We start from the raw sequence: 45,992 nt of genomic DNA, 5'->3' as shown, positions 1-45,992 counted from the left end.
GCGTTATCTGTTGTTATTTCTTACTTTTTATTAAGTTTCTCATGTTCTATAATTGTCTTTGCTAACAATTTTTTTTCATTTATTATTGCCATTATTATTGGTTCATTAGGGACCGCATTTGCAACAGGTTCGTTTACGGCGTGGATTCTCGCTACTGATTCAGGCATAAAGAAGAGGTTGTCCAGTTTCTATGCGGAATTAGGAATAGCAATGTCAATCTGCAAAATATTAGGGGGGATTACAGGCGCTGAATCTGCTATATTTTTCTTTCCTAAAAGAAGATCAATCCCCAGGATGAGTTTTGGAATCTTCAATGAGTTTGTCTTGACCACACCAGGCACAGATTTTGGCAAGACAGAATTTTTGACCAATCGGTTTGGCTTTCTCTTTACTTACAACTTCAAACCCAAGTCCTGGCTCTACATTGCCTTAAACGACTATCGCACAGCTCAGAATGGCAGTCTTAGATTACAGAATCAGGTAGGTGCGGTTAAGGTGAAATATCTGGTGTACTTCTAAGAGCAGCAGATTGAAATAATCCCCGTGATTTCGGGAGATTTTAAAAATCTTTGTTCAAAATCGGCTGATTTTTGGGGTTTTGACATTTTATGTCAAAACCACTGACAAAAATGTCACAACGGCAAAGTATTGTAAAATAAAGCGTTGAGCGGTTTTAACCCATTTTTTTCAAAAAATCTGTGACAAAAATGTCACAAACCCAGAAAAAAGTCTTGAAATTTCAGGACAAAATTCTGGCACAAAAATTGCAAGTATAGTATTGCGGTTACTAAAAGCCAAATTTTATTAAATCTGAAGGCTGATTTTGATAATAAAAAGTTCTGAAAATTTGAGATCCGAAAGGGGGTGATAAAGATGATAATAAAAGAAAACAACACTTTCCTCATAATTATTTCAATTGGTTTACCTTTATTGGTTAATGCTGATATTTTCCCGGGTTGTAATCAGCGTACACAGCGATGTCCGAATTAAAAAATCAGGTATTAAAGGAGGCTTCAAAGAAGTTTATTTGAAGAAGCCTCCTTATTCAAAACTTCTGGAAAGTAATCTATGTATGAACTTAAAGAATCAAGGTATAATATCTGGGTAGTTGATTATCCATCAGAGAAATATTCGTTGGTTTTTAATACCTTACAAAATAGCTTATTGATGCTTCCCAATACCGTGCGGAATAAAATTAAGTATGATAACATAAATTCAATTTCACACAAATTATTGACAGCATTGCTTGAATTAAATATACTGGTAGAAAAAGAAATCAATGAGTTAAGGGTTTTAAAATATTGGTTTGAGCGGTATCGGTTATTAACAGACGTGGTAGCGATTAGTTTTCTGCCGACATACAGTTGTAATTGCGCCTGTGTATATTGTTATGAAGAGGGTATAAATGATAGAAAGGTTGAAGATAAACATATGTCTGAAAATTTAGTTGCTGATTTGATGAAATGGGTTACAAATTTAGTTACAATTTGGTCACCGAAAACACTTGATTTTTGCTTCCACGGGGGAGAACCGTTGTTATTCCCTCAAATTTTGAGCAGTGTAGCTAAAGAAATAAATCAGGTAGCAGAAAAATATGCATTAAAAAAAGTTTTTTCAGTTGTAACAAATGGAACTTTGCTTTCAAGTAAAATCGTTGCTATGTTGAAAGAATACAATTTTAATAAAATCATGTGCACAATTGATGGTATTGCAAAGATTCATAACTCAAGAAGACCTTTTTGTAATGGTAAAGGTACTTTTCAGATAATTTTTAATAATATTAGAAATGCTTTAGATAAAGGTATGACTGTTATTATGTCAGTTAATATCGATCGGATAAATTATTCATATATAATAGATCTTATTAAATTTCTATCTACAAAAAAGATGCAAAAATACGATAGATTCAGCGTTGTTTTTGCAGTTGTTAAACAGGGACCACAAGCAGATAATCCTACCTACTTTGTTAAAAATCAACTCCATGGTAAGGAAATCGCTGATATATTTACGGTATTATATTCTGCGGCATTACGAGAAAAATTTAGAATAGTTGACCCAATTAGCAGCGGTTTTTGTTCTTATCGCACGATGAAAAATTTTTTTATTGATTACAAAGGAGATATATACAAGTGCGCAAGCCTTGTTGGAACCAAAGCTGGTTTTATAGGGAATATTAGACAATCTTTTAGTCCTATATTCAGAAGATTATCACAAGATTTTTATCCTATTCCGTGGGAAAAAGAAAAAAGGTGTAAAAAATGTAAATATTTACCTTTATGCCTTGGTGGTTGTGCACAACAGTCGTTATTATTCAATAACAACCGTGAGAAAGTTGATTGTATGTTTTCTTTCTTTTATAATTATTTACCAGAGGCTATAAAAATTAAATATAATAGAGCGCGGTTATTCCCAGATACAATGGATGCATCATCCATTTCTGTGAAAGAATTTTTGAGGCTATAAATGTCTATTATTATAGAAGTTAATGATCTGATAAAAATATACAAAGTCCACAAGAAAAAGCCTGGATTTTTAAATAGCTTAAAAGATTTTTTCTTCAGGAAGTACGAATCAGTAGTTGCTTTAAATAAAATTTCCTTTAAAGTAGAAAAAGGTGAATTACTTGGATACATTGGCCCCAATGGTGCCGGCAAGACAACGACCCTTAAAATATTGTCTGGCATTCTATATCCGACAAAAGGTAATGTCCGCATTATGGATTTTGTCCCTTATAAACGTAATAAAGAATTCCTTAAAAATATTGCTTTTATAATGGGCCAGAAAAGTCAACTATGGTGGGATATTCCTGCAATGGAAACTTTTTTACTTAATAAAGAAATTTATAGTATTCACCATAAAGCTTTTAATGAACGGCTGAAAGAACTGACTGAATTACTGGATATCGGTGATAAAATTCACATTCCTGTCCGAAAGCTTTCCCTTGGTGAACGGATGAAAATGGAACTTATCGCATCTTTATTGCATGCGCCTAAAATTATTTTTCTCGATGAACCTACAATTGGACTTGATATTATAGCACAGGATGTAATAAGAAAATTTTTGATTGAATATAATCAAACTCATAACGCAACGATTATTTTAACAAGCCACTACATCAAAGATATCGAAAGTATTTGTAATCGTATTATCATCGTTGACGATGGTCAAATAATTTTTGATGGCAAAAAAGAAGAAATTCTAAAAACATTATTACAGGAATCGGTTATTCGTATTAGATTTAAAAAACAACACACCGATGTAGAAAAAATCGGTGTTGTACTGTCACACAATAAAAATTATTATGTAATTAAAATACCTACAGTGAAACTTAAAGATGTAATTAGTTATATTCTGCAGAAAAATGAAGTAGAAGAGATAACGATTGACAAACTACAATTAGAGGATGCGATTAAAAGGATTTATGAAGATACAGGTAAATTTAAAAATAATTGATAACCTACTCAAGGAAAGCGTTGAATATAGAACGCACTATATTGCCAGTATACTGGTAATTACTTTGCCGTTGATATTTATATTTCTTTTGTGGGACAGTATCTTTACTGAAGTAAACTTCATTGGTGATTATACTAACATAAAGATTGTAACATATTATATTTTAGTCATTCTTCTCCGGGACGTATTCTATGCTGGTGTAAATTATGAAATTGCAAATGATATTAGGGAAGGACGACTTTCTAATTATCTTGTAAAACCTTATAGTTATTTTGGACATTCTTTATCAATTAAAATTGGGGCTAATATACAATATATTCCAATGACTGTTGTCATTTTAGCAATATTTGATCAGCTTTTCTTGAAAAAATTCTTTTTTCCCTCGGTTTTTTCGAACTATCTATACTTTTTTATTGTGCTTTTCCTCTCTTTTATTTTAAGTTTTTTGCTTACTTTTACAATAAGCCTTACTGCATTCTGGATTGAAGAAATCAGTTCACTTCAAACGTTTTTAGATATAATCGTACCTATTTCTGCTGGAGCTCTGCTGCCGCTTAGTCTCTTCCCAGAATTTTTACAGAAATTTTTCTCTTTTTTACCGTTTAAATATCTTCTGAATTTTCCGATCGAAACATACCTTGGTAACCTTATGCCTTCCGAAATTTTTGTGGGGATTTTTGTGGAAGCAGTCTGGATTATTGTTTTTTGCTTCAGCGCATATTTTCTGTGGCGAGCTGGGACAAAAAAATACCAAGCTTACGGAGGATAGATGCATAAATACCGAATACTTTTATGGCGGTTTATAAAAAATTCTGTTATTAGAGAAATGGAATTTTCGATTAATTTTTTACTACAACTTATTAGCAACACGCTGTGGTTCTTTTTTACTGTGCTTTTTTTTGATATAATTTATCACCATATTAAAACGATCAACGGATGGAGCGTTCATCAAACATATTTCTTGGTTGCTACCAATCAGATTATAATATATCTTTATCAATCTTTCTTTGCACAGAACTTTAACAAATTCCCCAGGCTTATTCGCACGGGTGATTTAGACCATCTTTTGTGTAAACCCGTTGATGTTCAATTCATTTGTTCAGTACGATACTTTGATGTGAAATCATTTTTGTTGCTACCCATACCGTGTTATTTTCTTATACATTCGTTAAGTCAGATGAAATTAGTGCCATCATCTGGACAGATCATAATGTTTACTATATTTGTGCTGGGAGGTGTGATTTTAAGATATTTATTAGGACTTTCTATAATGTTATTGTCGTTTCTTTTTGTTGAGGTTACTGCTTTATACTGGATGCAAAGTGAATTTCTGCGATATGCATCATATCCCGCGAGTATTTTTAAAAACGGATCACGCATCTTTTTTACTTTTCTAATACCGGTTATACTAATTGCAAATTTACCGGCGGCAGTGATATTGAAGACGATAGAAAACTATCAAATTTTAGCTCTTTTTACAATTTTTTACATCTTTATTGGCTTTTTTATCTCCAGAAAACTTTTTTATCTTTGTTTGAAAGGCTACAGTAGTGCAAGTAGCTAAGTTGGTGAATCATATTTACCGACAGAATTCAAAATCAACATTTCGTATGAATGCGAATCTAGGTTTAATAAACAATGATCAAAGAAAATTTAACATATAATATTGAATCCTGCAAGAACTGCGAGATAGAAGGTTTATGCAAAGGTGGTTGCTACATAACCAGAGAATTTTTCAAATCAAGGAAGACACCTAAGATTATGGAGTATCGCTGTCAGCTTACTAAATTAGCTACTCAAAGGTTGTTAGACAGATATTATGGTTCAGTATCTCTTTGACAAAAGCCGAAGCAAATATGAAAGATTCTATTTTCTATTTAGATGTGCAGGCAATTTCGCCGTTGCCCTTTCTCTTTCTATTAATACTATTTTCTATCTCTCGCGCGGATTAAACTTAGAGCAGATCGGCTATTTAAGTGGTGTATCAGGCGCTACGATTTTATTAACTGAATTTCCCACAGGTATCTTTGCAGATAGATATGGAAATGCGTTATCTGTTGTTATTTCTTACTTTTTATTAAGTTTCTCATGTTCTATAATTGTCTTTGCTAACAATTTTTTTTCATTTATTATTGCCATTATTATTGGTTCATTAGGGACCGCATTTGCAACAGGTTCGTTTACGGCGTGGATTCTCGCTACTGATTCAGGCATAAAGAAGAGGTTGTCCAGTTTCTATGCGGAATTAGGAATAGCAATGTCAATCTGCAAAATAGTAGGGGGGATTACAGGCGCTTTGATTTACCCAATAATTCAGTTTGCTCCTTATCTGCTGTCTTCAATAATATATTTCGCCCTTGGAATTACATTTTTAATGGTCAGTCCTATTTCCTCCACCCGATTAAAAGAAAAAGTGAAAGCTGAAAGTATCAAAAGTTTTTTTATGCATGCTAAAACTACCTTAATGTTTGCCGTTAAGAATCGAGGAATATTGCTGATATTAATAATTACTGTTTTGTTTATATGTGCTGCAATGGTGCCTTTTATCTACTGGCAGCCGTTAATTTTAAGTAAACTAAACACTGAAGACATCAAATATTTGGGCGGCGTTTTTACATTATTTATACTCTGTGGAATATTAGGCAATTGGGTATTAAAGAAATTCTTTGCAAGGATAAGTGAATATACAAAATTATTCGCTCTGTTTATAAGTCTTGGTGGTGTTGCTCTGTTTGTTACCGGCTATTTTCAAAATGCAATTTTTTCGTTAATGGCATTTTTAGTTTATCATTTCACACTTGGTACTTCATCACCTCTAAGAGCAAGAATTTTAAATGAGCGTATACCTGACGATATGAGGGCATCAGTACTTTCTTTTGTTTCATGGGTGGAAGCGGTTGCACAAATTATGTTCTCCGTTATTGTTGGGTTTTTAACGCGGTTTGTTAATATCAGCACATTGATAATGCTCGCGGCTTTTCCTATTGTGGCTGCATTTTTATTAGCCTTGATGATACCGAAGCATAATTTGTCGAACTCTAAAACCTTGTAAGGAAATTCAGATGCTGAATCTGCTATATTTCTCTTTCCTATTTTTAAATCTTAATAAAAAAGTTATTATATCTCAATACATTGAAAAAACACCAAAAATTGATGGATTTATTGAAGAGTCCTGGTTGACAGGAGATTCAACAGGTGGTTTTGTGCAGAGTTCTCCTTATGAAAAAAGTCCACCTTCAGATGAAACCGTGGTCTATCTCAGGCAGGATAGAGATAATCTCTATGTGGCATTTCGTTGCTGGACAAAGAATATTAAACCTGTGAACCGCTTAAGTTCAAATGACGATGCGGTCATGATATATTTAGACCCATTTGCTATTAAGACGACCGCCTACTGTTTTGTGGTATATATCAGTGGTTTGTATGAAGATGGTTGGATTCTGGATGACGGCAGGTTATTTGACACTTCCTGGAACGGGGTCTGGGATTACGCAGTAAAAGTCTATGATGACCGTTATGAAGTGGAGATAAAGATCCCTTTTAAGTCCATTCGCTATAAAAAGGGCCTTTCTGAATGGGGAATAAATTTTCAGCGATATATCTCAGCAAATCAGGAGAGCGATTACTGGACCGAGGTTTTGCAGAAGGAGGGGATGCTCGTTTCAAAATTTGGGACATTAAAAAATATCAATCCCCAGGCAATGGGTTATTATTTTGAAGTCTATCCTGAGGGTTTTTTGCGCCGTGACAGGGATACTATTGAGACCGATACCAAATTCAGTGGTAGTCTGAATCTCAAATGGGACCTTACACCTCAGACGACACTCAATGCCACCGCATTCCCTGACTTTGCCCAGATTGAATCAGATCCATTTACTTTGAATTTAACCCAATATGAGACCTATCTGAATGAGCGAAGGCCGTTTTTCCTTGAGGGTGCAGATATCTTTCGGATGTCAGACTTTGGTCAGGGCGCAGGTTTTTTTAAACCTTTAAGGATTTTCTATTCGCGGAGGATAGGTAAATCAATAAATAGTGAAGTAGTGCGGATAATTGGTGGTTTGAAACTCACGAGCAAGTCAGAAAGATTGAATTACGGGCTTTTTGGTGCATATACTGACAGGATAATGCATAATGATACTCTAATTGAGCCGGCTCGTGGTTTTGGTGTATTAAGGGCAAAGTATAAGGTCTTGTCTGCTTCAGACTTAGGGGTACTCTTCAGTGGTACAGCAGTAAATAGTGATACTTATAATTATGCAATTGGTTTTGATGGTGCGTATCGTTCAGGTCCGAATCAGTTCATCATTCAAACGGCAATGAGTGATAAAAGCGAAAAAAGAGGGTGGGCGTTCTCTTCAGGTTATTTTGGTTTTATCAAAAACTTTTTGACAATGGCAAGTACTGGGGTTATTTATGACTCATTTGATGTTGGTGATGTCGGCTATGTTCCCTGGGTCGGGATAAAAGAACTGACGATCTTTAGTGGACCATTTTTACAGTACCAAAAAGGTGCATTGAGCACACTCTGGTTTGGCAGTGGATTTTCTTTGTTCCAGGAGCCGGGCGAGAAAAATGATTGGTCAAAATCGGGTTTTTTGATATTTAATCCCAAATTTCGGAATAATTGGGGATGCAGTATAGTATTGCGTGGTGGTATGTATCATGAGGCAAATACGGATTATTTAAGTCGGGGGATGAATCTTTCAATTTGGGGCAATAGTCCACGTTGCGATTTCTGGTTTGGTGGTAATATTAATTACTCCTATAACTATCGCCGGGATTTTCTTGCCTTTCAGGCAAATACCTATCATGGGTTTTATTGGCCAATAATACCCCGGGTTTCATTAGAAGTGAATTCAAACTTCTGGGTTGAGTGGGATACGACCAATACTATCATTGCCGTCTGGCCCATGGCAACACCGAGGATAGATTTTACGATTACACCCAGGATGAAATTTGGAATTTTTAACGAAGCTGTGTTTACCATGCCGGAGACGAGAGTTAAAGATATGGAATTTTTGACCAATCGGTTTGGCTTTCTCTTTACTTACAACTTCAAACCCAAGTCCTGGCTCTACATTGCCTTAAATGACTATCGCACAAATCAGAATGGCAGTCTTAGATTACAGAATCAGGTAGGTGCGGTTAAGGTGAAATATCTGGTGTACTTCTAAGAGCAGCAGATTGAAATAATCCCTGTGATTTCGGGAGATTTTAAAAATCTTTGTTCAAAATCGGCTGATTTTTGGGGTTTTGACATTTTATGTCAAAACCACTGACAAAAATGTCACAACGGCAAAGTATTGTAAAATAAAGCGTTGAGCGATTTTAGCCCATTTTTTTCAAAAAATCTGTGACAAAAATGTCACAAACCCAGAAAAAAGTCTTGAAATTTCAGGACAAAATTCTGGCACAAAAATTGCAAGTATAGTATTGCGGTTACTAAAAGGGTGATTATTGATGAATTTAACTGAAATTGAATATCCTAAATTGAGAAACGATATAAAATTTAAAAAGACGGCACAGGAGTACTTTCTTCTTGAGGATGAACTTTCAGGAAATTTATATCGTTTTAAAGCACCGGAGTTTTATATTTTAAAACAGATGAATGGCATGCATCCTATCGATGAGATTTTAGCTTTGGCGGAGGAAAAGCTCAATTATGAAATTGATAAAGAGACGCTGCTTGCTTTTATAAAAAAACTGGCTGATTTTCATTTATTAGAAGAAAAAAATTTTAATCTAGAAAAAGAAAATAGAAAATCTATGTTATCCCTCGATTTATTGGATTTAAATGTCGAAAAATTTACTGATGTTATTTTTAAATACACAAAATTTTTTATCAAAAAGTGGATAATAGTAATAAATTTATTAATAATTGCCTTTTGTCTTTTCCATACAATAATGGATTTTCGATATGGTAAGACGGATATCCGATTACAAGCGTCTAATGTTGTTGTATTGATTCTATTACTTTATATAACGTCATTTTTCCATGAAGTCGGTCATATCTCGGCATGTTATTATTATCGGATTAAGGTGAAGTCATTTGGTATTAAATTACTTTTTTTTATACCACTATTTTTCATAACCTGTCCGGATGTTTGGTTGCATTCTAAAAAAGAACGATTATTAATCAGGGCGTCAGGACTTTATTATGAGACGATTTTCTATAGTACCATTTATCTGGTGAATTTTATCTTCTTTCACTCCCCATTATTATCTTTTATTCTATTTGGAATATTTATAAAGATCATACTGAATATTATTCCATTTTTTCCGAATGATGGACACAGTATACTTTCTGAATTATTTAATTGTACTCATCTTCTAAATCAAACAAGGGAGTATGTGCTCCATTTTTTTAAAAAAGGGAATTACGGTTTCACGAAAAGCAGACAGATAATTTACTTTTTATATGGGTTTGCGAGTATTGCTTTCTGGACTATTTTTTTGGTTCGATTTTTTCGTATGATAAAAATATAGGGAAGATCATAGAATGAATGATTTAACAAAAGAAAGGAGGTGATGATTATGAAGAAAATAGATCTCGAATTAGAAATCATTGAATCAAAAATAACGCTTCCAGGAATTCCGGTTTTTTGTTGCTGTTGCTGTAACTGTAACTGCAATTCAGAAGCGAATTAGGCATATTCCCTCCGATATGATCTTCCCTATATATAACTAAAGAGGAGGTTCTGCTTGAAAGAAAAATTTACACGACCTCAAATAAAGGAGTTTGTTCACTTTTTTCCACTGAATAAGAATGAATATCAAATTCGAATCGGTGAGGACGATTTCGTCTACAAACTTAAAGGCGAATCTGCTGACTATTTAACAAAAATTCTGCCTTATCTGAATGGTAAGTATACAATAAAAGAGATAATTAGCAAAACCCGGCTTAATAGAAAAATAGTGAGTTTGGTACTTGATAAACTGAAGGATTTTCTGATTGATGCAGAAACAATAAATAAAAGAAAATATAGGAAATTCCGGGATCAAATCAATTTCTTCAGTTTATGGTCAAAAAAACCAATGGTTATGCAAAAGATGATCACCGATTCCGTAATTTGTGTGGTAAATTATGGCAATCTTGCCTTTGAAATGATTGAATCATTATATGCTTCCGGGTTTCAGAAGATTTTTGTATGCGATGACAGTCGGGCGCTCAAAGAGAACAGATTTCTATCGGCGACGAAAATATATAAAAAAGATTCAAAACAGCGAATTTATCTAAACGATAAAAAAATATGTGAGAAAATTACCCTGATTGTTGTTTGTATGGATGCTTTTGATCCATCCTTTTGTGAGGAAGTAAACGAGTTTGCTGTAACGACCGAAAAACCTTGTTTCTTTTTACGTAAAAACGGTGTGGCAAGTGGTATTGTCGGTCCACTCGTGGTCCCTTTTCTTACTGCATGTTTTAAATGTTTAGATCTCCGTATTAAGGCGAATCTTGATTTTTATGACGAATATATCGCCTATGAAAATTACCTTCGAAAAAAAAGAGTCAATAAAGATACGCCGTGTTTAAAGAGTTTAGATAAAGTGCTTGCCAACTTGGCGATTATGGAAATCATAAAGTACATAACGGGTTTTGAGTCGCCAATAACTTTCAGTCGCTATCTTATTGTTAACCAAATTGATTTCAGTTTTGAAACACACGATGTCCTTAAACTTCCCCGCTGCCCGGTGTGCGGTGTTAGGGAAGATAGTTTTCGACTTCCGTGGCTCGAACCTATTGCTGAAGTATATAGTGATAAAAATGACTGAATCTCATTATACTATAATGATAAAAAAAGCGAAGAGATTGATTTCCTCACGGAGCGGTGTTATAAAAGGTATCTATCCCGCTTTTACTCAGCATTTTGATCCTGAAACTTTCTCATTCGGAACAGAAAAAACCGATACATCAAGATTTTTTTTGCATCAAGCCCCGGAGAGAGGCGGAGCTGCTGGGTGCAAAAAAGAAAACGCTTATATTGCTTCAATCGGAGAGGCGATAGAACGTTATTGTTGTGCAATATATAATCCAGAAGAGTTGATTTTTGATAGTTATAAAAATCTTTCTAAAAGAACAAATGTTGTTCACCCGGACAAATTTGCGCTCTTCAGTGAAAGGCAATACAAACTGAAAGGCTTCCCTTACAAGAAATTCACCGAAGAGAGCCGTATCAGCTGGGTAAAAGTTTTTTCACTTGTTAACAAAGAAGAAGTGTTTGTTCCTGCTCAAACAATTTTCCTTCCGTTTTCCCGGCGGAAAGAAGAAATTCCAATTTGCCCCATTACTTCAACAGGATTGGCTGCAGGACCATCCCGTGATTTTGCACTTCTAAATGCACTGTATGAAATCATAGAACGTGATGCATTTACGATTATATGGTTGAGTAAACTTACACCACCACGATTGAATATTCAGAATTTCAGGTTGCTTGATAAATTTTTTAAATCGAAGTTTTGTGTAAATAATTTCAAATATACCTTCTACGACATTACATTGGATATAAAAATCCCCACAGCTATGGTTATTCTTGAAGGGCAGATTGAAATAGGAAAAATTATTGGAGTCGGCTGTGGTACCCGTATAACAATGGAAGAATCGTTAAAAAAAGCTTTACTTGAAGTTTCTCAACTTCCCCCCTGGATCCGATATTCTTATCAAAAAGAACCAAAATGGAATTGCCGGCGCGATTTTTCCAATATAAGAAGCTTTGATGATCATGGACAATTGTATACCCGTCGAAACGATCTGGTGAAAAAGGCTTTTTCCTTTTTAAAGAAAAACAAATCAGGAAAAAAGATTTTTAGAAGGAACAAACAATACGAAAAACCTGGCGAGATATTGGAATTTTGTATCAAGGAAATCCGAAAACACGGTTTTGATATATTTTATCGCGATCTTACTACTTGTGACATTCGTGATGCTGGCTTCTGTGTTGTGCGAGTGATTGTGCCGGGGTTAATACCTTTGCACGGCGATCATCGATATCCTTTTTTGGGTGGTCAAAGAATTTATGATGTACCCGTGAAACTTGGTTTTATGAGTTCATGCTGTGAAAGTGATATAAATTTATATCCTCATCCTTCGGCTTAGAATATGCGAAAAAGAAAAAGAGATATTTTTGCCGAGCTTACTGATAATCATCTCTGGAATTTATGGGAAATCTTTCACGAGAACACTAAAATTAACAAATTATACAGCCGTGAGTATGGAACTTTTATAGAAACAGTTACACGACATCCTTATTTTTTGAAAAGAATGGCGATGTCATATAAACTCTATGCCGGCAAAAAACAGATAAAATTACCGAAAACTTTTACGAATTCACATAAAAGCATTGAAACAATTATCAGACAACGCCGTACAAGAAGAAATTTTAGCGGAAAGCCCATTACGATAGAAGAAACAGCAAAATTACTGTATTTTTCTTACGGCATTAATGCAAAAGTTCCCATTCCAAAGGATCCAACCGTGATTCAATTCTTACGGGTTACTCCCTCGGCTGGTGCTCTTTATCCCCTGGAACTTTACATAAACATTTTTTTGTCACAAGATATTAAACCGGGACTCTATCATTATAATGTATTACATCACGCGCTTGAAGAATTAAAATTGGGCGATTTTCGAGATTCTATTTCAAATGCATGTATGATCCAACAAATGATTAAAGGTGCGAATGCTGTTTTGTTTATAACGGGAATATTTAAAAGAACAACATTCAAATATCACGAACGCGGTTATCGTTTCGTTCTTATGGAAAGTGGTCATGTAGCTCAGAATTTATCCCTGATATGCGAAGCCATCAGTTTAGGTTCGGTTCTTATCGGAGGCTTCCATGATGATGAAATTAATTCTTTTCTGGAAGTTGATGGTGTTAATGAGGCTGTTTTATATCCGATTGTTATAGGTAAGCCTGTTTTTGAATAGAAAGAGAACACAAAATGGCTGCTATTAGATTCGAAAGAGTGACTAAAAAATATGATGGATTTACCGCCGTGGACGAAATCTCTTTTACTGTGGAAAAGGGAGAAATTTTTGGACTCTTGGGACCCAATGGAAGCGGCAAAACAACAATTTCAGAGATGATCGTTGGATTAAAAAAACCTTCATCCGGAGAGATTTCTGTTGCTAACGTGGATCCTTTTTTTCAACGGAAAAGGTTGGCAGGTATTATAGGCGTACAATTGGATTATACCGCTCTACCCTGGAACATAAAAGTAAAAGAAGCTGTTGAATTATTTGCTTCATTCCATAATATAAAATCATCCGAGCGGATACGATTCCTTCTGGAAAGATTTGGACTGGCGAATAAAAAGGAGCGGCTGTATAAACATCTTTCCCGGGGAGAAAAACAACGTCTTGGTATGATATTGGCTTGCCTTCACGATCCCCGGGTGTTGATTCTTGATGAACCGTTTTCCCGCCTTGATCCTGTTGCGCGGCAAAAATTTTTTGATTATTTGAAAGGTTGTAAAAAAGAAAACAAAACAGTCTTCATTAATACACACAATATTACAGAAGCAGATAAACTATGTGATCGGATTGGAATTATTCATAAAGGGAAATTATGTGCTATTGATTCACCGCAGAGTCTGGTGAAAAACATAGGATTTAAATTCCGCATAACATGCCCAGTGGATTTTTCTCTGAAGATAAATTCTCCAGTAACAAAGGTTGTTCACACAGCCGTAAATACATATTTTTTCACAAACCAGCCGCAAGAACTTATCCATGTATTGCAGAAATCCAATCAAAATTTTACGCAGAAAAATGTGGATTTAACGGATGTTTTCCTTCTATTAGTCGGAGAGGAATTCAATGACTAAATTGCTGAAGATCATCAGGATTGAATTGATGCTGTTTATCAGGCAGAGAGAATCGGTTTTCTATACTTTAGCTTTTCCCTTTATTTGTCTTCTGCTTTTTGCCGGCATTTGGGGTAAATTCCCTGGTTATATTAATACCTTAACGAGCGGGCTTACCGGTATGATTGCTCTCAATATCGCCGTATTCGGCGCGGGACTTGTCCTGAATTTTTACCGACAGCATGGTTTTTATAAAAGGCTTACAATTTCACCGGTCAGCGAATTAATATATCTCAGCGGTCTTATTATAAGCAGATTCATAATCCTTTTTGTTGTAGCCAATCTTTTTATGCTTTTTTCATATACAGTATTCGGATTTCGAATAAAGGGCAACATATTTGAGGTGAACTTAATTTTATTTATAGGAACATTATCATTAGCAGCTTTGGCGGTGTTTCTCGTTTCTTTAGGCCGAACACAGAGTCAGACAATTCAGACCGCCAATCTTTTGTTTTTCCCTATGCTTTTTCTCGGCGGCACTTTTTATTCTATCGACCATCTGCCGCAGTTTTTGAAAATAATTGCCCATGTGTTTCCTTATACCTATTTGAATAAAGGTCTTTCTAATATTATAATACGCGGCACACCTTTTTTCCAAAACATCACAGAATTGGGTATATTGCTCTTTTGGTTAATTCTGTGTCTGTCCCTTGCAGTCAAAAGATTCAAAAAAGAGGAGGTGTTATGAAAATCCCTGCAAGTTATATTTTTCTTTTACTGATAATCACACAGCTCAGCTGTCGTGGAAAACAAGAGGTCAATTCTGTTTTCCCTCCTGAGTCCTTAAAATATTATCAACAGCTCGTAGATAGTTCTCTGTATCGTGGAGATACTATCAAGGCACTGGTTGATTTGGAAAGAATTTTGCAGGTTAAAACAGATGAAGCTGCAATAAACAGGTATCGAGAGCTTTGTCTCAGTAAACAGGAAATTGAACGGGAAATTGGATTTTTCAAAAAAATGGTTCGTGTCGATAAAAACAAAGCCGATTTTCATTTTGCTTTAGGAATGGCTTATATCGACAAAATTCAGCATAGTCCCGGTCCAGAAGCCGGAATGCTTGCATCTTCCGCCATAGATGAGTTCAAAAAAACAATTGCTATAGATTCTCTTCATTGGTCGGCTCTTTATGCATTAGGTATGACTTATTATCATATGCCCCAGGATTTTAACTGCGACAGCGAAGCGATAAAGATCTTAAGTAAACTTCTGCAGATACAGGAGAAGACAGATACTTTACGACCTGAATTTGTATTCACGTATATCACGCTCGGTGATCTTTACAGAAAGGTAAAAGAAGAAGATAAAGCCACTGCAGTATGGAAGAAAGGATTCTCTCTTTTCCCTGATAATGACGTTCTTAAAAAACGATTAGGAATTGAATGATGTTGATATTTGCAATTTTTTTTCAGATTGACAGTGCATTGTATTACCTGGAACAAGGGACATATTTACAGAATATCAATATGCTTTTCAAAGCGGAATCCTTGTTGTTAGAAGAAACAGAGGGGGTATGTAACTGTACCACTTACTATTATCTAAGCGAAAGCAGCTATCGCATTCTCAACTATTACTACGTGGCAGGTAAGAAAGAGCGAGCAAAAGAATACTTGAATAAAAGTATTGAAAGGGTGAAGAAATCTATAGATATTGCGGTGGATTATTCCGATGCCCATGCCCTTTTGGGAACACTTTATGGTATGAAGATTGTTTTAGACGATAATCCTTTAGCCGGGATGATATTCGGACCCAAGTCAAAAAAAGAACTTGAAAAAGGTGTCGAACTTGATCCAGATAACCCCTGGGCACATTTACGTTTAGGTATTAGATACCTGCATACTCCTCAAAAATGGGGAGGAGATAAACAAAAGGCATTGGTTGAATTTTTGAAAGCCGTTGAGCTCTCTCCTGAAGTCGCTGAATTCTATGTTTGGTTGGGGATCGCCTATAAAGAAAATAATAATGTCAATTCGGCGATAAGGGTGATGAAAAAAGCTTTGGAGATAGAACCGTCTTATAAATGGGCAAAAATGGAATTGAAGAAGATTAAAGAATGATTCTTTTTTTTCTTTTTACCTATAATTTATTAACCGGCCAGGTCCGAGACAAGGACACTTCCCGACCTCTTTATCTTGTCGATGTCTATATTCAAGATAGCAAAATCGGAACGGCTACAGACGAACAGGGGAATTTTTCGTTACGATTACCCCATGCAGGTGAGTATACAGTAATTTTTTCACGTATCGGCTATCGTGAGGTTGAAAAAAGTATTTTACTGAAAGATTCTGAAATTTATCTTACGGTTTTGCTGGAAGAAGTCCCCATTAGTATTAAAGAAACAATTACCGCCACAAGTTCATATTTTATCTCTGAACAGACTGAGAAATCCGGCACTTTCTCTTCTCTGGATATCTATAATGATGTCGGTGGTGCAGCGGAAATGTTCTGGGTCATAAAATCCTTGCCGGGAGCGAATTCTGGTAGTGATATAGCGCCGATTTACCCCCATGGTGGAAGTCCTGAAGAAAATATCGTTTTGCTTGATTATACACCGATTATACATGCTTTTCATCAAGAAAACATTGGAGGTGGTCTTTTTTCAATTTTTGACCCTGTTGTATGTCGTGACGTAGCTATTTATCTTTCGGGATTTCCCGCTCAATATGGAAATAGTATTTCGTCGGTTGTAGACATTAAATCTAAATATAGAAGTTCACGGACATTTACCGGATCCTTAGGGGGTAGTAATGCTTCCCTGGGTTGCCACCTGGAATCATCGGTTACTCACAGAGTTTCATTAATCTGTTCCTACCGGCAAAATTTTACAGATTTTTTATTGAAAAAAGAAGATTTTAATATTACACCTTATTGGCGGGATTTCACGGCGAAACTGACTTATCATATAAATGACAGCGGCGAACGTATTGAATTACTCGGTCTTTTGACCCAGGATGCATTTTCCGTTGAGATTAACAACTTTGAATATACAGAAAAAGAGCAGAGTCGGATACTTTCATTAAATATGATCAATTTTATAAAAGAAAACGGTATTTCCATGCTGAACCTGGCATATTTGAATTATTCTCCCCGATATTATATACCTGGTATCTACGAGCATAAACCTACTGAAAGAAGTTATCACCTGACTGAAAACTTCAGTTTTATGCTGAACGAAAAATATAATATAAAAAGTGGTGCTGTGATTCAAAAAACAACATTTGATATATACAATTTATTCCCTGAGGACTCAACTCGATGGTGTGATACTTCTGTAACGAAAATAGAATATCGGGATACCGTGGAGAGATGGACAGCCGGGATTTACATTCAGAATGAGATTTCTTTTTTAGAAAGATATGCATTTAACGCCGGTGTCAGGTGTGATTATCAAGATGGATCAGGTTCTTTAACCTTAGATCCGCGCTTTTCCATCGGATATAATCTCTGGAATAATATACTATTAAATTTTTCCACAGGTGTTTACCATCAATTTCCTAAGATTGAGTACTATCTTCAGGGAACACCGGGATCACTCGAGGCCAGACATTATACTATCGGAATCAAAAAAGATTTTGGATGCTGGCTGATTCGAGGAGATTGTTATTATAAAGATTATCGTCATCTGTTGAGGTTTGAGAATAATGTATATACCAATAATGGATATGGTTACAGTCGGGGGGTTGAATTATTCATAAAATTTTCCGACTTCGGACCACTGAAGGGCTGGGGCGGTTACGGGGTCTGTGATTCAAAGAGAAAAGAAAAAACACTTGCTTCTTTACAAACCTCAGAATTTGAGGTTCCCTATAATTTCAATTTGATGCTGTCCTGTGACCTGTTCAATGAATTTAATTTTGGTATAAAATTTCAGAATGCAGCGGGCAGGGTTTACACACCGATCATAGATGTAGAATATGATTCAGTCCGTCAAGAATTTTATCCCCTTTTCGGTGCAGAATTCTCTGCCCGCTATCCACCGTATCAGCGACTTGATGTTCGTCTTCAAAAAAAGGTGCTGGTGTGGAGACTGGGGATAATCGGGTATTTCGAGGTGACGAATCTTTTGGACCGGCAGAACCCAGTGTCTTATTTCTTCGAAAGTTCAACCGGTGAGGTGAAGCCGTTTGTTTTGTACGGCAGAACCCTGATTCTCGGCTTTGTCGCAATGTTCTGACGATTAAAGCCTGATTTTTTCATTTTTCCCCTCTTGATTTAGCGGATAAATCAATTATACTCAGTACAAGAGGAGGTTTTATGGCACGTCATAACAAAATAATATTATCTGCGGTCTTTGTTTTTATGCTGTTTTTCAGTATTCAGTTTCTGTTCGCTTATGAACCGGCCAATGTCTGGAAATATACCAATCAGTCAGGAACCATATATACAGTGCCCGTGGGCAGAACTTTCTGGCTTTACGGAATGATGTTTCAGAGTGACCGCAGTTCGTCGGAGCTGCGTGTGAACGGTGAGATATTCTGGCGCGACGGTCCTGAAACAAATAGCTGGGGGCACAATTTTTATCCACCGATAAAATTCCCCAGTGGCACGGTGTTTTCCGCAGACCTTTTTCAAGCCTCGATAATGATTTACGGATATGAAGGGACTTCCAACTCCTCGGACTGAGGGAAAGGGGGAAATGGAGAAAGGGAGAAAGGGTGAAACGGGGAAACGGAGAAACGGGGAAAGGGCGGAGGGTATAGGGAGCGGTGCTGGAAGAAAGATCACCCCCACCTTAATCCTCCCCCCTCAAGGGGGAGGAGAAGAGGGGAAAGGGGGAGCGGGCTAAGAGCGAAGAGCGAAGGGTATAGGGGAAAGGGCGGAGGGCATAGGGAGCGGTGCTGGAAGGGATGCACTTCGTGCATGGAATGGAGCTGCGCTGGAAAAAAGGGAGATTCTTCGCGGAGTTTGTACTGAACAGAGGGAGTGTGCTAAGAGTCGGGCAGAGGCGTTATTTTGCAAAATAAACTGGAGCCGTCAATCTCACCGAGCAGCCCTGCTTCAGACTGGAGTTTGAACCAGTTCAACCGTTCGTCCCAGATTTTATCAGAGTAGCTTGAGAAAAACAGGGTTCCACGGATCTTCGTGACGCGGATGCTTTCCTGCAGCAGTTTTTTCGGTTCCACATCAAAGACCGCGATTCCATTTTGGATACATATAACGCAGTCAAAGAACCTGTCGGGAAAACCGAGTGCCGCTGCATTCATTGCATAAAGATGGATGTTTTGAAATTCTGACCTGACCGAACACGTAGTCCAATTCCGCTTTCAGGTATTGTTTGATCCGCGTTGGAGCAATCTCATAACACCGCCTTAAACGTTCACCGGAAAGCTTTTCCGCGTAATACTGTTTCATTTTTGTTCCACTTCCGAGGCGGCTGTTTTAAAACCGTCAAGAATTTTTTCTCTTTTATTCAGCTATTGTGTAAGACCAGTCAACCGGTTGCGGGATTTCCATGGTGCAAGTAAAGGTATCTTTGATCTTCAGCCGATCACCTTCTGACACCACTTGAAACAGACAGGCACCGATTGGTATGTTCCCGAAGTATATTTTCAGACAGTATTCTCCCACTTCATAAGGACCGAATATTTCCACGTAATAACTGTTTGTGCCGACCGGGGCGTCGTAATCTATTTCCAGACGCAGGCTTACATCCTGATAGAATTCGTGATACAGGGGCAGTGTTTTTTCAAAATCGTCCGTGAAGTAGATGTCGATGTGCACGCCGATGAGATAACCGAGTGTATCGTAGTAAGCTCCTGATGCATAAGCAAGCCAGATGTGCGGAGGAGTTTTGAAGTCCTCGTCGAGGATGTCAAAGACATTGGTTCTTTCATGACAGCCGGAAATCCACGATGCGACCAGAGCCAAGAGCATCAGCAGATAGAACTTTTTCATTTTTCCTCCCTTACAGTTCTTTTATTATACCCAGAGACCACTTGTTTTGACAGAGGTATTTAAACTCGAGAGCTGGAACAAGGGAGCTGGCTTTCGACTTCTTTATCTGTTTTATCTGATAATAGAGTGCCCGCCCTATAAAGAGCAGCGCACCGGCGGCACAGACGTTGCGGACCCCTTCGTAAAAAGACATCTTTTGCCAGTTTTCGAGGGCGGATTTTATTGAACGGCTTGTCTTATACTCATCGTATGCCTTATCGGCGTTTTTGTGGTAGAAAACAGCGCCGACGGTGAAACCGACACCGAGAATACCGTTGAACAGAGCCTTTTTTGTGTAGCTTTCTTTTACAGGTGTTTTTACCGGAATGACGGAGTCATCTACCACGTTGGTTGACAAAAATACACAGAGCAGAAAATGACCCATTGTTTCCTCCTTGGAGTATTATACAAATTCTGGTTTAAAAATCAACAGAAAAACAGCCGGCCACGCACATTTTTTGTCTATTAGGCAAAAGATAAAATTGTCCCGTTGAAAAGATAAAAGAGAAGGCAGAACAGAAAGACTAACTTTCCTTTTTAAAACAGATTATTCTGAAGGACGAAACAAGTACCTGATATCGAGTTAAAATATCGGAGTTATTTCACAAGCAAAAATTTCTTACTAACCTTGACATTATCCTGTCTAAGTACAACAAAATAGATACCACTGGAAAGATTCTTTGTATCTATTCTTTCTTGATAATAACCAGGAGGAATTTTCTCTTGCTTCAACACATTCATTCTTGAACCAGTGACGTCGTAAATCGATAACTCTATATCACTATACTTAAGTAAAGTATATGCGATATTTACTATCCCTCGACTCGGATTTGGATAAACCTCCAATTCATATCTTGATTCTGGCATCTTACTGCTCACTTCCTCAATCCCCACAAATGTACCTTTGGCATATTTGAAATAAGCGTTTGACGTTTGTGCAGGATAGCACACGTGAGATTGATCATTACTATCCAGTGCAAATGAAATATCTGCATGTGTAGTTAAAGTAGAAGAATCTGGTTCGATCCAGCCGCAATTATACCACATACCATTCTGTTTATAAGAATAACAAGGATGCGCAACCATCGGATCTGGTAAATAAGCAATATGTGGATTATCCAGACTATCTAAATCAAGGTCAATTCTGATGCCTGTCCAGCCTAAATCGTTACCTGTATATTCATGTTGCCAGGAAAAACCATCCCACCAGGAACACCATAGACCTCCACCTGCGCTGTGAGCAATGAATGGATAACCTTGGCTATTCAATGACAGAGAAACAGGAATTCCTGCTTGGATATCACAAAGTACTGGGTCTACGATCCATTTACTGAGTGTATCATCATAATAAGCAATCTTCAAAGTATCACTGTTATAAAGTGCATAAACATGGTAAAAAGCAATATACGGTATATTTTTACTGCTAAATTCTAATGATGGACTGTAATCAGTTGGTGCCTTTTGAATATTTGCATAGGCTGAATCATACTCCACCACCGATGTATCCCAATCTATCCCGTCATAATGGGCATATTTAATGTAATGCAGTGAATCCTCAACATTCCAGACAATATAGGCGATTCCAGGTAAACCCAAAGTATCAATGTTAATCGATGAATTAATATTCTCGAAGTAGTTGCCAAGCCAACCATTAATTGAATCAAGTGTATCAATTATCCAATTATCTTGCCGACAGCCATGACAGATGTAAGTTTTGCTAAAAGAACTATCTTTACAAACATAATAGCTGATATGGGGATTATTATTACTATCACAAATTATAGAAAAACCAAAACACAGGTAAGCACTGTCTACCATCTCCTTCTGCCAGACACCACTACTGCGATGGGCATAGGCCACACTCTTCATATAAATTTTGTCATAAACAATATGTGGAATATTATTGGTATCGATTGTAAGAGAATTGAATTTAGGGCAAGCTGCACTATCAACAACTTCATATTCCCAATCTCTCCCATTATAAAGTTCTGCCCTTTGTTCGGGAACTAATGGCTTATTTAAGATTCTATCGGGACTTATCTGACCATAACCGAAGATAAAAATAAGTATTATTAGAAATTTTTGCACAATAGGTTCCTTTGTTTGCTTTACCGTAATCCTCTCTTTTAAGGAGAGGATTACGGTGCAGAAAGATAAGAACAGCAAGAGCATTTTTTACCCTTTTATTTTACAACAAGGAATTTTCTGGTCACCTTGTCATTATCCTGTCTAAGTACAACAAAATAGATACCACTGGGAAGATCCTTTATATCTATTCTTTCTTGATAATAACCAGGAAGTAGATTTTCTCGTTTAGTGTAGTGGCAATAAAACATTTTCCTGTGTACATCATTCGAGCCTCCCTTTTTCTATAATTTTTCAACCCTTACCGTTCTTACTGTTAATAATAACAAAATTTTTCGTGTTGTCAAGATTTCTTAACACTCAGACATTTTTTGTCTTGACAATCTTTGAAAATAAGTTAGTATTATAGTCTATGTGGTTTAAGAAGAAGGTCAAGGCAAAGCCGGAAGAAAAGCTGCAGCTTCCCAAGGATTTGTGGGTGAAGTGCGAGACGTGCGGCGAGATTCTTTATCGGAAGGAGCTGGCAAAGAATCTCTGGATATGTCCGAAGTGCACGTTCCATTTCAGAATAAGCTGCCGCAATTACATCTCGCTCCTTCTTGATGATGCAGCACTCCAGGAACTGAACGGCAACATCGAGGCGAAGGACCCGCTGGATTTCCCCAATTACAAGAAGAAACTGAAAGCCGCCCAGGAAAAGACCAAGATGAAGGAAGGGGTGGTCTACGGTCATGCCAAGATAGGAGGCATCCCCGTGGTCTTTGCAGCGATGGACTTTGGTTTTATGGGCGGAAGTATGGGGTCTGTCGTCGGTGAAAAGATCGCCCGGGCGATCAGACTGGCGCGCAAAGAAGGGGTTCCTTTGATAATCCTGTCCGCCTCAGGCGGAGCACGGATGCAGGAAGGGATCTTTTCATTGATGCAGATGGCGAAGACGTCGGCTGAACTTGCACTCCTTGCAGAGAAAGGGCTTCCCTATATATCTGTTCTCACCCATCCCACCACTGCCGGAGTGATGGCGTCCTATGCGTCGCTCGGAGACATTATAATCGCCGAACCCGGCGCCCTGCTCGGTTTTACCGGCGCCCGGGTGGCGGAGCAGACAATCGGCGAGAAGTTTCCTCCGGGGCTTCAGCGCTCAGAGAGCCTTCTGGCACACGGTCTGGTGGACCTCATCGTGTCAAGAAAAGAGCTGAGAAACACCCTCATAAGGATATTAAAGATCATCTGGAAGAATGGCTCATCTTCTGCTGAATAAGGTTACAAAAATTTACGACAAAAACATCTATGCAGCGAAAGACATAAGTTTTGACGTGAAAGACAAGGAGTTTACTGTTCTTGTAGGTCCTTCAGGATGCGGCAAGACCACGACCTTAAGACTGATCGCCGGTCTGGAACAGGTCGATTCAGGAGAGATCTTCATCGACGAAAAGTGCGTTAATGAACTCTCTCCGAAAGATCGTGACATAGCAATGGTCTTTCAGAACTATGCACTCTATCCCCACATGAGTGTTTACGATAATATCGCATTCGGTCTGAAGATGCGCCGTTTTCCCCGCGATGAGATAAGAAAGCGGGTTTTCGAGGCTGCTGAGATACTGGGTATAAAAGATCTGCTTCAGAGAAAGCCCAGACAGCTTTCCGGCGGACAGAGGCAGCGGGTTGCCGTGGGCAGGGCGATCGTCAGACAGCCGAAACTGTTTCTGTTTGACGAACCGCTTTCAAATCTTGATGCAAAACTGCGGGTGCAGATGCGTGCCGAGCTTTCCCGTCTGCACAAAAAATTCGAAGCGACGGTGATTTACGTGACCCACGATCAAATCGAGGCGATGACCCTCGGTGAGAAGATCGTCGTGCTTAAAGACGGAGAAATTCAGCAGTGCGCCGACCCCGCTACCCTTTACAATCACCCGAAGAACAAATTCGTCGCCGGTTTTATCGGCAGTCCGCCGATGAACTTTATTGAAGGAGTGGTCAAAAAGGTCGACGATAAAATAAAGTTTTTCAATCCGAACATAACCTTAGATTTGAACAAAGAATTTGAAAGATTTCTGAACCGTGACGTCATAATGGGAATAAGGCCGACAGATTTTTCAATCAGCCGGGGTTCACCGGTCAATATCGTCGTGGACGTGATTGAGCCGATGGGCAGTGAACTTTTTGTTTACGGCAGATGTCGGGAGCTTCTGCTCGCCGCGCGCCTGCCCGCGGATACCCGGACCGAACCCGGCGCAGCGCTGAGGTTGAGGGTCGAGCCTGAAAAACTATATATATTCGATGCGAAGAGTGAAGAAGCGCTCAATTAAGCACCACCGTATCCGGTGGATTATAATCATCGCCGTCTCCCTGCTGTTCGGCATCGGTGTGGGCGGTTATTTTTCCGTGGTCAAGGACCTGCCGTCGGCAGAATCAATCTCCTTTTTTATGCCGCCGGTGGCGACCCGGGTGTACGACGACAACGACAGTTTAATCGGTGAATTTTTCATTGAAAGGAGGGAGCTGACGTCCCTTGACCGGGTCCCTGATTACCTTAAAAACGGCCTTATCTGCATTGAAGACAAACTCTTTTATAAACACTGGGGCGTTGACATCCTGGGACTGTTAAGGGCGTTGATTACGAACATTCTTCACGGAAAGGTGGTGCAGGGCGGCAGTACCATCACGATGCAGCTGGCGCGCAACATGTTTCTCACAATGGAACAGACAATGGGTAGGAAGCTGAAGGAGATAGCCCTGGCGATAAGAATCGAGCGGGCGTACACCAAGGACGAGATTCTGGAAAAATATCTGAATCAGATAAATTTCGGACAGGGACGTTTCGGCGTCGCCACCGCTGCAAAGTACTACTTCAACAAAGATATTTCAAAACTGAATCTTGCTGAGTGTGCACTCTTGATCGCCATTCCCAAGTCGCCGGAGACTTATTCGCCTTACAAAAATCCTGAGCTCGCCAGACAGCGGCGCAATCTCGTGTTGAAGAAGATGCTGGAAGGAAACGTCATATCACCTGCTGAATACGAGGAGGCGGTCAACGAACCGATTAAGGTCGTTGAACAGAAGGTTGAAAAGAAGGTCGGAGAGTATTTTTTAGAAGAGATAAGGCGCTATCTTGAACTGAAGTACGGTCCGGAATTTCTCTACCGCAGCGGCGCGAACATCTACACGACGATGAATGTGAAAATACAGAAGACCGCTGAGGAGATTCTGGAAAAACACCTCGCCGGCATTGAGAAGGAGTACAAGTTCAAGAACGCCAAGGCAGTATTCGATTCAATCGGCGTCAGTGACACGCTTTCGTATTCTCCTTATCTCCAGGGTGCCCTGGTCTTTGCCGATTACCACACCGGTGAAATCAAGGCGTTGATCGGCGGCAGGGATTTTTCCCAGAGCAAATTCAATCGGGCGACCCAGGCGCGCCGTCAGGCGGGCAGTGCATTTAAGATCTTTGTCTTCACTGCGGCGCTGGACAACGGTTTCACACCGGCGGACGTTGTGCTCGACCTTCCCATTGTGCTTGAGGTGCCGGGTATGGACAGTATTTACAGACCGTCGAATTACGACCGTAAGTTTATGGGGCCGATCACGTTGAAGCAGGCGTTGAAGTTTTCCCGCAACCTGGCGGCGATAAGGTTGATTCGGAATATCGGCCCTGAGCTTGTCGTCAAGTACGCCCACAACCTCGGTGTGAAGTCGCCTCTTCTCGCAGTGGTCTCCCTTGCCCTTGGTTCGTGTGAGGTGAGTCTTATGGAGATGGTGAGTGCCGTGGGCACGATCGCCAACCTCGGTGAAAAGGTTCCAACGACCCTGATACGGAAAATCACGGCTCGGGACGGCACCCTCATTGAGATAAACGCGCCGATTCCCGAACAGAAGTTGTCGCCGCAAATCAGTTATATCATGACCAATATGATGCGGGCGGTTGTGGACGGCGGCACGGCATATCGGGCACGACACTATTATAAAGGGCCCGCCGCAGGCAAGACAGGCACCACCAATAATTATTCAGACGCCTGGTTTATCGGTTTTACACCGAAGTACGTCTGTGGAATATGGGTGGGCAATGATAACAACGACCGCATCTATCGGGGGGCGACCGGCGGCAACGTCTGTGCACCGATCTGGGGTGAGCTGTTTTCGAAGATCGATTCACCACCGTTTGAAGAGTTTCCTCAACCACCCGGCCTGGTGAAGTGCAAGATATGCTCAAAGACCGGTCTTCTGGCAAATGAGTACTGTCCCAAGCCGATCGAAGAGGTCTTTGTGAGGGGCACAGAACCGAAAGATTCGTGTGACCTGCACGGTTTCAGTGAACAGTTTGATTCCCAGAGTGAGTTTGATAATTTTTAATTAATGTCGGGTTTTCAACAAAGACAAAAGTATTACTACACTCGTAACCAGTATCGTGGAAAGCTCGCCCTTCAGATTTTTCAACCGGTATTCGGTTCTTTTCGTCGGAAGATTCTTCAGGTATTCTGTTTCACTGCGGGCGATAATGGAGTATTCCGTGATAAAGACGATGATCAAAAGTGTTCCCAACCAGAGAGGCGGATTAAAGAGGATAACCACGCCGCAGACGAGCAGGAAATTCCCCGTGTATAAAGGATGTTTCAGATATTTATAAGGACCGTTTATGACGACGTATTCCGCATCGAATCTGTTTTTTCTGGACCGTTCTCCCAGGTAGCCCGCAGCCCAGAGCCGTAATGCCAATCCCAGAGCGATCAGAACATAAGCAGGCACCGGTATACAGACCGGTCTTGAGAAGAGCAGAAGAAGAATGAAAAAGGGAGCACTGATCACTCCCCGGTATTTGAATAATATCTGACCGCAGCGGAACATTCTTTTTCTGGCAACTATGCCGGGAAGGGGATTTGAACCCCTACACCTTTGCAGGCATTAGGTCCTGAACCTAACGCGTCTCCCAATTCCGCCATCCCGGCTTATCCTTATGATATTCAATTATTCATTAAAGTCAAGCAGGGAAAAGACTGAAGGCGTGAGTGGAAAGCCTGTGCTTGACAGGTGTTTTGTTTTTTCTTATAATACAGATATACTGGAGGTGATATGTGCTGAATTATAAAATATTATGGATTTTAATGACGGTAATTATTTTCTCTTTTGGCGCTTCTCCGGCGGTCACACACTATGAAGCGTTGCCCAGATTACGCGGTGATGAAAAGGTCGAGGTGGTGGTCGGTCCTCCGTATCTCGGCGGACGGCAGTCACCAGGCGACCAGATCGGCACGACCGCCTATGATATACAACAGGTCTGCGGCGGCGGAGGTTCTGCCGGCCATCGGTTAATGGTTGATGATTACGGCCAGGCGCACATCGACTGGATGTGGCAGGATTATCCCGGTCAGACAATGAGATATTGTGCCTGGAACGCACGTTTTACTGATGGAACTTATTATGGTGAGACCCAGGCGTCAGGTTCCTGGAGCGGCTATGTTCAGATAGATATAACAAGGGATTCTGACCCTGACAGTCAGAGGTCGGTGATTGCCTATCAATATGATGCCGGGACAGGATACTATTCCTGGATTGACATCGACGGCGTGAATCTCGGAGGTTTTTGGCCCAATGACCCCAAGACTCCGGGAGTGGCTGACCACATCTGGCCGGTTATCTGCGTGGCGAATAATAATAATATTCTTATGGCGACCGGTGACTATAATGCCGCTGAACATCATCTTTATTTAACGACTGACCTGGGCGAAACCTGGATGAATATATTCAATTTTGATTCCTGTGCCACACTTTCGTACTACCTTTGTGCTTCAAAGAATCCAACTTCGCAGAAAGTCGTCTTTACCCACACTCAATTCATTACGGATTCCCTTGCCGCTGGTCAACTCGACAATGATGTGTGGTATATGATTTCAACTGATAATGGAATGACCTGGGGAGAATGTATAAATTTGACAGAGTATCAGCCGACCGACACAATGCGGGCATGTTGCGACCCGTATGCGATATTTGATGCCGACGACGTTCTGCATATCGTCTGGACCGTCAGGAAGGTTGATACAGCGGCATACTATCAGGCATCCAAGATTCTTCACTGGGATGAGCTAAATGATACAGTCACCGTGGTCAACAGTCCCAGCATCTATTATAATGAACCGGGCGGTTGGTGGATCGGTCCGTCAGATGGTGGAAATTACGGCGCCTGGCGTGTACCGGCAGACAAACCGGTGTTGATCTGTGATACAACAGATAACTATCTTTACTGCATCTGGGGTGGTAATGACGACTACACTGATTCTTCCGCGGCAGGCTATATTAATGATGAGATTTACGGTGCCTTTTCCACGGACCGCGGTCTTACCTGGTCAGATTATGTCAATCTGACCAATACCCGGGCGCCGGGAGCAGAGCCGGGTGCGTGCTATGACGAAGATTGGGCGACTGCCCATCTAACAGTTGTCCACGATTCAATCTTTGTCACATACGTGGAGGATAAGGATGCAGGTTCCTGTCCACACGGTGAGGGGACTCTGACCGAGAACCCGGTGCGCTGCTGGGTTTTCCCGACCAGTTTGATCACAGGCGCTTGTGAGGAGTCAAAAGAAGAGCCGCTTCCATACGATTTTGAGGTTTATCCGAATCCGTTTTCAAGGCTGCTCAATGTCGGCTTTGGCAAAGGGCGTGGACTAAAGAACATAGAAGTAACAATCTTTGATGTGTCGGGAAGAGAGGTGTTAAAAAAGAGGGAGACATCGGGAATCAGTGAGACCGTGAAATTGGACACCAGAGACCTTGCCTGCGGAGTGTATTTCATCGGTGTAGAAGCAGGTGGAGGTGCTGAAGTCAGGAAAGTGGTGAAGGTGAAATAGGAAAGAGTGCAAAACAGAGACATAAACCACCTTGCCAAAAAGAAGAATCTGTGTATTATTTATCAATGAATATTCTAGAATGCAGGGGTTTGTGTAAAATTTATAAAACCAGAAAACAGAAGATCAAGGCGGTCGATAACGTCTGGTTCAGCATCAGAAAAGGTGAAATCGCAGGGCTCTTAGGACCGAACGGCGCAGGAAAGACGACGACCATCAAGTGTTTGTGCCGTCTGCTCAATCCGACGTCAGGTGAGATCTCGATTTACGGCACCGACGTAATCAAACATCCGCGTTTTGCATTTGAAAAGATCGCCGCGGTTCTCGAAGGCAACCGCAATGTTTACTGGCGCATGAGCACTAAAGAAAACCTCAGGCTGTTCGCGGGATTACACGGTTATTCCGCCCGTCAGGTGAAGACCCAAATTGAGGAACTGGTCGACCTGTTCGGACTGCGCGAAAAGATCAACACCGAAGCGCGATTTCTCTCACGCGGCATGCAGCAGAAACTCGCCATCGCCTGTGCCCTTATTAAAAATACCGACATCCTGCTTCTGGACGAGCCGACGCTCGGTCTTGATGTCGAAGCGACTTATGAAGTGCGCAACTTACTGAAACAGAACGTCGCCGCTCAAGGAAAGACCATCCTTCTCAGTTCACACAATATGGGTGTGGTGGAGCACCTCTGTGAGCGTGTGATAATAATAAATCAGGGGAACATCATCGCCGACGAAAAGATCGAGAAGATAAAAGAGTTCTTTAAGGTCAACACGTATAAGTTCGAGATAAAGGGTGAGATTGATGATACTTTAAAAGCCGAGTTTTCAAACAAGTTTTTGGGTGCGAAGTTTGTGAAGGACAAGACGAAAACAGCGATTTACATTGACCTGAAAGACTCGATGCGGATTTACGAGGTGCTCGACATCCTACGGAAACAGAATATCAAGCTGTTGAACCTCCAGTCGACTGAACCCGACTTTGAAAAGATTTACCTTAAACTGGTGAAAGATGAAAAATAGATATTTGATTCTTTTCAAGACAATCTTTTTGAAAGAGTGGATTCACCTCAAACGGTATCCGTTCAACACGATTTCCGCAATAGTCACAATCTACCTGGTCTTTCTGCTCTTTTTCCTGGGTTATAAGTTCATCGGCGGGAACCAGCCGTCGTTTTCCAGAACCACTGAGGGATTCATCGTGGGGTTCTTTATCTGGACGTATTCAATCGCCGCTTACAGCACGCTCTCCTGGGGCATTATTCAGGAAGCGCGGGCAGGAACTCTGGAACAGCTCTATATGACACCTCTGGGTTACGAAACCGTGGCGGTCTTTACGGTAATCTCGAACTTCATCTGGAGTCTGGTCTGGGTGATACCGATTCTCGTTTTGATGATGGTCACCACCGGCAGATTTTTGCATTTCGACCTCATCACTATTGTGCCTCTTCTGATTCTGACGATCGCCAGCGGCTACGGAATAGGTTTCATCACCGGCGGACTCGGTCTCATATTTAAAAAGATCCAGGCTTTTTTCCAGATACTGCAGTTCATCTTCGTCGGCTTCATCGTGGCACCGATTGACAAAGCACCGATATTAAAGATTCTACCTTTTTCACTGGGAACTCATCTGATCGGCATGAATATGATGGATAAAGTGCCTATTTACAAAATGCCGGTTTATGATATTTTAATCTTAATCGGGAACGCCCTTTTTTATTTGATAACCGGATTTTTGATCTTCAGGTTCTGCGAAAAGGTGGCAAAGGACCGCGGCCTTTTAGGCCATTATTAAAAAATTATTGAGTAAAAGTTTTAATCGCTAATAGCCGACCTTCTGCTGCTGCAGAATATCAGCAAGCTTCCCGATTGCACATTCACTGCCTCTTTCCAGGGGGCATTTCCATCCCGCATTCATATGTTTTGCCGGACACATACGCGGTTTTTGAACATTGCTGAACGGACAGATATAATATTCCTGCTTCTTTTCTTCAGCCATTTTTATTACCTCCTTTTTAAAATCGGCTTATTCAACAAAATCATCGATAATATAATAATTACGATGCCTTAATTCTATGGTAAATTTTGCGATTGTCAAGCAATTATGTGGACGTCTTGTTGACACAATCAGTAAAGAAAGATATAATAAAAGCATTAATCCATAAATTTATACAAAAATAAAAGGAGAATATATGATAAAAAAAGCATCTTACGTGACGATATTTGGAGTCATCATCACGGTTATGGGGGTAATCACCCTTCAGCACAGACTTCCGGTCGGCCCCGTGGTTTTCGGCTTGACAGTAGTACCTTTTGCGGGTTTGATTATTGCACAACGTTCTCTAAGACGGGCAATCCCGGATTTGATCTTCGGGGCTCTGGATACCGGACTCTTGACGATCCCGGCGCTGTGGGGCGGGACATTTTTTGGCGTTATGGGTGCAATCGCCGGCAGCGTGATCGGCGATGCGCTCACCGACGGCATCGCCGGTTTTATTGAAGGCGGAATCGCAGAGTGGCTGCGCAAGAAAGGAATCGAGGAGTCACGGGAACCGGTGACGACCGCCCTGGGTAAGATGGCGGGTTGTCTTTTAGGAAGCGGTTTTGTTCTGACCGGCGCTCTGATTATCGGTGTTCATCCAAGATGCTGATTATCCGATAAAAGCACGAATATTCCTTGACAACAAAGTGGTTTTAATATATCCTTCTTTATGAAGAAGATAACTTTATTCATTCCCGTCATATTTTTTGTGTTGTCGTATTCAACCGTTTTCAGTGAAGAGATAAGGGATATGCAATTTCCTGCACCCTCGCCCGACGGCAGTAAAATCTCTTTTTCCTATTATGGGGACATCTGGATCGTCAGTGCAGACGGAGGCAGGGCAGAGCGGTTGACTGTTCATACCGGCTACGACGGTGTTTCGTACTGGTCTCCGGACGGAAAGTGGATTGCCTTTGAGACCGACCGCTGGGGAAATGAAGACATCTGTGTAATCCCTGCTGACGGAAGCGCTCCTTCAAAGCGTCTGACGTATTACTCGATGCACGACATCTTATACGGCTGGACTCCGGACGGCGAATATGTCCTTTTCGGTTCGTACCGACACACCCTGATGTCCGCCCTCTATAAAATTTCCATTAACGGAGGACTGCCGCAGATGATCACCCGATTCAGCGCGCGTGACGTCTGCTTTATGCCCGGCGGAAAAGAGTTTTACTACGTGCGAGGCGGAGCACCCTGGTGGCGCAGAAAATACAAGGGAGGCAATAATCAGGACATCTGGCTGAAGAGCTTACCCGACGGCCCATCCCGGCGCATCACCGAGACACCGGGCAGGGACGGTTATCCGATGTACTCACAACTGGATAACAAATTGTATTTTCTGAGCAATCGTGCAGACGACGGCGTGAACAACCTCTGGAGAATGGACCTGAACGGCGGGAATCCCGAGCAACTGACGTTCGAGGCCGAGGATATTCACTTTCCGAAGATTTCCCGGGACGGTTCTGTAATTGTTTACGAGTGCAACGGTTATCTCTACAGATACGATGTTGCGGACGGCAGGAAGAAAAAGATCTCTGTAAGGGTAAATCAGGGCTTCAAAGAGAACGTATTCACCTACAAAGTATTCAGCCGCGATGCCACGGAGTTCGCCCTTTCTCCTGACGAAAAAGAGCTTGCATTCGTCGTCCACGGTGACATTTTCGTGATGTCTTTGAAAGACCGCAAACCCGATAAGGTCGTCCAGGTGACCAACACTCCTTATATAGAAAAACACATTTCTTGGCATCCGGAAAAAGAGCTTCTTGTCTTTTCGTCAAGGGAAGACGGGGACATGGATATCTGTACGGTTGAACCGGCGACCGAGGAGAAGTTTTACGACGATTTGATATTCAACACGAAAAAGATACTCGACACTCCGGAGACCGAGATCAAACCGGTCTTTTCGCCCGACGGTGAACAGATTGCTTATTTCAAGCACCGACGGGAGCTTTACGTGATGGACAAGGACGGCCGTTTCAGCAAGAAACTATGTCCGGAAAACGACGTGCTCTGGATGGACTGGTCACCGGACAGCAAATGGATTACCTTCAGTCGGACGACTCTCGGCTGGCGCGAAGATATCTTCGTCGTCCCGGCAGACGGCAGTAGAGAGCCTGTAAACATCTCAAATCATCCCAACGACGATTACAAACCGATGTGGAGCAGCGACGGCAGAAGGATCGCTTTTGCTTCACGCAATGCGACCGGCGACCTGTGGATGAAGTATGTTTTTTTATTAAAAGAAGACGAAGAAAAGGACATGGATTACTGGGAGAACGAAGAAGAGGATACTACAGGCAGCGTCGTCGTGAAGATCGATTTCGATAATATCGAAGAGAGAATTCACACCGTGACAAAGGTCGACGGATATTATAACTACGTCGCCCAATCGCCGGACGGTAAACAGTTTGCCATTTATTCAAATGCCCTGAACAGCAACGACATCTGGACCGTGGATTGGCTCGGAAAAGACCTCAAGCGGGTGACAAAGGGCAATGTGAGGCCGCAGCAGTTTACAATCACTGAAGACCGAAAGAAAATCTTCTATGTTTCAGGTTCGGGGAATTTATTCTGCGCTGATATCACAAGCGGGCAGTCCACGCCGCTCGGCTTCAACGTCAAGATCGGCATAGACAGACTTGAAGAGCGGAAAGAGGTCTTTGACGAAGCGTGGTGGGCGCTCCAGGACGGTTTTTATGACAGTGATTTTCACGGCATAGACTGGCGGGCGATGTACGACAAATACAGGGACCGGGCATTGAAGATGAGGACGATTCGCGAGTTTCACAATATCATAAGGATGATGATCGGTGAGTTGAATGCCTCTCATCTGGGTGTCTGGAAGAGCCGCGATTACAAAGAAACGACCGGTGCCCTGGGAATAATCTATGATGACAGATACCAGGGTGATGGAGTCAAGGTTAAAGACCTTATTCCGGACTCGCCGGCGGCGGAAGAGAAAGTGGGGATTGAACCCGGTGACGTCATCACCCACGTCAATGGAATCGAGATAAAAAAAGGAGACAACTTCTATGCCCTTCTTCAGAACAAGAACGGCAAAGAAATTATGCTCACCGTCAACAAAAAAGGAGAAGTGAAGAACGTCAAGGTCACACCTGAAACCCCTTATGCGATAATGCGCTTGATCGACAAGAACTGGGTGGAGTCGAACAAAAAATATGTTCACAAAAAATCGGACGAGCGACTGGGTTATCTCTACATCGCGTCGATGAGCACTTCCAGCCTCAAAAAGTTCGAGAACGATTTATACAAAGAGATGGACAAAGACGGCCTCATCATTGACATACGGTACAATGGAGGCGGCAATATCCACGACGAACTTTTGAATATCCTGCGCAGAACCGCGTACGCTTACTCAAAAGAACGCGGGGGTGATAAAGAGTACAGCTCTCTCTTTAAGTGGGATAAACCCACGGTTCTGCTTATCAACGAATACTGCTACAGCGACGCTGAAATTTTTCCGGCGGGGTTCAAAGAATTGAACTTGGGGCTTGTTGTGGGCACGCCGACTTTTGGTGCGGTGATCGGCACGAACGACATAAAACTGCTGGACGGTTCAAGTTTCCGTGTGCCGGGTACGGGTTGGTTTATGCTCAATGGTGTGAATTTGGAGAACACACCGGTTGAACCTGATATTTATGTGGAAAATATACCTGAACAGGATGGTTCAAGTGAAGACGCCCAGCTCACCAGGGCGATAGAGGTTTTGCTTGAACAGATTGAAAAGAGGTGATTATGCCTTTGATTATCGTCGAAGGACCGCAAATCAAAGAGATAGAAAAGAAAAGACAGTTGGTTAAGGAATTGACCGACGTGGCATCGAGAATATACGGGATAAAACATATAACCGTGATTATTCACGAAAACAGAAAAGAGAACGTCGGTGCGAACGGCGAATTGATTGCTGATAAATATAAAGAAACGGGCGGTGATTAAAGCACCACCGCCCGTTTCTTTGTTGTGCACTCTTATGCACGTTCTATTTTTGTGGCTTTTTCTCCCTTGGGAGATTGGATAATCTCGAACTTGACCCGTTCACCTTCATGCAGGGTACGGTAACCTTCACCGATGATTTCCTGGAAGTGGGCAAAAACATCACCACTGCCGTCTTCTTTTTCGATGAAGCCAAATCCTTTACGACTGTCAAACCACTTTACTGTTCCGTATACCATATTTCTCCTTTCAAGCCTTCATTTGTTTTGGAGATTGTGAATAATGAATATTCTACAGTCCTTCAACAAATAACAAAGCTTATTAATTATAATTATACACAAAAAATGTTCTTTGTCAAGGGGTATGTTTTCTGACTTCTCGCCACTTTTTTATCATCCCTTCACCCGCTCTTTTGTCATTCTGAAGGAGTCTGCCCCAAGCAGACGACTGAAGAATCTCAATAACTAATGACTGATAAAGATTCTTCGTTTCACTCAGAATGACAGAGAAAGAAGGCAACCTCAGACGTTGTCCTGAGTGTAACGAAGGAATGACGGAGAAAAAGGGTCTTTAAATAAAAACGAAAAAAGTGGAGAGGAGTCAGGTATGTGCAAGCGCTAAATCAGATCTTTAAAAATTCTTTTTCTGAAGGCGAACAAAAAGCTCGTCAGCAAAAACAAAAAGCCGATTCCGTTCATGATATAAAATTCTACGTCGGTATTCAGGCTTTTGTCTAAGGATTTTAGAAACTCATTCATCCAGGAAACCGTGTTGAACCGGGTGGTGAATATGGTCCATATTCCAAGCCCGAGGGCAATGCCGGCTAAAAGATTTAAAACAATTCCGAGCGGGTATTGCCACCAGGAAGCGGCTGCGTTCGTTTTTTGATAAGCCCTGACTCTTTGCAGCACATAATTTTCAATGGTTCCGGGATCCATTGGCGTGGACAGATATTCGTCGATCTCAAGTTCGATCTGCATCGCCTGCCGGCATCGATGACAGACGGCAATGTGTTCTTCAATCAGTTTACGCTCAGCCGGACTTAACATATTTAAACGATAGGTAATCAATTCATGTTCATGAGGACAGCAGTTCTTCTTCATAACCGTTCAACTCCTTTCTTAATCGAACCCTTGCCCGGCTCAAAGCCGTTTTGATGTTCGCCGGTTTCTTGCCGACGACCCCTGCGATTTCCTTTATGTCCATATTCTGATAATAGAACAAGACCAATAACAGTCTGTCTTGTTCTTTCAGTCTGTCGAGCGCTTTTTGGATGATCATACGTTTTCTTATCCTGGCTGTCTGGTCAGGTGCAGATGGTTCCTTGATCTGTTCCAGGCTGACGTTCTTCTGGCGCTTTCTTTTCCGCAGCCGGTCATAAATGAGATTGCGTGCGATGCAGCACAACCAGGTCTTTATGTATTCGGGCTTCCTCAGGCGGTGGATGTTTCTGAATGCTTTGATAAATGTTTCCTGACAGACATCAAGACTTGATTCATGGTCGTGCAGCATACGGTATGCAATGGTGAATATTAACTGTTTATGAATGGCAATAATTTCAGCCATCGCCTTTTCATCGCCGTTTCGGCATAACCTTACAAGTTCAGTAATATCGACTGACAAAGATAATTATGCCGATTTCTTTTTATTGAGCAGATAATGTATCAATAAGAACGAGAGACCGAGTATGCACAGGAAACCACCGATTCCGATAATTACGTCTGCATTTACGAACACGCCGATTATCCCCACACCTATTCCGACTGCAATCGTGACAACACCTTTTTTCAAATACCTGGTTTCATCGAGTTCTTCTCTGCGGGGCAGGTTGAATAAAGCCTGAATCTCTTCAGAACTTTTGCCGCTCTCAAGCGCCTTAACCATCGACTCATAGTATTTTTTCTTTTCTTTGTATTCAGCGATGATTGCTATAATGGCAATACCGCAGCCAAAGACTATTGCGACAATCGGAATGATAAATGCAAATTGAAACATCGCCATATAACCTCCTTTTATTTATAAGACGTATTTTGCGATCTTTCGGTAACAGGCCCTGTCGTCCAATAGTGCTTTATTTTATGATTATTACCTTTTCAAAAGTCGTCTTACTCTTTTCCGCCAATTTGAGAAAGTATATCCCCGCAGGCAGTTTTATCTTGAATTCTCTGGATTCCCCTTCAATAACTCCATTATAAATACTCTGCACAAATCTTCCGTTTATATCATACAGTTCGATTTTTATCCTGCTTTTCGAGAGAGGAGCGAAGCTGATCGTCAACCGCCCTGAACCCGGATTCGGGAATATTTTGATCGGGCTGGTTTTGACTCTTTCGTTTACCTCTTTAATTTCCGTGGTGGCATTCATACATTATTCCTTTGTTCTGCCAGTACAAAATGTGGTTGGTCTCGGTGAGGGAGTCGGTGCAGGAGTAGATGCTGGGCCGAAGACCTCCTTTTTCATACAAGGTTACGGCGTTCGTCGAGTCGAGAATACCGTCATCGAGCAATTCTTCAGTAAAGGTCGCACCGTCAAGACGGGTGTTACCGCCGTTGTTTTCATTGGCATAGTAATATAACGCCGCGGGAAGCAGGGCAGCGGTTTTGTAGGAGATATCCGTGTTGTTGTCAAAAGAGATTAATTTGGCGCAGATGTCTTCAATGACATAATCAGTGCTGAACGGTATCCTTCCCAGATGGACGTCTGCGTGATAATCAGGAGAGTCGTCGCCGTTGAGATATCCCAGGGAGCCAAAGACCTCGCCGTAATACGCGTCGCCGTCATAGTCCCACGACAGACTGTCTTCATCAGTTAGTTCCGCATAATACAGGTCACTCGGTATCGGAGAGATGTTCGGGTCATTATACGGGCTGTCGGGGTCGTTATTAAAGGGCACCATATCACGCCAGGGAATGTCATCGATGAATCCCGCGGGGAGTACGTATTCAATATCAGCCAGGTTCTGTCTTAAATAATTTCTTATCTTCTGCTGCAAGTCCACACCGGTTACATTCGCTTCGATATACTCTTTGGTGACGACGTTTACCTCATACCCCTGCGTCTGACGGTAAGCGACCAGGGTATCGACCGAACTCTGGAGTGAAGCGGGAATGATTATGTAGTATCCGTTGACACGATGCGGCGTTTCAGTTTGATACCAGGCTTCAGCGTCCTGCCAGTTGTAGATTATTTCCTGCGCGACGTCGTCATAGGTGACGTCGTTCTTCAGGCGTTCCCAGAACCGTGCCCGTGCGCTTCCAAGATCAGGCATTCTGTATTGTATTTCAATATGAATCACCGGCGAATAATAGAGTCTCTTTGACACCGGGCGATAGGCAAAATGATAACAGGCGACTGTAAGGAGTGTATATTTTCGCAGCCCGCCTTTTGACAATACTACTCCGTAATCTTGTGGGTACAGGTTGTCATCAGTGTAAACTCTGTCTTTCTGAAGTCTATAGGCCCGCTGGATTTTCTGGAAGATTTTTTTGTCGGCAACAAGCGGCAGATCGGTTGATGCTGGTGATATTTCACAGATGCCTGTTTCAATTCTCCGGCCGGAAAAGTCGACTTTTTCTATGATTGCTCCCGGCGGCAGGCAGATGGTTACGGTCTTTGTCGGTAAGTCGGGTGCGCCCGGGATGTTGATACCGGCACAGGATTCAGCGCTGAGGTTATTATCGATTATCTGAAATGGCGGTGCCGGTACGTCGATACTCAAGATCTGCGCCCGGCTTGATATGGCTAAACAAAATAAAATAAACAACCTCATATTTCGCTCCTTTATTCAATTATAGATTATTTGAGGATGATGTCAAGAAAAATGCAGCCGGTGATGACTCTAACGGACTTTTATAACCTTCTGTTTCACCTTCTTGTTGATTTCAATAAAATAGACACCGGGCGTCGGATTGAGCGTCTTGACCTCCCGACCCGTGATGTCGAAGATTTTGTATGTTTTATCCTGTGGCAGGCGTATGGGGCCGGCAAAGACGGTTGTCTTTGCCCGGGGATTGAAGTTCCGCTTGTCTGTTTCCTGCGTACCGACAATGTCCGTCTTGATCTGAACAATATCACCGCCCCGGCCCGTGACATTTGCATGGATATGTTTACCACATGCCGTTGCATACGCACCGTCATTACTGATGTCAACCGAGAACATGGAACCGGGCATGTCGACTGAATAGTATACGTGTGGTATTGTATCGCGCTGGAATATGTGGACCTCAGGATTCAAATTGGCGGCGTCGCCCCAGCTGCCGATGATGAAGTATGCACCGTCGTCAGTGATGTCGACATCAGCCGCGCTTTCCTGATATACGCCGTTTGATACAGGATAATCATAAGTCCACAAAGGAGCAGAGGAGCCGACATTATGCACTACGACCTTGATTGAATTGTGCGCAGTTGTATACCAGCAGGAAACAATCGTCGAACCGTCGTTTGATATTGCGATTCTATTTACATAGTATCCTCCACCCGGGCTCCAGGTCCAGATATCCTGGTAAGCAGTATCGATCCATTCCTGGATGTGGAGTAGGGGCCAGCCCCAGGCAATCAGACTTCCGTCACCCGAAATATCGAGTGCGCTGTTCGTAAACTGCATGGATATCTGGTCGCGCACGCTCAGGGAATCACGATCAAAAACAACGAGTGTTGACAGGGCGATAAAAGCAGTATAACGGCCGTCGGCACTTATCTTCACGTATCGGGGAAATCCGAGACCAGTGGCGACGTAGTCGATCAAAGGCGTGGATGAATCGGCGTCAAAGAGTAAGAGATGGGCGTCGGTTCCAGACGGCGCGGCGATGACCGCGATCGTTGACCCGTCGTCAGATACGGCGATCGGTCCGTAAGAGGACATCACGTACAAAGGAAAACTCGCAGTCCAATCAGGGATGCTGTCCGGGCCGGTCCATTTGGTTATATTCAGGCCGAGCGTGTCGTTATCCGCTGCCACGAGCGTGAACCCGGCATCGCCGGTATCAGTAAAGAATTTTTCTCCGTTATAGGTCCATTCAGGCACTCCGTTGCCGGTTAATGCATATAATCCGGCTTCTTTGGGCGGATTGAGATAGGTGCCGGCAAAAACATATCCATTACTCGTGTTCGAAGTCGTCTGAAAAATAGCATCGGTCAGGTAGCGGGACCAGACAACAGACGCATCGTTCGTTATGTGCTGTTTCTGTAAAACCGGCAGGCCTTCGTACTGGACGAGATACGGTCCGGTTTCAGTGTCCTGGATACGCACGGCGTCTGACCGGGTTGCGGCCAGGGCTGCACCCGGAATTCCGAAAATGATGGTCAATAAGCCTGTAAGAACACATAATCTTTTTTTCATTATCTCCTCCTCGTGATAGTGTGTTGCTTATCTATTATAGGGTGATAATAACGGGATGTCAAGCCGGCCGTTTTTACCGCTTATATTTATTTTTATCATTTTCACGTTTTGTCAATTGACAAAATAAGAAAATGATGGTGGTTCTTAATTTTCGAATTTGGACCTGAATGATTTTGGGTATGGCGTTTGAGGTTGTGCGAAATTAGTTAAGATTGGCACAAGATTAAGCTCGGTAGCAGAATTTCTCTACGCGCATGGTGATATGCAGTTGTTGACGTCAAGAGCATTCTGATTATAATCCTTAAAATACAGGAGTTTAATGAAAGTTTCTAAAATCAAGACAGAAAAACTCTTAACTACATCTAAACTTAATAAATATTTATATGGTTCAAATATTTAGGTGTTACTTGGGGTCAAATCTCAACATTCAACATTTTTCTTTATTGCCTGCTCAATGTTACGATACTGAACCTGCAATCTCTTATTATGAGCAAGCCGCTTCTTCATTCGATAACGCAATTGATAAACTGCACCATAATCGACATCCCCTAATAAATTACCAATCTGGGCTTGGGTAAGACCGCTGTACTTGTACAACATCTCAGCCGCAATACCACGAACAATACCACCCTGCTCACGCTTCATTAACTCACCTCGATCTATCCCCATGACTCGAACAACACACCTTAATACAACCTCTGGATCAATCACCCCTGATACCATACCTCGATACATCGGCTGCTCACGCAATGACCCTTCCTCAATATACTTATTCTTGACACGCGCAACAAAATCACCATCACCCAATATCGTTTGATATTGAACATCCTCAAAAGGATTCTCAATATCTTTTTTTAAACCATCAACCATAAACCGCTGATAGGCACGTCGACCACCAACCATCCTTAAAACCATATCATAGTTAACAAATTTAACAACCTTTTTATCATTTATATAGCCCGGCAAACTGCTCCACTGATAGACCTGAAGATTCAACCAACGCTTCCGATAATCACACTTACTCAAACGCCCCACACGTACTGGATTAAGATGCAGATAACGTGATAATTCTAACAAGTAATTGTCCACATCAATCAACAACGCCTTGTATCGCCCCTGGTACAGGTGACCACACCGGTTATGATGATAATTGAACCACCCAGTATAACAAATATTGAACCGCCGCATAAACTCACTCAAATTCGCACGCTTGGTCTGAATCACGAAATGAAAATGGTTCTCCATCAAAACATAAGCATACAATACCACCTGGTAGATCTCTAATGACTCTTTTAGTAAATATAGAAATCGTCGCCGATCATCATCGCCTTTGAATATTCTCTTGCGTTCATTACCACGGCACGTAACATGATAATATGCACCTGGATATTGGATTCTTAGTTGCCGAGCCATGATTCATTATATCATAAATAAACTTATTGTCAATGTTGAATGTTGAGATTTGACCCCAACTTCTTGCATTCAAATTATAATCTGTTACTGCAAGTGTATACAAAGAAATATATAAAGTCATAAAGATTGCAACCAAATGACCGTGCTTCTTTAGCCAGTTACCCAATTTTTTCCACCAACTATGCCGTACTTTACGAGTTTGCTTTTTCAGAATTTCTCCCTTACTAGTTTGTTATTTTAATAACGAAAAGATTTTCAAATCTTTTCCATCTTTTCTTTAGCTACCTGTTCTATTTTTGCCAAAATTATTATAATAATAAGGGTCAGGTCTGGACATTGGACATTTTCCTTTTTTTAAATTCAACCTCTTTTTTTATCTAACCTTAACAACCTTCTTTGTTATTTGCCCATTAACTTCTATGAAATAAATACCGGGTTTGATCTTATCTGGCATTACCATTCGTCCGGTGATATCGAAGACTTTGCAGTCTTCGCCTTCGGGTAGTCGAAGGGATCCGCTGAAAATGGTTGCACAAGAATGACTACTGAGAGCTTTCCTCTGTTTCTCTTTGATACCGAATGTATCAGGTGCTGTTTTTATAAGGTATATGTCTTCACCACCAGCCCCATATGATTCAGTGGAACCAACGATTATATAACCACCATCAGAAGTTATTTGCATGTCAAAAGCAGCATCGTTGTTATCGCCACCATATAGTTTTGTCCACAGGGTATCACCACCCTGATTGATTTTCATAAAATAGATATTAGAACCATTGGGCGGATAATAGGAATCAGACCATCCTACAAGAACATAATTACCGTCGGCAGTTTCTTTGATTACATACCCCCATTCGCTCAATTCTCCGCCATAATTCCTGACCCACAAGGTATCCCCATTTCTATTGGCACGAACAAGGAAATAATCACCATAACTAGCTCCATACGATTCAGTGTATCCAATCAGAACATATCCTGAGTCAGAAGTAGTTTCGGCTTTTGATATCAGGTCATGGCCAGAATGACCATACGTGTGTGTCCATAATGAATCACCATTACTGTCTGTTCTTATAACGTAAGCATCTTCGCCGCCACTGCCAAAAGAAGTGGTATAACCGGCAATTAAATATCCACCATCATACGTGGGTTGTATGCTATAGGCTGATTCGCGGGCAGGACCTCCGTATGTTTTCTGCCAAATAAGATTTCCCATGCTGTCAACTTTCACGATATAGACATCATTGTAGCCAGCTCCCCAGGTGCAGGTTTGTCCTGCAAGAACGAATTCTTTATCTGATGCAGCGATCAGGGAAAATGCCAAATCAGTTGAATCACCACCATAGGTCCTTGTCCACAACGTGTCGCCAAGAGAATCTGTCCTGATTAAATACATATCTCCATTTCCATTGCCGAAGGAGTATGTATATCCTGCAATCATGTATCCACCATCAATGGTTGGGATCACCGACCATCCCATCTCTTCATATTGACCGCCGTACGTTTTTTCCCACTGAACATTACCGCTGGCATCAGTTTTTACCAGATAAACATCTTGTCCACCTGCCCCATAGGATTGTGTCCATCCAGCTATTATGAAACCGCCATCATTTAATTCTTGGACAGAATAACCCATGTCATTTGCGGGTCCTCCATATGTCCTTGTCCAAAGAGTGTCTGGCGCTTGAGCAAAAGCAAAGAGCATAAAACAAAGCAATATAATCGTAAAATAGATGATTGTTTTCACAACTCCTCCTCACATATACTAATAGTCGCTACCGAAATTGAAAAAATCGGCTATTTTTTGGCAAAAACTTACCAGCGTTTATAACCATCATTTTTTAACCTCCGAAAAATAGGGTCAGGTCTGGACATTTCAACCTCTTTGAATGCTTTTTCAATTTTCTTTGGTGTTCAATACGCTGTACTGCTTTTAATGCTGTCCACTTCTTCATCTCTAATGGCGGATCTTTCTGAAAGGCATACAAACACCGCTTTCTGGCTTCTTTTGCATCACCAAGATCTGTTATTTCATGTATTCTTCTCAAATATGACTTGAGCAACTTATTCTCCTCAACCTTTTTATTATACTCCAGAAGTCAGAAAAATCAACAGTTTTTTTGTAAGCGACCCCAACTATAAGCTACGGATATTTATGAATCAACTTTTCAATTACTGACTTTGCATTGATGATGAGTTCTGATTCCTGCTCGTCGAACAGAAAGGGTCTTAAGATATTTGCTTGTTTTTTTAGTTCAATGTTTGAGAAATTGTTAATACCGCTAAGAAGAACTTGAAACGGCTCGTCTTTATAACCAAGTTCTTTAAGAGTTTTTTGATCAACCGTAAATTTCTGCGATAACATAAATATGATGTCGTAAAGATGTCTGGCCATTCTTTTTTTTAGCAATGCGTCGATCTTGTCGGCAAACAAGGTACTCTTTTGTGTACAAATACACGGAAATATTTCTCCATATCCAGAGAGCACTTCAGTTTCAGGGTTGATGTTCCATTCAGGAAGGTTTACTTCGAGCTTGATTAATAATCCCTGTTTTCGTCTATATTTCGTAGTGATGCCATAAGATCGTTCAAGATCAGGGAAATTAAATTTGGTGACCAGGATATGACCCCAATGTGAAAAACTTATTTCACCTTTGATCCCTGATCTTTTCAACTCAATCATAATTTTATTACAGAGTTCTTCAAATTTTTTCTTTTTAATTTTGTTTGAGTTGAAATCAAGGTCTTCAGAGAATCTTTTCAAACCATGTACTAATCTTAGATAAGTGCCGCCTGTAAAGTATAGATTTCTTCCGGCGTCAGTTCGATATAAGTGCTTGAGCATTAAGATCTGCAAATATTCACGCAGGATGCCTCTAATTTTATCAAGCGGCATATTCCGTAATTTCGCCTGTTCTAACAGTGCATCATAGGTTAGCATAAATTTCTCCTACATCCAGATGATATAATGCAGCATATTCGTTTAACTTCTTTCGTTCCAGTGCTTTGATTTTTTCACGGTCAAATCGCCGATTTGGTAATTGGAATTTCTTCTTACGATATGTCTGGAAATACAGATAATCGATGAATGCTTTTTCTGGTTCGGCAATAAGGATTGAAAAGCCCTGGATTTCCACGACAGTATATCCTTTGAACAATTCCGGTTTTACGGTATGATAGAGAAAGAGACCATGACTATTTTTATAACACCTGGTTGGTTTAGTGGTGATCGAGGTTACAGCCATTGAGACTTCGGGAATAATACTGTAGTAAGACAGGGCGGTTTCCAGGGAAACGTAGGACGGTTGATACATCTTATTGGCAATATAAAGGTCAGGAATATTTAACCGTTTTGGGTATACGATTTCATACAGACCTTTTTTCAAAGAAATGATCCAGCCTTTGCGTTTCCACCGATACAAGAGCTTTCTCAAATTTTGGGTTGTATCGTCTGGATAAAATAATAATAGATCATCACCCGAAAACAAAAAGAGCTTTTTTGATTCCAGCGTCTTATAAACATCCATAAATTTCATTTCACTTTATACCCTTTTTTGTCCATTATCTGAAATATTGTACAGATAATAGCAAATTTGTCAAGGGGTGGTTTTACCTCAAAAAGCGCCTTATTTAAATTAAGAAAACCGAGGTTGGTTGAATCAGTTTATCATTTTCACATTTTGTCAATTGACAAAATAAGAAAATGATGGTGGTAAATCTCAACATTCAATATTGATCCATCAACCCCCATCAAGCAGTAATGTTAACTCAAAGATAAAACTGGACTGGGTTAAAAGATAAAACTGGACTATTTTTTGTATTTTAAGCGTTTAGATATTGGTTTTTCAGGTTTTGTAATAGATCACTTTCACAACGCGGTTTTTACACCAGATGCGGATTTCTTTTTTATCCGGATGTGGAATAATATGTAATTCAATCAAACTGCCTTGAGGGACGAAGACTGGTATTTTGATTTTTTTGTTTTGCCAGGTAATTCGATTATAGCCATCTACTCGGCGGTATTGGTGGAGGCAGAAAACATCTTTCAGGGACTTACAGTGAGGTGGTAACT

General features: G+C 41.0%; 43 protein-coding genes and 1 tRNA gene. 25 read left to right on the top strand and 19 right to left on the bottom strand.

The window, feature by feature from the left end:
• Positions 1–1,068: 1,068 nt before the first annotated feature.
• The 16 genes from ENI34_05090 to ENI34_05015 all read left to right on the top strand — a co-directional run bounded on the left by ENI34_05090 (position 1,069) and on the right by ENI34_05015 (position 18,945).
• Positions 1,069–2,463, top strand: coding sequence for an SPASM domain-containing protein (locus ENI34_05090; GenBank protein HEC78503.1), 1,395 nt, complete (start codon positions 1,069–1,071; stop codon positions 2,461–2,463).
• Positions 2,464–3,453, top strand: a complete 990-nt coding sequence (locus ENI34_05085) for an ATP-binding cassette domain-containing protein (protein ID HEC78502.1) — start codon at positions 2,464–2,466, stop codon at positions 3,451–3,453.
• Positions 3,404–4,222, top strand: coding sequence for a hypothetical protein (locus tag ENI34_05080; GenBank protein HEC78501.1), 819 nt, complete (start codon positions 3,404–3,406; stop codon positions 4,220–4,222). The genes ENI34_05085 and ENI34_05080 overlap by 50 nt, the downstream gene beginning before the upstream one ends.
• Entirely contained in the window at positions 4,223–5,017 is a 795-nt protein-coding gene (locus ENI34_05075) for a hypothetical protein (protein ID HEC78500.1), read from the top strand.
• Between the two features lie 255 nt (positions 5,018–5,272).
• Positions 5,273–6,505: an MFS transporter gene (locus ENI34_05070; protein HEC78499.1), complete on the top strand. Its 1,233-nt coding sequence runs from the start codon at positions 5,273–5,275 to the stop codon at positions 6,503–6,505.
• A 10-nt stretch (positions 6,506–6,515) separates the two neighbouring features.
• Complete coding sequence (locus ENI34_05065) at positions 6,516–8,630, top strand: hypothetical protein (GenBank protein HEC78498.1); 2,115 nt, start codon at positions 6,516–6,518, stop codon at positions 8,628–8,630.
• Positions 8,631–8,916: 286 nt separating this feature from the next.
• Positions 8,917–9,942, top strand: coding sequence for a PqqD family protein (locus tag ENI34_05060; protein ID HEC78497.1), 1,026 nt, complete (start codon positions 8,917–8,919; stop codon positions 9,940–9,942).
• Between the two features lie 216 nt (positions 9,943–10,158).
• Complete coding sequence (locus ENI34_05055; GenBank protein HEC78496.1) at positions 10,159–11,229, top strand: TOMM precursor leader peptide-binding protein; 1,071 nt, start codon at positions 10,159–10,161, stop codon at positions 11,227–11,229.
• Positions 11,123–12,550, top strand: coding sequence for a hypothetical protein (locus ENI34_05050; GenBank protein HEC78495.1), 1,428 nt, complete (start codon positions 11,123–11,125; stop codon positions 12,548–12,550). The genes ENI34_05055 and ENI34_05050 overlap by 107 nt, the downstream gene beginning before the upstream one ends.
• Before the next feature lie 3 nt (positions 12,551–12,553).
• Positions 12,554–13,384 carry a SagB/ThcOx family dehydrogenase gene (locus ENI34_05045; GenBank protein HEC78494.1) on the top strand — a complete coding sequence of 277 codons (831 nt, stop codon included), beginning with the start codon at positions 12,554–12,556 and terminating at the stop codon, positions 13,382–13,384.
• Positions 13,385–13,398: 14 nt separating this feature from the next.
• A complete protein-coding gene (locus ENI34_05040) occupies positions 13,399–14,283 on the top strand; it encodes an ABC transporter ATP-binding protein (GenBank protein HEC78493.1) in 885 nt (294 codons plus the stop codon).
• The gene (locus ENI34_05035) at positions 14,276–15,010 is read left to right on the top strand and encodes an ABC transporter permease (GenBank protein HEC78492.1); all 735 of its coding nucleotides are present in this window, start codon (positions 14,276–14,278) and stop codon (positions 15,008–15,010) included. The genes ENI34_05040 and ENI34_05035 overlap by 8 nt, the downstream gene beginning before the upstream one ends.
• Positions 15,007–15,708, top strand: a complete 702-nt coding sequence (locus tag ENI34_05030) for a hypothetical protein (protein HEC78491.1) — start codon at positions 15,007–15,009, stop codon at positions 15,706–15,708. The genes ENI34_05035 and ENI34_05030 overlap by 4 nt, the downstream gene beginning before the upstream one ends.
• A complete protein-coding gene (locus tag ENI34_05025; GenBank protein HEC78490.1) occupies positions 15,705–16,379 on the top strand; it encodes a hypothetical protein in 675 nt (224 codons plus the stop codon). Before ENI34_05030 ends, ENI34_05025 begins: the two co-directional genes overlap by 4 nt.
• The gene (locus tag ENI34_05020; GenBank protein ID HEC78489.1) at positions 16,376–18,496 is read left to right on the top strand and encodes a hypothetical protein; all 2,121 of its coding nucleotides are present in this window, start codon (positions 16,376–16,378) and stop codon (positions 18,494–18,496) included. The genes ENI34_05025 and ENI34_05020 overlap by 4 nt, the downstream gene beginning before the upstream one ends.
• An 80-nt stretch (positions 18,497–18,576) precedes the next feature.
• Entirely contained in the window at positions 18,577–18,945 is a 369-nt protein-coding gene (locus tag ENI34_05015; protein ID HEC78488.1) for a hypothetical protein, read from the top strand.
• Between the two features lie 305 nt (positions 18,946–19,250).
• On the opposite strand, the gene ENI34_05010 is transcribed toward ENI34_05015, so the two are convergent.
• The 5 genes from ENI34_05010 to ENI34_04990 all read right to left on the bottom strand — a co-directional run bounded on the left by ENI34_05010 (position 19,251) and on the right by ENI34_04990 (position 22,592).
• Complete coding sequence (locus ENI34_05010; protein HEC78487.1) at positions 19,251–19,526, bottom strand: methyltransferase domain-containing protein; 276 nt, start codon at positions 19,524–19,526, stop codon at positions 19,251–19,253.
• A 202-nt stretch (positions 19,527–19,728) separates the two neighbouring features.
• Positions 19,729–20,217 carry a hypothetical protein gene (locus ENI34_05005; GenBank protein ID HEC78486.1) on the bottom strand — a complete coding sequence of 163 codons (489 nt, stop codon included), beginning with the start codon at positions 20,215–20,217 and terminating at the stop codon, positions 19,729–19,731.
• A 10-nt stretch (positions 20,218–20,227) separates the two neighbouring features.
• Positions 20,228–20,641, bottom strand: coding sequence for a hypothetical protein (locus ENI34_05000; GenBank protein HEC78485.1), 414 nt, complete (start codon positions 20,639–20,641; stop codon positions 20,228–20,230).
• Between the two features lie 212 nt (positions 20,642–20,853).
• Complete coding sequence (locus ENI34_04995; GenBank protein HEC78484.1) at positions 20,854–22,428, bottom strand: T9SS type A sorting domain-containing protein; 1,575 nt, start codon at positions 22,426–22,428, stop codon at positions 20,854–20,856.
• Between the two features lie 11 nt (positions 22,429–22,439).
• Positions 22,440–22,592, bottom strand: coding sequence for a T9SS type A sorting domain-containing protein (locus ENI34_04990; protein HEC78483.1), 153 nt, complete (start codon positions 22,590–22,592; stop codon positions 22,440–22,442).
• A gap of 161 nt (positions 22,593–22,753) precedes the next feature.
• Here ENI34_04990 and ENI34_04985 point away from each other — a divergent pair, with 161 nt between their 5' ends.
• From ENI34_04985 to ENI34_04975, 3 genes are read left to right on the top strand one after another with little or no spacing between them, the layout of a single operon-like run.
• Positions 22,754–23,599: an acetyl-CoA carboxylase carboxyltransferase subunit beta gene (locus ENI34_04985; protein HEC78482.1), complete on the top strand. Its 846-nt coding sequence runs from the start codon at positions 22,754–22,756 to the stop codon at positions 23,597–23,599.
• Positions 23,577–24,647 carry a sn-glycerol-3-phosphate ABC transporter ATP-binding protein UgpC gene (gene ugpC / locus ENI34_04980; protein HEC78481.1) on the top strand — a complete coding sequence of 357 codons (1,071 nt, stop codon included), beginning with the start codon at positions 23,577–23,579 and terminating at the stop codon, positions 24,645–24,647. The genes ENI34_04985 and ugpC overlap by 23 nt, the downstream gene beginning before the upstream one ends.
• The gene (locus ENI34_04975) at positions 24,619–26,688 is read left to right on the top strand and encodes a PBP1A family penicillin-binding protein (protein HEC78480.1); all 2,070 of its coding nucleotides are present in this window, start codon (positions 24,619–24,621) and stop codon (positions 26,686–26,688) included. The genes ugpC and ENI34_04975 overlap by 29 nt, the downstream gene beginning before the upstream one ends.
• Here ENI34_04975 and ENI34_04970 read toward each other — a convergent pair whose 3' ends face one another.
• On the bottom strand, positions 26,689–27,180 hold the full coding sequence (locus tag ENI34_04970; GenBank protein ID HEC78479.1) for a hypothetical protein: 492 nt from the start codon (positions 27,178–27,180) through the stop codon (positions 26,689–26,691).
• A gap of 17 nt (positions 27,181–27,197) precedes the next feature.
• Positions 27,198–27,281, bottom strand: a tRNA-Leu gene (locus ENI34_04965).
• A 156-nt stretch (positions 27,282–27,437) separates the two neighbouring features.
• Here ENI34_04965 and ENI34_04960 point away from each other — a divergent pair.
• The 6 genes from ENI34_04960 (at position 27,438) to ENI34_04935 (ending at position 35,174) form a co-directional block, all read left to right on the top strand.
• Positions 27,438–29,180 (top strand): T9SS type A sorting domain-containing protein, encoded by a 1,743-nt coding sequence (locus tag ENI34_04960; protein ID HEC78478.1) that lies wholly within the window; start codon positions 27,438–27,440, stop codon positions 29,178–29,180.
• A gap of 65 nt (positions 29,181–29,245) precedes the next feature.
• Positions 29,246–30,196, top strand: a complete 951-nt coding sequence (locus ENI34_04955; GenBank protein ID HEC78477.1) for an ABC transporter ATP-binding protein — start codon at positions 29,246–29,248, stop codon at positions 30,194–30,196.
• A complete protein-coding gene (locus ENI34_04950) occupies positions 30,186–30,968 on the top strand; it encodes an ABC transporter permease (GenBank protein ID HEC78476.1) in 783 nt (260 codons plus the stop codon). The genes ENI34_04955 and ENI34_04950 overlap by 11 nt, the downstream gene beginning before the upstream one ends.
• A gap of 397 nt (positions 30,969–31,365) precedes the next feature.
• A complete protein-coding gene (locus ENI34_04945; GenBank protein ID HEC78475.1) occupies positions 31,366–31,824 on the top strand; it encodes a hypothetical protein in 459 nt (152 codons plus the stop codon).
• A gap of 60 nt (positions 31,825–31,884) precedes the next feature.
• A complete protein-coding gene (locus ENI34_04940) occupies positions 31,885–34,971 on the top strand; it encodes a PDZ domain-containing protein (protein ID HEC78474.1) in 3,087 nt (1,028 codons plus the stop codon).
• 2 nt (positions 34,972–34,973) lie between these two features.
• Entirely contained in the window at positions 34,974–35,174 is a 201-nt protein-coding gene (locus ENI34_04935) for a 4-oxalocrotonate tautomerase (GenBank protein HEC78473.1), read from the top strand.
• A gap of 32 nt (positions 35,175–35,206) precedes the next feature.
• On the opposite strand, the gene ENI34_04930 is transcribed toward ENI34_04935, so the two are convergent.
• From ENI34_04930 to ENI34_04875, 12 genes are all read right to left on the bottom strand, one after another.
• On the bottom strand, positions 35,207–35,410 hold the full coding sequence (locus tag ENI34_04930; GenBank protein ID HEC78472.1) for a cold-shock protein: 204 nt from the start codon (positions 35,408–35,410) through the stop codon (positions 35,207–35,209).
• Positions 35,411–35,788: 378 nt separating this feature from the next.
• The gene (locus tag ENI34_04925) at positions 35,789–36,274 is read right to left on the bottom strand and encodes a zf-HC2 domain-containing protein (GenBank protein HEC78471.1); all 486 of its coding nucleotides are present in this window, start codon (positions 36,272–36,274) and stop codon (positions 35,789–35,791) included.
• A complete protein-coding gene (locus ENI34_04920; GenBank protein ID HEC78470.1) occupies positions 36,249–36,794 on the bottom strand; it encodes an RNA polymerase sigma factor in 546 nt (181 codons plus the stop codon). The genes ENI34_04925 and ENI34_04920 overlap by 26 nt, the downstream gene beginning before the upstream one ends.
• Positions 36,795–36,800: 6 nt before the next feature.
• The gene (locus ENI34_04915) at positions 36,801–37,172 is read right to left on the bottom strand and encodes a hypothetical protein (GenBank protein ID HEC78469.1); all 372 of its coding nucleotides are present in this window, start codon (positions 37,170–37,172) and stop codon (positions 36,801–36,803) included.
• A gap of 70 nt (positions 37,173–37,242) precedes the next feature.
• Entirely contained in the window at positions 37,243–37,536 is a 294-nt protein-coding gene (locus ENI34_04910) for a T9SS type A sorting domain-containing protein (GenBank protein HEC78468.1), read from the bottom strand.
• Positions 37,514–38,941 (bottom strand): hypothetical protein, encoded by a 1,428-nt coding sequence (locus tag ENI34_04905; GenBank protein ID HEC78467.1) that lies wholly within the window; start codon positions 38,939–38,941, stop codon positions 37,514–37,516. Before ENI34_04905 ends, ENI34_04910 begins: the two co-directional genes overlap by 23 nt.
• Before the next feature lie 69 nt (positions 38,942–39,010).
• Entirely contained in the window at positions 39,011–40,510 is a 1,500-nt protein-coding gene (locus ENI34_04900; protein ID HEC78466.1) for a hypothetical protein, read from the bottom strand.
• A gap of 420 nt (positions 40,511–40,930) precedes the next feature.
• Positions 40,931–41,923 carry a hypothetical protein gene (locus tag ENI34_04895; protein HEC78465.1) on the bottom strand — a complete coding sequence of 331 codons (993 nt, stop codon included), beginning with the start codon at positions 41,921–41,923 and terminating at the stop codon, positions 40,931–40,933.
• A 373-nt stretch (positions 41,924–42,296) separates the two neighbouring features.
• Positions 42,297–43,667 (bottom strand): hypothetical protein, encoded by a 1,371-nt coding sequence (locus ENI34_04890; protein ID HEC78464.1) that lies wholly within the window; start codon positions 43,665–43,667, stop codon positions 42,297–42,299.
• 94 nt (positions 43,668–43,761) lie between these two features.
• Positions 43,762–43,983 carry a hypothetical protein gene (locus ENI34_04885; protein HEC78463.1) on the bottom strand — a complete coding sequence of 74 codons (222 nt, stop codon included), beginning with the start codon at positions 43,981–43,983 and terminating at the stop codon, positions 43,762–43,764.
• Positions 43,984–44,063: 80 nt separating this feature from the next.
• Positions 44,064–44,861: a hypothetical protein gene (locus ENI34_04880; GenBank protein HEC78462.1), complete on the bottom strand. Its 798-nt coding sequence runs from the start codon at positions 44,859–44,861 to the stop codon at positions 44,064–44,066.
• Complete coding sequence (locus ENI34_04875) at positions 44,848–45,447, bottom strand: hypothetical protein (protein HEC78461.1); 600 nt, start codon at positions 45,445–45,447, stop codon at positions 44,848–44,850. The genes ENI34_04880 and ENI34_04875 overlap by 14 nt, the downstream gene beginning before the upstream one ends.
• Positions 45,448–45,992 lie beyond the last annotated feature (545 nt).

The sequence above is a fragment of the candidate division WOR-3 bacterium genome (genome assembly GCA_011052815.1).
Lineage (GTDB): Bacteria > Hydrothermota > Tepidihabitantia > SM23-42 > SM23-42 > DRIG01.
This window is presented reverse-complemented; position numbering and strand designations above follow the sequence as displayed.

Coding starts and splice junctions, on each gene's coding strand:
- ENI34_04990 (HEC78483.1), bottom strand. CDS start 22,592: ATGTTTTATTGCCACTACACTAAACGAGAAAATCTACTTCCTGGTTAT.
- ENI34_05070 (HEC78499.1), top strand. CDS start 5,273: ATGGTTCAGTATCTCTTTGACAAAAGCCGAAGCAAATATGAAAGATTC.
- ENI34_04900 (HEC78466.1), bottom strand. CDS start 40,510: ATGAAAAAAAGATTATGTGTTCTTACAGGCTTATTGACCATCATTTTC.
- ENI34_05075 (HEC78500.1), top strand. CDS start 4,223: ATGCATAAATACCGAATACTTTTATGGCGGTTTATAAAAAATTCTGTT.
- ENI34_04985 (HEC78482.1), top strand. CDS start 22,754: ATGTGGTTTAAGAAGAAGGTCAAGGCAAAGCCGGAAGAAAAGCTGCAG.
- ENI34_04960 (HEC78478.1), top strand. CDS start 27,438: ATGACGGTAATTATTTTCTCTTTTGGCGCTTCTCCGGCGGTCACACAC.
- ENI34_04950 (HEC78476.1), top strand. CDS start 30,186: ATGAAAAATAGATATTTGATTCTTTTCAAGACAATCTTTTTGAAAGAG.
- ENI34_05065 (HEC78498.1), top strand. CDS start 6,516: ATGCTGAATCTGCTATATTTCTCTTTCCTATTTTTAAATCTTAATAAA.
- ENI34_05040 (HEC78493.1), top strand. CDS start 13,399: ATGGCTGCTATTAGATTCGAAAGAGTGACTAAAAAATATGATGGATTT.
- ENI34_05085 (HEC78502.1), top strand. CDS start 2,464: ATGTCTATTATTATAGAAGTTAATGATCTGATAAAAATATACAAAGTC.
- ENI34_05030 (HEC78491.1), top strand. CDS start 15,007: ATGAAAATCCCTGCAAGTTATATTTTTCTTTTACTGATAATCACACAG.
- ENI34_04975 (HEC78480.1), top strand. CDS start 24,619: ATGCGAAGAGTGAAGAAGCGCTCAATTAAGCACCACCGTATCCGGTGG.
- ENI34_04955 (HEC78477.1), top strand. CDS start 29,246: ATGAATATTCTAGAATGCAGGGGTTTGTGTAAAATTTATAAAACCAGA.
- ENI34_05020 (HEC78489.1), top strand. CDS start 16,376: ATGATTCTTTTTTTTCTTTTTACCTATAATTTATTAACCGGCCAGGTC.
- ENI34_04875 (HEC78461.1), bottom strand. CDS start 45,447: ATGGATGTTTATAAGACGCTGGAATCAAAAAAGCTCTTTTTGTTTTCG.
- ENI34_04915 (HEC78469.1), bottom strand. CDS start 37,172: ATGGCGATGTTTCAATTTGCATTTATCATTCCGATTGTCGCAATAGTC.
- ENI34_05005 (HEC78486.1), bottom strand. CDS start 20,217: ATGAAAAAGTTCTATCTGCTGATGCTCTTGGCTCTGGTCGCATCGTGG.
- ENI34_04910 (HEC78468.1), bottom strand. CDS start 37,536: ATGAATGCCACCACGGAAATTAAAGAGGTAAACGAAAGAGTCAAAACC.
- ENI34_04930 (HEC78472.1), bottom strand. CDS start 35,410: ATGGTATACGGAACAGTAAAGTGGTTTGACAGTCGTAAAGGATTTGGC.
- ENI34_05045 (HEC78494.1), top strand. CDS start 12,554: ATGCGAAAAAGAAAAAGAGATATTTTTGCCGAGCTTACTGATAATCAT.
- ENI34_04895 (HEC78465.1), bottom strand. CDS start 41,923: ATGGCTCGGCAACTAAGAATCCAATATCCAGGTGCATATTATCATGTT.
- ENI34_04925 (HEC78471.1), bottom strand. CDS start 36,274: ATGAAGAAGAACTGCTGTCCTCATGAACATGAATTGATTACCTATCGT.
- ENI34_05015 (HEC78488.1), top strand. CDS start 18,577: ATGGCACGTCATAACAAAATAATATTATCTGCGGTCTTTGTTTTTATG.
- ENI34_05090 (HEC78503.1), top strand. CDS start 1,069: ATGTATGAACTTAAAGAATCAAGGTATAATATCTGGGTAGTTGATTAT.
- ENI34_04935 (HEC78473.1), top strand. CDS start 34,974: ATGCCTTTGATTATCGTCGAAGGACCGCAAATCAAAGAGATAGAAAAG.
- ENI34_04880 (HEC78462.1), bottom strand. CDS start 44,861: ATGCTAACCTATGATGCACTGTTAGAACAGGCGAAATTACGGAATATG.
- ENI34_05010 (HEC78487.1), bottom strand. CDS start 19,526: ATGAATGCAGCGGCACTCGGTTTTCCCGACAGGTTCTTTGACTGCGTT.
- ENI34_05000 (HEC78485.1), bottom strand. CDS start 20,641: ATGGGTCATTTTCTGCTCTGTGTATTTTTGTCAACCAACGTGGTAGAT.
- ENI34_05060 (HEC78497.1), top strand. CDS start 8,917: ATGAATTTAACTGAAATTGAATATCCTAAATTGAGAAACGATATAAAA.
- ENI34_04905 (HEC78467.1), bottom strand. CDS start 38,941: ATGAGGTTGTTTATTTTATTTTGTTTAGCCATATCAAGCCGGGCGCAG.
- ENI34_04945 (HEC78475.1), top strand. CDS start 31,366: ATGATAAAAAAAGCATCTTACGTGACGATATTTGGAGTCATCATCACG.
- ENI34_05035 (HEC78492.1), top strand. CDS start 14,276: ATGACTAAATTGCTGAAGATCATCAGGATTGAATTGATGCTGTTTATC.
- ENI34_04970 (HEC78479.1), bottom strand. CDS start 27,180: ATGTTCCGCTGCGGTCAGATATTATTCAAATACCGGGGAGTGATCAGT.
- ENI34_05025 (HEC78490.1), top strand. CDS start 15,705: ATGATGTTGATATTTGCAATTTTTTTTCAGATTGACAGTGCATTGTAT.
- ENI34_05080 (HEC78501.1), top strand. CDS start 3,404: ATGCGATTAAAAGGATTTATGAAGATACAGGTAAATTTAAAAATAATT.
- ENI34_04995 (HEC78484.1), bottom strand. CDS start 22,428: ATGCTCTTGCTGTTCTTATCTTTCTGCACCGTAATCCTCTCCTTAAAA.
- ugpC (HEC78481.1), top strand. CDS start 23,577: ATGGCTCATCTTCTGCTGAATAAGGTTACAAAAATTTACGACAAAAAC.
- ENI34_04940 (HEC78474.1), top strand. CDS start 31,885: ATGAAGAAGATAACTTTATTCATTCCCGTCATATTTTTTGTGTTGTCG.
- ENI34_05050 (HEC78495.1), top strand. CDS start 11,123: ATGTCCTTAAACTTCCCCGCTGCCCGGTGTGCGGTGTTAGGGAAGATA.